Here is a 40,722-nt window from a genome sequence, read left to right on the forward strand (position 1 = left end):
TGAGAGTAGGTCATCGTCAAGATTAAATTCCAGAACCCCTCATCGCTCACGCGGTGAGGGGTTTTGTCTTTGTGGCGTTTGCAAAAGACCCACGACGCTCGCCAGCCATCTCTGCGTTCAACTTGTGTGTGGCAATCCAGTGCGCTTGCCCTTATGGTTTGGCCTCAGGTTTCACTCGTTAACGTCAAGGAAGCAAGCATGCCCGTTACAACCTCGCTGAGCGCTGGCTTCATGGTGGTTCATGGCAACCGCCTGGATGAGCTGCGCAGTCTGGTTGTTTCCTGGATGAGGCGTTATCCGCTGGCACCACTGGAGAACGAGATTGCGCTGGTACAGAGCAACGGCATCGCCCAGTGGCTGAAGCTGGCTCTGGCCGAAGATGCGCAGGACGAAGACCTCGGCGGATGCGGTATCGCTGCAGCCATCGACGTCCAGTTACCCGGCAGTTTCATGTGGAAGCTCTACCGGACAGTCCTCGGTCGAGATGAAATCCCCGAGACATCCCTGCTCGACAAAGGCCCGCTGACCTGGCGCCTGATGCGTCTGTTGCCCGAACTCATCAATCAGCCTCACTTCGAACCCTTGCAGCGCTTTCTGACGGCCGACACTGATCTGCGCAAGCGCTATCAATTGTCTGAGCGTCTGTCTGACTTATTTGACCAATATCAGGTGTATCGCGCCGACTGGCTGGAAGACTGGGCGGCCGGACGTCATCAGCTGCGCAACGTGAGAGGTGAGCCCAAGCCGCTGACCGCTTCCAACTGCTGGCAGGCGGAGTTGTGGCGAGCGCTGCTGCATGACGTCGGGGCAGAAGGCATGGCGCAAAGCCGTGCAGGCGTGCATCAGCGTTTCATCGAGCGCATCAGCACGCTGACTGAAGCCCCCGCCGGACTGCCCGCACGTGTCATCGTATTCGGTATTTCGTCACTGCCCGCGCAGGCGCTCGAAGCGCTCGCCGGACTGGCCCGTTTCAGTCAGGTTCTGCTCTGCGTCCACAACCCATGCCGCCATCACTGGGCCGATATCGTTGCCGACAAGGACCTGTTGCGTCATCAGTACAAGCGTCAGGCTCGTAAGACCGGCATGCCAATGGTGCTCGACCCCGAGGCCCTCCACCAGCACGCGCATCCCTTGCTCGCGGCATGGGGCAAGCAGGGTCGCGACTACATCAACCTGCTCGACAGCCATGACGACCCGCGTAGCTATCGTGCCTCGTTCAAGGACGAGCGCATCGACCTGTTCAGCGAAAGCGAACCCAGGAACATACTCAATCAGTTGCAGGATGACATCCTTGAGCTGCGTCCTCTGGATGAAACGCGGGAGCTCTGGCCCGCCGTAGACGCTTTGAAGGATCGCTCCATCCGCTTTCATGTCGCCCACAGCGCGCAACGGGAAGTCGAAGTGCTGCATGATCAGCTCCTGGCCCGTTTCAGTCGTGATCCCGAGTTGCGTCCGCGTGATGTGATCGTCATGGTTCCGGACATCGACAGCTACGCGCCGCACATTCGCGCTGTCTTCGGCCAGATAGAGCGCGATGATCGTCGCTTCATTCCTTTCACGCTGGCAGACCAGGGGCAACGTGGCCGCGAGCCTTTGCTGATCGCTGTTGAACACCTGCTGAAACTGCCCGACAGCCGCTTTCCGGTCAGCGAAATTCTTGACCTGCTCGACGTCCCGGCGCTGCGCGCGCGCTTCCGGATTCAGGAGCGTGACCTGCCGACCCTGCATCGCTGGATCGAAGGCGCAGGCATCCGCTGGGGGCTGAACGCACCTCAACGTGCAGGGCTGGGTTTGCCGGATGCGCTGGAGCAGAACAGCTGGCACTTCGGCCTGCGCCGCATGTTGCTCGGCTATGCAGTCGGTGCCGGTGCTGCCTACGAAGGTATTGAGCCTTACGATGAAATCGGAGGGCTGGACGCCGCGTTGATCGGTCCGCTGGTGGCCCTGATCGATGCGTTGGAGGCCGCTCATGGCGAACTCTCGAAACCGGCCACCCCGACGCAATGGGGGACTCGCCTGCAAGCTGTGCTGCAGCTCTTCTTTGCCGCCGACAGCGAGCACGACGATTACCTGCTCGCCCAACTCGAAAGCCTGCGCGAGAACTGGCTGGAGACCTGCGAAACCGTCGGCCTCATAGACGAGCTGCCTTTGACGGTCGTTCGCGAAGCCTGGCTGGCCGGGCTCGACCAGGGTCGGCTGTCCCAGCGCTTTCTGGCAGGCTCGGTCAACTTCTGCACGCTGATGCCCATGCGCGCGATTCCGTTCAAAGTGGTCTGTCTGCTGGGCATGAACGATGGTGATTACCCGCGCGCACAGCCGCCGCTGGACTTCGACCTGATGGGCAGTGACTACCGCCCCGGCGACCGTTCGCGACGTGAAGACGACCGCTATCTCCTGCTGGAGGCGCTGCTATCCGCTAGGGATCAGCTTTACATCAGTTGGGTCGGCCGCAGCATTCGTGACAACAGTGATCGGCCCGCATCGGTGCTGATCGGTCAACTGCGTGATCATCTGGCCAGCGGCTGGAAGCTGGCCGGTGAGCCAGATACAACCGGCAAGCTCGATGAGGGAGAACGGCTGCTGAAAGCGTTGACGCTGGAACATCCGTTGCAACCTTTCAGCGCCCATTATTTTCATGAAGGCACCGGCTATTTCAGCTTCGCCCGCGAATGGCGATTACTGCACGAGACGGGGCTCGAGATGCCTGTATCACCGGGGCTAACGCCTCATGAGCAGGAAGAGCCGTTGACCATTGCCCAACTGCAGGACTTTCTGCGCAACCCCGTGAAGCACTTTTTCAGTCAACGTCTGAAGATCTACTTCGAAGTGGCCGAAGCCCCGCTGGCCGATGAAGAACCCTTCGTGCTCGACGCGCTGGAGCGTTACGGGCTCAGCGACAGTCTGCTCAACGCCGCCATGGCGCAGCCGGATGACATCGACAACGCCCTCCAGGCACAGGCGCTCAAGTTGCAGGCCAGCGGTCTGCTGCCACTGGCAGGTTTCGGCATCTGCATGCAGCAGGAGTTGATCGAGCCGCTGCCCGATGTACTCAGGCGTTATCAGGACCTGTTGACGCTATGGCCCGAGCCGCTAAGCAGTGCGTTGCCAATCAGCTTCAGCCATGGCGGTGTGAGCATCGACGGCTGGTTGGGCGGGCTGCACCGCAATGCGCGAGGCGAGTTGTTGCTGGTTACGGCGATTCCCAACAGCATCGGCTCGAAGAAAACCCGCAAGTGGCATCGGCTGATCCGGCCGTGGGTCAATCATCTGGTGGCGTGTGCCTGTGAGCTGCCATTGAGCACCGCACTGGTGGCCAGCGATGAAACCCTTATGCTGGCTCCATTGGAAAAGGATGCCGCTGTCACAACCCTCAATCACCTGTTGATGGCCTGGCTGCGCGGTATGCAGCAGCCGTTGCCGGTGGCCGTGAAAACTGCATTCGCCTGGCTGGGACAACCCTTGGACAAAGCCGAGGCCGCCGCTCGCAAAGCCTATGAAGGCGACGGCCAGACCACCGATGGCGAGCGTCGGGAGAGCACGGCGCTGGCCCGCCAGTACCCGGACTTTGATGCCTTGATGGACAGCGAAGAATTCGTCGGCTGGTGCGAAACACTGTACAAGCCGATCTACGACGCCTCATGGCAATCGCTCTCCAGCCCGGAGGCCAGTGCATGAACGACATGACACTTCCACTGGCCCTGCGTTTCCCGTTGCGCGGCAGTCAACTGATCGAAGCCAGCGCCGGCACCGGCAAGACCTTCACCATCTCGGCGCTGTACCTGCGCCTGGTGCTGGGGCACGGTGACGAATCGTCAGGTTTCGGCCGCGAACTGCTGCCGCCACAAATACTGGTGGTGACCTTCACCGATGCCGCGACGAAAGAACTGCGCGACCGGATCCGTACCCGACTCGCCGAGGCTGCGCGATTCTTCCGTGACGAAATCGACGCGCCCGATGATCTGATTGCTGAGCTGCGTGAGCAATTCAGCGCCGAGCTCTGGCCGAGTTGCGCCAACCGCCTGGATATCGCCGCACAGTGGATGGACGAGGCTGCGGTCTCGACGATCCACAGTTGGTGTCAGCGCATGTTGCGCGAGCACGCCTTCGACAGTGGCAGTCTGTTCACCCAGACCCTGGAAACCGATCACAGCGATCTGCTCGGCGAAGTGCTGCGCGACTACTGGCGTCGGTTCTGCTATCCCATGAGCGGCGACGCGCTGACCTGGGTGCGCGAGAACTGGAGCGGTCCTGCGGCGCTGTTGCCCCGCGTGCGCGGCCTGTTCGGACGTGAGCGCAACATCGGCACGCAGGAGCCTGCCGAGTTGATCGCCGCGTCCCTTTTGGAGCGGCGCGAAGCGGTGGCCGCACTGAAGGCACCCTGGACCGTCTGGACCGCTGAACTGCAGGCGATCTGTATGGACGGCGTGGCCCGCAAGATTGTCGATGGCCGCAAGATGCAGGAGCGCTACTTCAGGCCCTGGTTCGAAAAACTGGCCGCCTGGGCCGCTGACGAAGCGGTGGAGGCGCTGGACCTGGGCACCGGTTTCACCCGACTGACGCCCGACGGTATCGCCGAGGCCTGGAAAAGCGACGCGCCTTCGCACCCGGCCTTCGAGGCAATGCTCGAACTCAAGGCGGCGCTCGATGGCCTGCCGAAGCCTGACGCCGCCGTGTTGCAACACGCTGCGCAATGGGTCAGCGCGCGTTTTGAAGAAGAGAAGCGTCGCCGTGCGGAAATGGGCTTCGACGACATGCTGCTCCGGCTCGACAGCGCCCTGCACAGCGCAGGCGGCGAGCGGCTGGCGACCCTGATCCGCGAACAGTTTCCCGTCGCACTGATCGACGAGTTTCAGGACACCGACCCGGTGCAGTACCGCATCTTCGAGAGCATCTATCGTCTCGAAGACAACGACGAGCAGACCGGCCTGTTTCTGATTGGCGACCCCAAGCAGGCGATCTACGCGTTCCGGGGTGCCGATATCTACACCTACCTGCGTGCGCGTCAGGCGACGTCGGGCCGCTGGCACACGCTGGACACCAACTACCGCTCCAGCCACGCGATGGTCGAGTCGGTCAACCATGTGTTCGAACGCGCCGAGTTGCGTGCGGAAGGGCGCGGGGCGTTTCTGTTTCGAGAAGGCGAAAACAATCCCGTGCCGTTCTCCAGAGCACTGGCCCAAGGCCGCAAGGAGACGCTGCAGGTGGACGGCGCAGCGCTCGCGGCATTGACGGTCTGGCATCTGGAAAGCGATCAACCGGTATCCGGCGTCACTTATCGTCAACAACTGGCGGCCAGTTGCGCGAGTGAAATCGTGCGACTGCTCAATGCCGGTCAGCAAGGTCTCGCCGGGTTTGCCGCGCCAGACAAGGTGCTGCGTGGCCTGCGTCCCGCCGACATTGCGATTCTTGTGCGTGACGGCAAGGAAGCACAGGCCGTGCGCAACGAGCTTTCGGCGCGGGGCGTGCGCAGCGTTTATCTGTCGGACAAGGACTCGGTGTTCGCCGCGCAGGAAGCCCACGATCTGCTGTCGTGGCTCAAGGCCTGTGCCGAACCCGATTCGGAGCGCACGTTGCGGGCTGCGCTGGCCTGCATCACCCTCGATCTGCCGCTGGCCGAGCTGGAACGCCTGAATCAGGACGAATTGGCCTGGGAGCGGCGCGTCATGCAGTTCCGTGGCTATCGCGCCATCTGGCGCACCCAGGGCGTGCTGCCGATGCTGCGTCGCCTGCTGCATGACTTCGCCTTGCCACAGACCCTCATGACCCGCACCGATGGCGAGCGCGTGCTGACCAATCTGTTGCACCTGTCCGAACTGCTGCAACAGGCCGCTGCCGAGCTCGATGGCGAACAGGCCCTGATTCGTCACCTTGGCGATCATCTGGCGCTGTCCGGGCAGGCGGGCGAAGAGCAGATCCTGCGGCTGGAAAGCGACGAGCAACTGGTCAAGGTCGTGACCATTCACAAGTCCAAGGGCTTGCAGTATCCGCTGGTGTTCCTGCCGTTCATCTGTTCTTCCAAGCCTGTGGATGGCAGTCGCCTGCCGCTGCAATTTCATGATGCCGAGGGCAACGCGCAGATCAGTCTGCAGCCCACCGAAGCGTTGATTCAGCAGTCGGACGACGAGCGCCTGGCCGAAGACCTGCGTCTGCTCTACGTCGCCCTGACCCGTTCGGAACACGCCTGCTGGCTGGGCGTCGCCGACCTCAAACGCGGCAACGCCAACAGCTCAATGCTGCACCGTTCGGCGCTGGGCTATCTGCTGGGTGGCGGTGCGGTGCTCGCCGAGTCGGCTGATCTGAAAGTCTGGCTGCGGGATCTGCATGCGGGCTGCGAGGCCATTGCGCTGCAGCCGGTGCCCGAGCCGACCACAGACAGCTTCAGCGCGCCGCGCAATGAAGCTTCGCTGCTCAAGCCGCTGGTGCCCAAACGGCGTGCTGCCGAAAACTGGTGGATCGCCTCGTACAGCGCGTTGCGCATCGGCGATACGATCACCGCCGGTGCCGACCAGTCTCCGGACAGCCCGCAGGCGCAGAAACTGTTCGATGATGAACGTCTGGACCCCGAAGCGCCTCGCGACGTGCCGGCCAGCGGCGGCGACATCCATCGCTTTCCTCGCGGCCCTAACCCCGGCACCTTTCTGCACGGTCTGTTGGAATGGGCGGGCAACGAGGGGTTTGCGCAGACCGCCAACGACCCTGAGAGACTTGAAGATGCCGTCGCCCGACGTTGTAACCGTCGCGGCTGGGAAGGCTGGATCAACACCCTGCGTGACTGGCTGCAGCATGTGCTGAACATGCCGTTGCGCCTGTCGCCGGATGCCACGCCGGTAGCGCTGGGCGAACTGGATCAACCCAATCAATATCGCGTCGAGATGGAGTTCTGGTTCGCCAGCAATCAGGTCGACGTCAGGCAGATGGATGCCCTCGTGCGCCGTTTCACTCACGACAACGCGCCACGCGCGGCCACCGAAACCGTCTCGCTCAACGGCATGTTCAAAGGCTTCATCGACCTGACGTTCGAGCATGAAGGGCGCTATTACGTGGCCGACTACAAGTCCAACTGGCTGGGAGCGGACGAGACCGCCTATACCGAGCTGGCGATGGAAGCCTCGATTCTCGACAACCGCTATGACCTGCAATACGTGCTCTATCTGCTGGCCTTGCACCGACAGCTCAAGGCGCGGCTGGCCGATTACGACTATGACCAGCACATGGGCGGCGCGCTGTACCTGTTCCTGCGCGGCGCCCATGCGTCCACTCAGGGCGCTTATTTCACCCGGCCGCCGCGCGAGCTGATTGAAAGCCTGGACCTGCTGTTTCAGGGCAAACCGTTACCGCAGGAATTATCAGGAGCCTTCGCATGAGTCGCTCGTTCGAAGAGCTGTTGCCCACTGCGCTGAATGACGTCAGCCTCGCAGACCTGAGCCCGCTGACCCGCGTTCAGGATCTGCTGATCCTGCTGGAACGCTGGGTCGAGCGTGGCTGGTTGCGCGCACTGGACCGCGCCTTCGTGGCGTTCCTCAGTGACCTCGATCCCCAAGCCGATCCGCTGGTGCTGGTCGCAGCCGCGCTGACCAGCCATCAACTGGGGCACGGCCACGTGTGTCTCGACCTTTACGAAACGTTGAAAGAACCCGATTTCGCCCTGTCGCTGCCGCCGGAAGGGGACCTGCAAAGCACACCGATGCTGTTGCCTTCGCAGTTGCTAGCGGCGCTGGACGGTGCTGCGTGGTGCCAGGCGCTGGCGGACAGCTCTCTGGTGGCTCGGGCAGGAGACTCCAGCGTTGAGGCGCTGCAGAAGCCCTTGGTGCTGTCGGATCGACGCCTGTACCTGCGCCGCTACTGGACTTACGAGCGTCGGATCGCGGCGGCATTGCGTCAGCGTCTGGCGCAGGACGAAGCGCCTCCGTCAGATCTGGCGCAGCGTCTCGACACCTTGTTCGGCGCGGCCAACCCTGCGCCGGATGCAGTCATCGACTGGCAGAAACTGGCCTGCGCACTGGCCACACGTCGGGCGTTCAGCATCATCACCGGCGGACCGGGCACCGGTAAGACCACCACCGTGGTGCGCCTGCTCGCACTGCTGCAAGCGCCTGCGGTGCAGAGCGGCCAGCCGCTGCGCATTCGTCTCGCGGCACCGACCGGCAAGGCCGCTGCGCGACTCACCGAATCCATCAGCCAACAGGTGCAGAGTCTGGATGTCAGCGCCGAGGTGCGGCAGAAGATTCCGGCCGAAGTCACCACGGTTCACCGTTTGCTGGGCAGTCGTCCCGGTACGCGGCACTTCCGTCATCACGCAGGCAACCCGCTGCCGCTGGACGTGCTGGTGGTCGATGAAGCATCGATGATCGACCTGGAAATGATGGCCAACCTGCTTGACGCCTTGCCGCCACATGCGCGCATGGTCCTGCTGGGCGACAAGGATCAACTCGCCTCCGTCGAGGCGGGTGCTGTGCTGGGCGACCTGTGTCGCGACGCTGAAGAAGGTTTCTACAGCCCTGAAACCCAGGCTTGGCTGGAAGCTGTCAGCGGCGAGCAACTGGACAAGGGCGGTCTGCGCCAGGGCGATGCGCAACAGCACCCGCTGGCGCAACAAGTGGTGATGCTGCGTCACTCGCGCCGTTTCGGGCAGGGCAGCGGCATCGGGCAATTGGCGCGACTGGTCAACCAACAACAGGACCAACAGGCGCGGGCGCTGCTGGCGGCAGGCAGTCACAGTGACGTTTTCGCACTGGCGCTGAAAGGCGAGCAGGACCTCAAGTTCGAACGGCTCGTGCTCGACGGTCTCGGCAAAGGCGAGCAGGGACCGCAAGGCTATCGGCATTACCTGAACGTGTTGGCCAATGAACGCCCGGCACAAGGTTCGACCCTCGACGACCCATGCTGGACGCTGTGGGCACGCTCCGTTCTGGAAGCCTTCGATTCGTTTCAACTGCTCTGCGCGGTCCGCAAAGGTCCGTGGGGCGTTGAGGGGTTGAACCAGCGCATTACTCACGCGCTGTTCAACGCCAACCTGATCGAAAGCGAGCAGCAGTGGTACGAAGGTCGCCCCGTACTCATGACCCACAATGACTACGGCCTTGGCCTGATGAACGGCGACATCGGCATCACCCTTCGCCTGCCGGAACGTGAAGGCGAAGACAAACAGGTCCTGCGCGTGGCGTTCCCGCGCAACGATGGCAGCGGCGGCGTGCGCTTCGTCCTGCCGAGCCGACTCAACGAAGTCGAAACCGTCTACGCCATGACCGTCCACAAATCCCAGGGCTCCGAATTCGCCCACACCGCGCTGATCCTCCCGGAAGCCCTGAACCCGGTGCTGACCAAGGAACTGATCTACACCGGCATCACCCGCGCCAAACACTGGTTCAGCCTGATCGAGCCACGCCAGGGCGTGTTCGAAGAAGCGCTGCGGCGCAAGGTGAAGCGGCTGAGCGGATTGATGCTGGGGCTTTGATGCTGGCTCATGGTGTAGCGCCGAACCTGCGGGATGCACGCTTTTTTGTAGGAGGCGCCACCACGTCTTCGACGTTGCGCGACGGCGGTCTCAAAGCGTCGTTCATCACGACTCACGCCCGACAGCACGCTTATTGCTTGGTATGTCTCTCCAGCCTGTCAGGCTCAACCGAGATGAATCCAATGAGCAAACCCTTGGTTCAGTGGTCGATCAACCCACGCAGAACGGCGGTCATCGTCGTTGACATGCAAAAGGTCTTTTGTGAGCCCACAGGTGCGCTGTACGTAAAAAATACCGCTGCCATTGTCCAGCCCATCCAGCGGCTGCTGGACGCCGCGCGCGCGGGTGGGTTGATGGTGGTTTATCTGCGCCACATCGTGCGCGGTGATGGTTCGGACACCGGACGTATGCGCGATTTATACCCCAACGTGGACCAGATCCTCGCGCGGCACGACCCGGACGTTGAGGTTATCGAAGCGCTCGCGCCTCAATCGGGTGATGTGATTATCGACAAGCTGTTCTACAGCGGTTTCCACAACACCGACCTGGACACCGTGCTGCGTGCGCGGGATGTGGACACCATCATCGTCTGCGGTACGGTCACCAACGTGTGTTGCGAAACCACCATCAGGGACGGCGTGCACCGCGAGTACAAGGTCATCGCCCTGAGCGACGCGAATGCTGCGATGGACTACCCGGATGTTGGGTTCGGCGCTGTTTCGGCTGAAGAGGTTCAGCGCATATCGCTGACGACGATTGCCTATGAGTTCGGTGAAGTCACCACGACTGCCGACGTCATTCAGCGTATCGAAAGTGTTTAGAGAGCGTAGATAAGAGCGTGCTCAATTCTGGCCCGTTTTTCGTCATTGCGCCTTCAAACCATGCACTCCGTTTCAGACCATTTGATCCGGTCCGAGTGCATGAAAAGCTAACGTTTTGTATGCGTCATGAATTTCTCCAGTGGCATGGTTTCTGCTCTCGCCTCGTTGGCCTTCACCCCTGAAGGCGAGCCTTTTCCGAAACCTGTCAGCGAGAGGAATCAGCCACATGACTCTGCACTATGTGCCCATCGTTAACCTGGCCCCGTATTTTTCAGGAGAACCGGACGGCAAGGCAGCCGTGGCGCAGGCAGTCAATCAGGCGTGCAAGGACATCGGTTTTCTGGTGATAACCGAACACCAGATTCCCAACGAGCTGATAGACAGGGTCTCGCGTCTGACCCGGCAGTTCTTCGATTTGCCACTGGCCGAGAAGCGCAAGGTTGACCGACCCAGTCCGGAGATGGTGCGTGGCTACAGCGCGATTGCCGAGGAGAGCCTGTCGTATTCGCTGGAAGAAAGTGCACCGGGCGACCTCAAGGAGTCTTTTTCCATTGGGCCGAGCAACGTGCCGGATGAGGATTACTACCACAACGCCGAAGCGGGTTCGCACTTCGCCCCCAACGTTTGGCCTTCGCAAGAACTGCTGCCTGGATTCAAAGAGGCTTATCAAGCCTACTTCGACGCCATGAGCGAACTGGCTCAATCATTGATGCGCCTGTTTGCCCTGGCACTGGAACTGGACGAGCACTTTTTCGACGACAGGATTGACCGTCATATCAGCATGTTCCGCAGCCTCAGTTACCCCGACATCAAGACCGAAGTCGAGGCAGGGCAATTACGGGCCAGCGCGCATACCGACTACGGCAGCCTGACCATCGTTCGTCCCGACAACGCACTGGGCGGTCTGCAAGTGCGCAATAAAAAAGGCGAGTGGGTCGATGTGCCGTATGTCGAGAATGGTTTTGTCGTCAACATTGGCGACCTGATGATGCAGTGGACCAACGACCAGTGGATTTCCACGCTGCATCGAGTGGTCAACCCGCCGATGACCAGCGAGCACGACAACCGGCGTCAGTCACTGGTGTTCTTTCATCAGCCCAACTACGACACCTTGATCGAGTGTCTGCCCGGCTGCCTGCCGTCTGACGCCACGCCTCGGCATGCGCCGGTCACATCGGGCGATCACTTGCTGTCCAAATTCGTCAAACAGACCACCTTTGGCGGCAGTAAGGTGGCCTGACATGAACTCACTGTCTTACGTCAACGTGTTCGCCCAGGACATCATTCGCCTGAGCACTTTCTACTCGGAGCTGTTCGGCTTCCCCGAAATCGAAGCAATCAGATCGCCGATCTTCCGCGGACTGGACACGGGCAAGTCCTGCATCGGTTTCAATGCACTTGATGCCTATGAACTGCTGGGCCTCAACGAGTTCGCGGGCAGCACCGGATGCAAGTTCCTGCTCAACATCGATGTGTCGGAACAAGCCGAAGTAGACCGGCTGGTGCCGCTGGCGGTAGAGCAGGGCGCCACGTTGATAAAAGCGCCGTATCTGACGTATTACAACTGGTATCAGGCCGTGCTGTTGGACCCGGAGCGGAATGTTTTCAGGATCAACTTTATGCTTTGAAACGTTGTTGTCTCAGGTCAAAAGGGCGGCTGGCTCAACAAGGCCTACATGCCGCCCTCATCGTGAGCGGCGAATGGTCTTCAGTCCTTGAAACAGGGGGTCGCTGTCTCCCCCAACAACAACCCCCGGTTCATCTCCGTCACTTCCCTCACGTAATCCCACAACACCGTAATCCGCTTCAGCTTCCTCAAATCCTCCCGGCAGTACATCCAGAACTGCCGAACGATCTCTACTTCATCCTCCAGCACCGGCACCAGCCGTGGATCCTGTGACGCCAGAAAGCACGGCAGGATTGCCAGGGCGCGGCCTTGCAGGGCGGCGGTGTATTGGGCGATGACGCTGGTGCTGCGCAGTTGCGCCTGGGCGTTGGGTAGCAGGTTGCTGAGATAGAGCAGTTCGGAGCTGAAGGCCAGGTCGTCGACGTAGCTGATGAACGGGTGCTGGCTCAGGTCTTCCTTGCGCTGGATCGGCGGGTGGTTGTCCAGATAGTCCTGGGTGGCGTACAGGCGCAGGCTGTAGTCGCAGAGTTTGCAGCACACGTATGGCCCGTGTTCGGGGCGTTCGAGGGCGATGACGATGTCGGCTTCGCGTTTGGACAGGCTGATGAAGTGCGGCAGCGGCAGGATGTCGACCGAGATGCTGGGGTAGGCGTCGAGGAAGTGGCTCAGTTGCGGCGTGATGAAGAAGCTGCCGAAGCCTTCGGTGCAGCCGATGCGGATGTGCCCGGACAGCGCCACGCTTGAGCCGGACACCTGTTCGCAGGCCAGGTGCAGTGTGCTTTCGATGGACTCGGCGTAACCCAGCAGGCGCTGACCTTCGGCGGTCATGATGAAGCCGTTGTTGCGGGACTTTTCGAACAGCAGTGTGCCGAGCGAGTTTTCCAGCGAGGTGATGCGTCGCGACACGGTGGTGTAGTCCACCGCCAGACGTTTTGCGGCGCTGCTGACTTTGCGGGTGCGTGCCACTTCAAGGAAAAACTTCAGGTCATCCCAGTTCAACAGCCCCAGGGATGTGATGTTTTTTTGCATGTTGAGCCTGCTTTTATGTGCGTTCTTGTTAGAAGTTTGCACATCTATACTCCAAAGCACGCCCTCTGACCATCCAACAACAACGCTGTCAGGGAAACCGTGACGGCTGGGCATCGAGTGCCCGGCAGGTCCGGTGTGCCTGAAGGGAGAACGGTTGAAATGAACGCCTCACTGAACAAGAACAATACGGCCGTAGCTCGCGTGAAACTGCTGATCGACGGCGAATGGGTCGATTCGCAAAGCAACGAGTGGCAGGACATCGTCAACCCGGCGACGCAAGAAGTGCTCGCGCAAGTGCCGTTCGCCACGGCGACTGAAGTGAACGCGGCCGTGGCTGCTGCGCACAAGGCGTATCGCACCTGGCGGGAGACGCCGATCGGTGCCCGCATGCGCATCATGCTCAGGTTGCAGGCGCTGATCCGCGAGCACTCCAAACGTATCGCAGCAGTGCTCAGTGCCGAGCAGGGCAAGACCCTTGCCGATGCCGAGGGCGATATCTTTCGTGGCCTGGAAGTCGTCGAGCATGCCTGTTCGATCGGCACGCTGCAGATGGGCGAATTTGCCGAAAACGTGGCCGGTGGTGTCGATACCTACACGCTGCGCCAGCCCATTGGCGTCTGTGCCGGGATCACGCCGTTCAACTTTCCTGCGATGATCCCGTTGTGGATGTTCCCGATGGCCATCGCCTGCGGCAACACCTTCGTGCTCAAGCCTTCCGAGCAGGATCCGCTGTCGACCCTGCTGCTCGTCGAACTGGCGGTCGAGGCGGGCATTCCGGCCGGTGTGCTCAATGTGGTGCACGGCGGCAAGGAGGTCGTTGACGCGATCTGCACGCATCCGGACATCAAGGCCATTTCCTTCGTCGGCTCGACGGCCGTTGGCACCCATGTGTATGACCTTGCAGGTCGGCATGGCAAGCGCGTGCAGGCGATGATGGGGGCCAAGAACCACGCGGTGGTGCTGCCCGACGCCAACCGCGAGCAGACCCTCAATGCGCTGGTGGGCGCAGGTTTTGGTGCGGCCGGGCAGCGTTGCATGGCGACCTCGGTGGTGGTGCTGGTGGGCGCCTCGAAACAGTGGCTGCCGGACCTCAAGGCGCTGGCGCAGAAGCTCAAGGTCAATGCCGGTCATGAGCCGGGCACCGACATCGGTCCCGTTATCTCCCGCCGTGCCCGGCAGCGCATTGTCGATCTGATTGAAAGCGGCGTACGTGAGGGCGCGACGCTCGAGCTGGACGGCCGGGACATTTCAGTACCGGGCTATGAGGGTGGCAACTTCGTCGGACCGACGCTTTTTTCCGGCGTCACCACCGACATGCAGATCTACACCCAGGAAATCTTCGGTCCGGTGCTGGTGGTGATCGAGGTGAATACCCTGGATGAAGCCATCGCATTGGTGAACGCCAATCCCTTTGGTAATGGCACCGGCCTGTTCACCCAGAGCGGTGCGGCGGCGCGCAAGTTTCAGAGTGAAATCGACGTCGGCCAGGTAGGCATCAACATCCCGATTCCGGTCCCGGTGCCGTTTTTCAGCTTCACCGGTTCACGGGGCTCCAAGCTGGGCGATCTGGGGCCGTACGGCAAACAGGTGGTGCAGTTCTACACTCAGACCAAGACTGTCACCAGTCGCTGGTTCGATGACGACAGCGTGAATGACGGCGTGAACACCACGATCAATCTGCGCTGAGCCCAGGCTGTGCCGCGAAGGAGAATAACAATGAACATCGCATTCATCGGTCTGGGCAATATGGGCGCGCCCATGGCCCGCAATCTGATCAAGGCCGGGCACTCGCTGCAGCTGTTTGATCTGAACAAGGCCGTGCTGGCCGAATTTGCTGAACTGGGCGCGCAGATCAGCGATTCGCCCAGGCAGGCGGCCCAGGGCAGCGCACTGGTCATCACCATGCTGCCAGCAGCAGCCCATGTGCGCAGTGTGTACCTTAAAGATGACGGCGTGCTGAAAGGCATCGCCCCCGGCACACCTGCTGTTGATTGCAGCACCATCGATCCGCAGACCATCCGCGACATTGCCGCTGTCGCTGCGCAGCAAGGCGTTGTGCTCGGTGACGCGCCGGTTTCGGGCGGCACGGGTGGCGCGCAGGCGGGCACGCTGACGTTCATGGTGGGTGGCTCGCCCGAGCACTTCGCAACGCTCAAGCCAGTGCTGGAACAGATGGGCCGAAATATCGTGCATTGCGGTGAAGTCGGAACCGGTCAGATCGCCAAGATCTGCAACAACATGCTGCTGGCGATTTCGATGATCGGTGTGTCGGAATCGATGGCGCTGGGCAATGCGCTGGGCATCGATACGCAGGTGCTGGCCAATATCATCAACACCTCGACCGGCCGTTGCTGGAGTTCGGAAGCCTACAACCCTTGGCCGGGCGTGGTCGAAACCGCTCCGGCATCGCGAGGGTACACCGGCGGCTTCGGGGCCGAACTGATGCTCAAGGACCTGGGGCTGGCAACCGAGGCGGCGAGGTCGGTGCAGCAGCCGGTGGTTCTCGGTGCGGTGGCGCATCAGCTGTATCAGTCCATGAGTTTGCGGGGCGAGGGCGGGAAAGACTTCTCGGCGATCATTGAGGGGTATCGCAGGAAAAGCTGAGGGACTTGTCACATCTTGTCCAACCTTCCTGAATGCAGATGCATACGATTCTCTTTTACTTGTGAATCGTAAGGAAGCTTCATGCATTCTCCTCTTCGTTTGCGGCCTGTGGCTGTGATGGTCAATGTCGCGCTGGCCTGTCTGGCATCGGGTCAGGTTTATGCGGCCGAGCCGGTCATCGAGTCGGCGAATGTGTTGTCGCTCGACGACGTGGTGGTGACCGCCGCCGGTTTCGAGCAGAACCTGGAGGATGCACCGGCCTCAATGACGGTCATTACCGGTGACGAGCTGCGCAAGCGCTCGTTCCGCGACCTGACCGATGCCGTACGCGATGTCGAGGGTGTGACCGTCAATGGCGGGGCGAACGAAACCGACATCTCTATTCGCGGCATGCCCGCCGACTACACGCTGATTCTGGTCGACGGCAAACGCCAGAGCGCCCGTGAATCGCGGGTCAACGGCAACAGTGGTTACGAACAGAGCTTTATCCCGCCCGCCGAAGCCATTGAGCGCATCGAAGTTGTGCGTGGGCCGATGTCATCGCTGTATGGCTCAGACGCGATTGGCGGGGTGATCAACATCATCACGCGTAAGGTCACGCCCGAGTGGGGCGGTTCGATCACCTACGATTATTCGGCGCGACAGCACAGCGATCAGGGCAATGCGCGACAGACACAATTCTTCCTCGGTGGCCCGCTCAAGACCGACCTGCTGGGTCTGCAGGTCTGGGGACGTTATCTGGATCGTCAGGCGGACGATGATATCGAGCAGACCAACGGCTTCAGCAAGGCTGACCATCGCGACATGACCGCGCGGCTGTCGATCACACCGACGGTTGACCACGACATCCTGCTGGAAGCCGGGGCGACGCGCCTGAGGAACGGCGATGGCCTGAGCGCCAACTGGGCGACGCGCGAGCAGGAAAACAATCGCGATCACTGGTCGATTTCTCACCAGGGTCGCTGGGGTTGGGCGACGTCGGATGTATCGCTGGCGCACGAGAAGTCCAGCCGTGAAGGCAAGGCCAGCGCAGCCCAGACCGACGTGCTCGGCCGCAAGCCGACGGTCGAGAACACCGTGTTGGATGCCAAGCTGGTGATGCCGACCGAACGCAATATCACCACCACCGGCCTGCAGTGGAACGACACCACCGTAACGGACTGGAATCAGGGCCTGGGTGACCGCAAGGATTATGAATTCTCAGTGGTGCAGAAAGCGCTGTTTGCCGAAAATGAGTGGTCGGTGACTGACACGTTCGCGCTGACCACCGGCCTGCGCATGGACCATCACGAAGAATACGGCGTGCATTTCAGCCCGCGCATTTATGGCGTGTGGCGCGCGACGGACGACTGGACGTTCAAGGGCGGCGTGGCCCGTGGTTTCAAGGCCCCTGAAGTGCGCGCCGTGGTGCCGGGTTATTCGTACCTGCGCCGCAACACGTTCGTGATGTTCGGTAACCCGGACCTCAAGCCCGAGACCAGCACCAACTACGAGCTGTCGGCGTTGTGGTCCAACCGCAATGACCTGTCGGCCGGGGCGACGGTGTTCTACAACGATTTCCAGGACAAGCTCTCGACCGTCACCACCACCGAGCGCTGGAACGGCTTCATCGTGATGGACCGTGTCAACGTCGACAAGGCGGTGATCAAGGGCATCGAGCTGAACGGTCGTTGGGACATCACCCCGGACGTGGCGCTCAAGGGTAATTACACCTACACCGATTCGGAACAGAAAAGCGGCGCCAATGCCGGTGCGCCGCTGGCCCTGACGCCTGAACGCAAGGCCAACCTGCGCGCTGAATGGAACGTCAACGACCGCACACAGCTGTGGACGGCGACCAACTACTACGGCAAGGAATACGGCAACACCGTCAACGACGAACCGTCGCCTGCCTACACCACGGCAGATCTGGGCGGCTCGTATGAACTGACCAAAAACGTGTCGTTCAATGCTGCGCTGTACAACATCACCGACAAGCGTCTGGATGACGAAACGTACGGCACCGTGAATTACGGTCGGACACTGTGGGCGAGTACGACGGTACGGTTCTGATGTCGGGAATAGTGTCGCGTCATCACTAAGCACTGATCGTGCCCACGCTCCGCGCTCATCGTTATACACAAGTCCGGAAGAGGCGCAAAACCGGGCCAAAAACGAAAGTGACTGACTGAATGCATACCCCGTGGGAGGCGGCTTGCCGGCGATGGCGCCAGTTCAGTCNCGATGTGGCGCTTCGGAAAGCGCATCGCCGGCAAGCCGCCTCCCACGGTCCGGTGTTTGCTGCGCGACAGCGCTACGTCGAAGACGTGGTGGCNAGTCCGTGGTTGCAGCAAGACTTGTGTATAACGATGAGCGCTCCGCGTGGGCATGCCTCCCGTGACGCTCCGCGTCACAAATGGCACAGATTGCGGGATCAATGAGCCGAGCGCATTACGCTCTGCGTCCCATGCGCGGTGATTAGCCTTCGGGCAATCTCACGACAGCGCACAGCCCGGAGGGCGGGTGGTTTTCCAGGGTGAGTTCGCCGCCGTGGGCCTGGATGCAGGAGCGGGCGATGGCCAGCCCCAGGCCCAGTCCGCCGCCCTGTGCAGTGTCTGCGCCGCTCTGACTCAACTGCACGAACGGTTCGAACACGTGCGTCAGCCAGGCCTGTTCGATACCCGGTCCATGGTCCAGAACTTCCAGACGAATATGCCCGTCGGGCTCGGTCCACACGCTGACGCTGGCATCGCCCGCATGCTTGAGGGCGTTGTCGATCAGGTTGGTCAGCGCACGCTTGAGCGCCAGCGGTCTGCAACGAAACCGGATCTCATCCTGACCGTCCCAGCGAATCGGCTGGCCCATGCTGGTGTAACGTTTGGCCAGGTCATCCAGAAGGCCGGTCAGCGAAATGTCGACCATCGCTTCCTGCACTGCATCGCCGCGCACGAAGTTCAGGGTTTCGCGCACCATCGCCCGCAACTCGTCGAGGCTTTCCAGCATGTCGTCGCGCTCGGGTCCTTCCTCAAGCAATTCCATCTGCAGGCGCAATTCGGTGATCGGCGTGTTCAGGTCATGACTGATGGCGGCGAGCAAGCGCGTGCGGCCTTCGACATGCCGGGCGATGCGCTCCTGCATCACATTGAATGCGGTGGTCAGGTCGCGGGCTTCCTGCGGGCCGGTCATGGGCAGCGGCGGTATCCATTCGCCCCGACTGACACGCTCGGTCGCCTGCGCCAGACTTTTGATCGGCTGCACGATCCGGCGCATGAAAAACACCACGATCAAGAGCACGGGAATGGTCGTCACCGGCAGCGTATAGGCGAGCATGCGCCCCCATTCATAACCCCCGGCCGGATGCTGGATGGCATTCAACTGCGAGCCGTTGAGCAGGTCGATGCTGGTGCGCAACCGTAAGGGTGCCCAACCGGCCGCGACGAACACGTGCTCACGGGCGGGACCGCCGCTGATGCGTTCGAGCTGCATGCCGATGGTGGTTTCGTCGGGCAGGGTCAGGCGCTTTCTCAGGTCGGCGACCAGCCGATGTTCTTCGGCGCGCATGTCCAGTGTATTTGCGATGGGATATCGGGACACCCACAGCTCCGAGTCCGGCGTCTGCATGGCGCTCAACAGGCGCGATGCATCATCGGCGGACAGACCCTGGGCGGCGTGGTACGCGGTGATCAGCCGTTCAATGGCCAGCGTGCGTGACAACGGGTGAATCAAGGCGCCGGTGCGTTGCAGGTACAGCATGGCGATGGCATTGGACGCCAGCAGCGCAAGCAGCAACAACACGCCCAGTTGCTGGGTCATGCGTTTCGGCCAAAGGCATTTCACCCACTTCATGCGTCGAGCACAGTCACGTCAGCGGCCAGCAGATAACCGTCGCCCCAGATGGTGCGCAGCAGCTCGGGTTCGAGCGGATTGTCGTCGAGCTTGCGACGCAGGCGGCTGATCTGCCGGTCAATGGCGCGGTCGTAGACTTCGCTGCCGGGCCGCGCCGTCAGGTCGATCAGGCGTTGCCGGCCGAGAATGATGTTGGGGTGGTTGAGCAGCACACCCAGCAAGCGGCTCTCCACGGTACTGAGCCTGACAGTCGAGCCGTCACGTCGTACCAGCGTCCCGGTGCTGGCGGCAAAGCGCAGGCCTGCAAACGCGTAGTGCCGATGCAGCGTGGCGGTTTCTTCGGGTGTAACGACTGTAGTTTCAGGGCGCGCCGGTCCGCATCTGCGCAGCACGCTGTTGATCCGCGCGACCAGCTCGCGAGGCTCGAAAGGCTTGGTGATGTAATCGTCTGCGCCGATGTCCAGGCCGCGCACCCGATCGGCCGGAGTGTCTCGGGCGGTGAGCAGAATCACCGGAATGTTCTCGCGCCGATGCAGGCGGTTGCACAGATCAAAGCCGTCGCCGTCCGGCAGCATCACGTCCAGCACCACCACGTCGAAGCTTTGCTGCTTGAGCAGTTGCCACATGCCCGCCGCGTCTTCGGCCGTGCGCACCTCGAACAGATGACGTCGCAGGTACACCGCGAGCGGGTCGCGGATCTTGCGATGATCATCCACCACCAGAACGCGTGGGGCCGGGCGAGATGAAGTTGACGCGCACATCATGATGTTCCTGCGGCACGGGCTGGAGAGGATTTGTGGATGATTCTCATTGGTGGGCGCGATCTTATCCCATTCACTGCGCGGGTGCTGGATGACATGCGTTTGGTCTTTTGCACTAGGTAAACGCGTCAGGACCCGCTACTTTGATCGGGTTCGACCACCGCAAGGATGCAGGTATGCCTTGGGGAGGTAGTGCAGCGCCATCGCCCTCCATGTGGGCAGTGGGTATCAAACGTCCCGGATTCAGGAAGAAGAGACTGCTCATGAAGTTCGAACCCCTCGCCAGATCGCTGATTGCGACGGCACTGTTTGTTGCGTATTCCCCCACTTTCGCTGCGTCACAGGCACCGGTCGCCGCTGAGAACGGCATGGTCGTGACGGCCCAGCACCTGGCCACTCACGTCGGCGTCGATGTACTCAAGGATGGCGGCAACGCTGTCGATGCTGCGGTTGCAGTCGGTTACGCGCTGGCGGTGGTGTATCCCGCAGCCGGTAACCTGGGCGGCGGCGGTTTCATGACCGTCCAGCTGGCCGATGGCCGCAAGACCTTTATCGACTTCCGCGAAAAGGCTCCTCTGGCCGCTACCGCCAACATGTACCTGGACAAGGACGGTAATGTCATTCCGGACCTGAGCGCCAAGGGCCATCTGGCCGTCGGCGTGCCCGGCACCGTGTCAGGCATGGAGCTGGCGCTGAGCAAATACGGCACACGCAAGCGCGAAGATGTGATTGCGCCGGCGATCAAGCTGGCTGAAGACGGATTCATCCTGCGCCAGGGCGACATCGACATGCTGCACACCGCGACCGACGTGTTCAAGGCGGACATGGCCGATTCCGGTTCCATCTTCCTCAACAAGGGCGAGCCACTGCAGGTCGGCCAGAAACTGGTCCAGAAAGACCTGGCCAAGACCCTGCGCGAAGTGTCCGAGAAGGGCAGCGATGGTTTCTACAAAGGCTGGGTCGCCAAGGCGCTGGTCGACTCCAGCCAGGCGGGCAAGGGCATCATCACCCAGGCCGACCTCGATCATTACAAGACCCGTGAACTGGCGCCCATCGAATGCGACTACCGGGGCTATCACGTGGTGTCGGCGCCGCCACCGAGCTCCGGCGGTGTGGTCATCTGCCAGATCCTGAATATCCTGCAAGGCTACCCGATGAAAGAGCTGGGTTTCCGCTCGGCGCAGGGCACGCACTATCAGATCGAAGCCATGCGCCACGCCTACGTGGATCGCAACAGCTATCTGGGCGACCCGGATTTCGTCAAAAACCCCATCGAGCACCTGCTGGACCCTGCCTACGCCGACAAGCTGCGTGCCGCCATCGATCCGAACAAGGCCGGTGATTCGAACAAGATCAAGCCGGGCGTCGCGCCGCATGAAGGCAGCAACACCACGCACTACTCGATTGTCGACAAGTGGGGCAACGCGGTCTCGGTGACCTACACCCTGAACAACTGGTTCGGTGCAGGCGTCATGGCCAGCAAGACCGGTGTCATCCTCAACGACGAGATGGACGACTTCACCGTCAAGCCGGGCGTGCCGAACATGTACGGTCTGGTGCAGGGCGAAGCCAATGCCATCGCGCCGGGCAAGACGCCGCTGTCGTCGATGAGCCCGACCATCGTCACCAAGGATGGCAAGACCGTGATGGTCGTCGGCACGCCAGGCGGCAGCCGTATCATCACTGCAACGCTGCTGACCATGCTCAACGTGATCGACTACGGCATGAATATTCAGGAAGCGGTCGATGCGCCACGTTTCCACCAGCAATGGCAGCCGGATACGACCAACCTGGACACCTTCGCGGTCAGCCCGGATACGTTGAAGATCCTCGAGAGCTGGGGCCACAAGTTTGCAGGTCCACAGCCGATGAACCACGTGGCAGCGATTCTGGTGGGCGCTCCGTCGCTGGACGGCAAACCGGTCGGCAACAACCGCTTCTATGGCGCCAATGACCCGCGTCGTAATACGGGGTTGTCGTTGGGGTATTGATCCCGGAAGTATCGCGGCGAGCTGGTGGCTGTGTCTGTACACCTGACACACCGCTTGCTTCCCGCAATCACCGGACCGTGGGAGGCGACTTGCCGGCGATGCAGTCGGCGAGGTAGGTCAGGAAAATCGCGTCATCGTTCATCGCGGGCAAGCCCCCTCCCACAGTCCCGCGTTTGCTGCGCGACAGCGCAAGGTTGAATCCTTGGTGGCGCCTCCCACAGGATCCGCATATCTCTGGTGATCAACCACGCACCCACCGCTGACGGCTCCAGCCGCTCAGCGCATCCACGGCAAACACCAGTACCAGCATCGCGAGGATGACGGTGCTGGCCTGGGCTTCCTGGAACAGGCTGAGGCTGACATAGAGCATCTGTCCCAGGCCACCCGCGCCGACGAAACCCAGAATGCTTGCCATGCGAATGTTGTTCTCCCAGCGATACAGAGTGTACGCCAGCAGTTGCGGCCAGAGATTGGGCAGCGTGCCGTAGCAGAACGCTTGCCATGCGCTGCCGCCCTGCAGACGAATCGCAGCGGCGGGTTCCGGGGCGGTGTTTTCCAGCGCTTCGGCGAACAAGCGACCCAGCACGCCTGTGGTATGCAGTGCCAGTGCCAAGGTGCCCGCGTTGGGTCCAAGCCCTGCGGCCAACACCATCAGCACCGCCCACACCAGTTCCGGAATGGCCCGCAACGCATTGAGCAGCAGACGGCTCAGGCTGCGCAGCGGCCAGCCCAGGCGACCGGCAGCAGGTAGGGCCAGCAATAATCCACCGATCACCGACAGCAGTGTGCCGAGCGCCGACATCGCCAGGGTTTCCAGTGCGCCCTTGCCGATGGCCTGCAAGTGACCGGCGCTCAGGTCCGGGCTCATGAAGCGCAAGGCGTAGCGGCCCATCTGCGTCAGGCTTTCAGGGCTGCTCAGGCCGAACAGGTCCATGCCCAGATAAACGAACGAGCCGATCACTGCCGCAATGATCGCGATCAACAACAGCCAGTTGCCAGCCCGCCTCATGCGAACCTCCCGCGCAGCAGACGGCTCAACTGATCGGCGAGCAGCACCAGCACCAGAAAGGTCAGCAGCATGCTCGCCACTTCGGCACCGGCGAACATGCGCATCGACAGATCGATCTGTTGGCCCAGTCCGCCTGCGCCGACGAAGCCCATCACCACCGATGCGCGGACCGCGCATTCCCAGCGATAGACCGTGTACGACGTCAGTTCGGCAGCGGCATTGGGCAGGATGCCGTACACAAGCGCGGCTAATCGTCCGCTGCCCGCCTGCATCAGAGCGTGGGCCGGGCGTTGATCAACGGACTCGAAGATCTCGGCGTAAACCTTGCCCAGCATGCCTGCGTAGGTAATGGCGATGGCCAGCACACCCGCTGTCGGACCCAGCCCGACGGCGCGCACGAACAGCAGCGCCCAGACAATTTCCGGCACGCTGCGCAGGAAAATCAACAGACCGCGCGCAGGCCAGCGCAAGCACTGACCGAGCCAGCCGGGCTGTCCTGCACGAGAGGCGGCCGACAAGGACAGCGCCGAGCTCGCCAGCAGGCTTGCCGGTATGGCCAGCAGCAGCGCCAGAGCCATGCCCGCCGTGGCAATCGCCAGCGTCTGCAGGGTGGCGTCGATCAGCAGCGTCAGAAACTCGGGGTCATGGGCGGGCGGCCAGAAGCCGGCGACAAAACTGCCCATGGTTCGGGCATTTTCCGCTTTAAGTAAAACGGTGGGATCAAGCTCAGCCAGGCGAATGCCCGGCCAGAGCAGCGCGACCGCCAGCAGCGCCAGTAACAGACGCGGTATGGCGGCCGGGTCGCGTCGATCACGACTCAGCATCGCGGCGTCCAGGGCGCAGTGGCAGGTGTTTCGGTGATGGCCGGTGTGCTCAACTGTTCGTTGGCGTACAGCGTATCGAGGTGTTCCCGGCTGACGTCGCTGGCGTTCAGGTCGAAATGAATCTGCCCGTCCCGTACACCGATGATGCGCGGAAAATGCGCCAAGGCCAGCTCAACGGCATGCAGACTGGCGACCAGCGTCACGCCGTGTTCGATGGCGTGCTGACACAGCAGCGCCAGAGTGTGGTCCGCCAGACGCGGGTCCATCGCCGAGACCGGCTCGTCCGCCAGCATCACTTCCGGGGCCTGATACAGGGCGCGGGCGATGCCGACCCGTTGCAGTTGCCCGCCGGACAGCTGCTGGCAACGCACGAACAGCTTGTCCGCCAGATCCAGCCGCGCCAGCACGTTGCGCGCGCCCGGCACGTCGAGTGGGTGCAGCAGGTTCAGCAAGGACTTGCCCAATCCCCATTCACCGAGCTTGCCAGCCAGCACGGCTGTCACCACGCGCTGACGCGGCGGCAGAGGCGGGGCCTGATGGATCAGCGCAATACGACGGCGCAGTTGCTGGCGCTGCCGACTGGAAAGCTGCCAGGGACTGGTTCCCAGAATTTCCAGTTGCCCCGCGCTGGGCGGCAGGGCGCTGGCCAGCAGGTTGAGCAGCGTGGTCTTGCCCGCCCCGGACGGACCGATGATCGCCACCCGCTCGCCCTGCGCGATGCTCAGTTCCAGGCCCCGCAGCGCGAGCGTACCGTTGCTGTGGCGCAGGTCTATCCCGGACAGGCGCAGCGTCATTTCAGCAGGTCGGCAGCGCGGGCAGCCTCTTCGATGCCCTTGTAGTTTTCCGGCTTGGTCTCGATGAAGCGGCTGGCCGCCTGCAGATCAAGAATCGCTTTCTGCTCCGGGTTGGCCGGGTCCAGGTCCAGGAAGGCCTGTTTGATCTTCGCCGCCAGACCCTTGTCCAGGGTGCCGCGCACGGTCCAGTTGTAATCGAAGTAGGTCGGCGTGGTGGCGAAGACGCGCACCTTGCTGGTGTCAACCTTGCCGTTGGCGACCAGTTTGTCCCACACGCTGGCATTCAACACGCCCGCATCGACCTTGCCCGCCTGAACCCAGGCGGCCGTGGCGTCATGCGCGCCGGAGTAGGCCACGCGGCTGAAGAAGGTTTCCGGCTTGATGTCTTCCTTGAGCATGAAGTAGCGCGGCATCAGGCTGCCGGACGTGGACGACACCGAGCCGAAGGCGAAGGTCTTGCCTTTCAGGTCCGCCAGGCTTTTCACGTTCGGATCGGAGGTGATGAATTTGCTGGTGAACTGGGCGTCCTGCTCACGCTGTACCAAGGGCACGGCGTTGCCGGTCTTGAGGTTGACCTGCACGAAGGTGAAGCCGCCCAGCCAGGCCATGTCCAGACGGTCGGTGGCCAGCGCTTCGACCACCGCGGGGTAATCGGCAACCGGAACGAACTCGACCTTCATGCCCAGTCGCTGCTCCAGGTAGGCACCCAGCGGCTTGAACTTGCGCAGCAGTTCGGTCGGTGCTTCGTCGGGAATGGCCGACACGCGCAGCACATCGGCCGCGTGGCTGGTCAGTGCGGTAAAGGACAGGGCAAGGCCGGCGGCGAGCGCCAGGGTACGCTTGAGCATGAAAGTTCTCCGGTTCAATAGCGGAAAAAACGACAAGGCAAAGCGACTCTGGACAAGCAGGCACGCTTCGATGGATTCAGTACTGGAGCGCGGGATTATAAGAGGCGCGGCGAGAAAGGCCAGTTCGGCAGGCGCATCGTGTTGATGGCATGACCGAACGGCGACGCCGTTTGCGCTGAAACCGCAACAGACCCTAGACTCCGCAGCCTGTTTCCCCGTTACCGAGAGTGTCGCGATGAGTGAGCCAATCCGCCTGACCCAGTACAGTCACGGAGCTGGGTGTGGCTGCAAGATTTCCCCCAAGGTGCTGGACGTGATCCTGGCCGGCAGTGGCGCGCAGAACCTTGACCCCAACCTGTGGGTCGGCAACGCCTCGCGTGACGATGCCGCTGTCTATGCGCTGGACGATGAGCGCGGCGTGGTCTCGACGACCGACTTCTTCATGCCCATCGTCGACGATCCGTTCGATTTCGGCCGCATCGCGGCAACCAATGCAATCAGCGATATCTATGCGATGGGCGGCGATCCGCTGATGGCCATCGCCATCCTCGGCTGGCCGGTCAATGTGCTGCCGCCTGAAGTGGCCCGCGAAGTGATTCGCGGCGGCCGTGCGGTCTGTGATGCAGCCGGTATTCCGCTGGCAGGTGGGCATTCCATCGATGCGCCCGAGCCGATCTTCGGCCTGGCGGTTACCGGCGTCGTGCAGAAAAAACACATGAAACGCAACGACACCGCGCTGGCAGGCTGCACGCTGTACCTGACCAAGCCGTTGGGTATCGGCATTCTGACCACCGCCGAGAAGAAGGCGAAGCTGCGCGAGCAGGACGTCGGTCTGGCGCGTGACTGGATGTGCACCCTGAACAAGCCCGGCAGCCGTTTCGGCAAACTGGCTGGCGTGATGGCGATGACTGACGTCACCGGTTTCGGTCTGTTGGGCCATCTGGTCGAAATGGCCGATGGCGCAGGGCTGACGGCGCGTCTGGATTACGCCGCCGTGCCGCGTCTGCCGGGTGTCGAGCATTACATCGCCGAAGGCTGCGTGCCGGGCGGTACGTTGCGCAACTTTGAAAGTTATGGCGACAAGATCGCATCGCTGAGCGACGCCCAGCGCGATCTGTTGTGCGACCCGCAGACCAGTGGCGGTCTGCTGGTCGCGGTCACCCCGGAAGGTGAGGCGGAGTTTCTGGCAGTGGCTGCCGAATTGGGCCTGCAACTGAACCCTATCGGCACATTGCGTGAGCGACAGACCCACGCCGTCGAGGTGTTCTGATGGCCGACAACAGCAGTGATTACCGCGCTCTGTTTCTCAACGATGTGCCGATGATGGATGCCCGGGCGCCGGTGGAGTTCTCCAAGGGTGCGTTTCCGGGCGTGATCAACCTGCCGTTGATGACTGACATCGAGCGGCAGAAGGTCGGCACCTGCTACAAGCAACATGGGCAGGATGCGGCGATCACGCTGGGCCACCAACTGGTCTGCGGGCCGGTCAAGGATGAGCGCGTCGAGGCCTGGCTGGCATTCGCCAAAGCCAACCCGCATGGCTACCTGTACTGCTTCCGTGGCGGTCTGCGTTCACAGACCGTGCAGCGCTGGTTGCAGGAGGCGGGCGTCGATTATCCGCGGATCATTGGCGGCTACAAGGCGATGCGAACCTTCCTGCTCGACACCCTGCACGATGCGGTGACCGAGTGCGATTTCGTGGTGCTCGGCGGTATGACGGGTACGGGCAAGACCGAGGTGGTTACCCAGCTTGCCAATAGCCTTGATCTGGAAGGCATCGCCAACCACCGAGGTTCCAGCTTCGGCAAGCGGGCGACCGGCCAGCCGGCGCAGATCGATTTCGAAAACCGTCTGGCCATCGACCTGCTCAAGAAGCGCGATGCCGGTATCGAGCAGTTCGTGCTGGAAGACGAAAGCCGTCTGGTGGGCAGTTGCAACGTGCCGCTGGAACTGCACCAGACCATGCAGGACTGCTCGATGGTCTGGCTGGAGGACAGTTTCGAAAACCGGGTCGAGCGTATTCTTCGCGATTACGTGACCGACCTGTGTGCCGAGTTCATCAGCCTGCATGGCGAGGAAACCGGCTTCGACCTGTTCGCCGAGCGCCTGCTGCAAAGTCTGAAAAACATCCACAAGCGCCTTGGCGGCGAGCGCTTGCAGCGACTGCAAGCCATCATGCAGGACGCGCTCGATGAACAGCGACGCAGCGGCAAGGTTGATCTGCACCGTGGCTGGATCGAAGGCCTGCTCGGCGAATACTACGACCCAATGTACGCCTACCAGCGCGAGCACAAGGCTTCACGTATCGAGTTCGCCGGGACTCAGAACGAGGTGGTCGCGTACTTGCGTGAGCGCAAGGCAAAAGCGCTGTCGTGATCGTTGCCATTCCCCGGCGCGTCCGCCGCGTCAAGATCACTGATCGTTCCTACGCTCTGCGCTCATCGTTATACACAAGTCCGCAAGACGCGAAAAACGGGGGGTAAAACGAAAGTGACTGACTTAATGCATACCTCGTGGGAGGCGGCTTGCCGGCGATGGCGTCAGTCCAGTCACTAATAGGTCGCGTCAGAAAAAGCATCGCCGGCAAGCCGCCTCCCACAGTCCGTGGTCGCAGTAAGGCTCGGGTATAACGCTGAGCACAAGCATGGGCATGATCGGCGTGCTTGAGATCATGCTGATCGTTCCTACGCTCCGCGTGGGAATGCCGCTCNTCAGTCTGTGCCCAGGACGCTCCGCGTCCGTTGTTGATCAGTGTTACTGCCTCAACGCATCCAGCAGCGCCCTGGCGTAACCGGGCAGGGCGTTGAAGTCTGCGGCGCAGAGCAGCAATTTGCGGTCGGCCCAGGGATCGCTCAATCGCACTGCGGCAAAGCGCAGTGGGCGCGGGGCGCGGTCGATTGCTGCCTGCGGCACGATGCCCAGTCCGGCGCCGTGGGCGACCATGCGCAATACACCATCAAACCCTTCGGCGCGGACCCTGATGCGCATGCGCTGGCCCATGTGTAACGCCTGTTCTTCGATATGAATGCCCAGCGCGCTGTTGACCGACAGGCCGACAAACTCATCGTCCAACGCCTCTGCGAAGCTGACACGGGTCAGCTCGCTCAACGGATGATCAAGCGGCATGACCAGTGTCAGCGGATCGTCACGAAAGGGCAGGGTTTGCAGGTCGCTGGCATCTACAGCGTCTGACACGATCCCGATGTCTGCCGTCCCGTGACGCAACGCATGCAGGATGCGCAGGCTGGTCTGTTCCTGAAGATCTACGTCGATGTTGGGATGCGCCACCAGAAAGTCGGCCAACCGTTCCGGCAGGTGCTCGCTCAGCGTCGAGGTGTTGCACAGCAGCCGGACCTGACCTTTGAAACCCTTGGCGTAATCAGCGAGATCGAACTGCATGCGTTCGACCTGTTGCAGGATCACCCGTGCATGCTGGGCCAGCGCCTTGCCCGCAGGCGTTGGTGTCACGCCCCGTCGGCCTCGTTCAAGCAGTGGCGCCTGCAACGACGCCTCCATCGCCCGAACGCGCGCGCTGGCCGATGGCAGTGACAGATGACTGCGTGTTGCGGCGGCAGTGATGCTGCCGGTCTCGATCACGTGCTGAAAAAGGCGCAGATCGGTGAGGTCGAAGTTCATGTAAAGAATATTCCTCGCTGATCAGCCTCTGTCCATGCCAGAGGCTGGCTCAGTATATGCCAGATTTTCAGTACGCTCTGGAACGTCCAGAATCGCGTCATGAATACACTCTTCGATACGTATCAAGCGCTCGGCATCGGTCTGATTGCGTTGGTCTTCTGCACCTTCCTGCTGGCGGGCACCGTCAAAGGCGTGATCGGCCTGGGCCTGCCGACGGTGGCCATGGGTTTGTTGGGGCTGGCTATGCTCCCGGCGCAGGCTGCCGCCTTGCTGATCATCCCATCCATCGTGACTAACTTCTGGCAACTGGCGACAGGCGGGCACCTGGGCGGGTTGATCCGTCGTCTCTGGCCGATGCTGGTGATGGTCTTTGTCGGTACTTTGGCAGGCTCGTTCTGGCTGGGCATGAACGGCGATCATTCCATGACGCGTGCGTTGGGCGGGGCGCTGCTGCTGTATGCGCTGAGCGGGTTGTTCCTGCCGACGCTCAAGGTAGCCCCGCACACCGAGCGCTGGCTGGGCCCGGTATGCGGCCTGCTCACCGGCATCATCACCTCGATGACAGGCGTGTTCGTGATTCCTGCCGTGCCGTATCTGCAGGCTCTGGGCCTGGAGCGTCATCAACTGGTGCAGGCGCTGGGGCTCTCGTTCACGGTTTCGACGCTGGCGCTGGCCATCGGTCTGTCCTCGACCGGCGCGCTCGGCGGCAGCGAGCTGGGCGCTTCATTGCTGGCGCTGCTCCCGGCGCTGCTGGGCATGCTGCTCGGCCAATGGTTGCGAGCGCGGATCAGCGCCGTGATGTTCAAGCGCACTTTCTTTATCGGGATGGCGCTACTGGGGCTGCACTTGCTGGTGAAGGGCTGAGCATGCCGATGCGGCGAATGTCGAAGTCGCTGACCAGGTATTCAAAACGCTTTTCAGCGAACGCTTTCATGTGCGGCTGCGCAGAGTGAACGTCCAGATCCTCTTTTGAGGCCCACACCTCAAAAAAGATGAACAGCGCCGGATCCTGCTGATCGCGCAACATGTGGTATTCGATGCAGCCTGGCTCGCTGCGGCTCTGCGCAACGTAGGAACTGAATAGCGCTTCGAACTCCGCTGACTTTTCAGGGCGGGTGTGGGCATGAAGGATGAAGCCGTATTGGTCGCTCATCTGGGTGGTCCTCTGCTGAAAGTGATCGCATTCTAAATCAACAATGTTGTGCTGATTCGTGACGCTAAGGCAAAAGTGATTTGTCCTCCCTCGGCTTATTCTCAAGCCACTTCGTCTTTATTCTTGCCCCCATCGATTAATGACTGGCCCAGCCGAACCATAAGGCATGGCCGAACATCCAGAGGTCTGGCATGAAGAAAGTATTGTTTCTCAACGGCGGCAAACAGTTTGCCCACTCCGACGGCCGCTACAACGCGACGCTGCATGAAGCCGGAGTGGCGTTCATGGACCGCGCCGGTTACGACGTCAAGGAAACCTTCATCGACGGTGGTTATGACGTGGCTGAAGAAGTGCACAAGTTTCTGTGGGCCGACGTCATCGTCTGGCAAATGCCGGGTTGGTGGATGGGCGCGCCGTGGACCGTGAAGAAGTACATCGACGAAGTGTTCACCGAAGGGCACGGCAGCCTGTACGCCAACGACGGCCGCACCCGTTCCGATGCCTCGCAGAAATACGGCAGCGGCGGTTTGCTGCATGGCAAGCAGTACATGATCTCCGCGACCTGGAATGCACCGCAGCAAGCGTTCGATGACGCATCGGATTTCTTTGAGGCCAAAGGCGTTGATGCCGTGTACTTCCCGTTTCACAAGTCCAACCAGTTCCTAGGCATGACCGGCCTGCCGACCTTTCTGGCGGTGGATGTGATGAAGATGCCGAACATCGAGGGTGATGTGAAACGGTATGAAGCGCATCTGGCCAAGGTGTTTGGCGTTTGAGGTGATTGTCCCTGCATTCTGTGTTGGACGCAGGTCTTGCGGCACCAACGGATTGTGGGAGGCGGTTTGCCGACGATGAACGATGACGCGATGTTCCTGACATACCGCGTCTACTGCATCGCCGGCAAGCCGCCTCCCACGGTCCAGTGTTTGCTGCAAGACAGCGCTGTGTCAGAGACACAGGGGCATCTCCCGCGGTATCTGTATTCACTCAGTCCCTGCCGTTTAAGTCTTGATGCGCAGGCACTCCGAGCGTGGGAACGATCAGCACAACTCACGCCTTTGCTTGAAACACCGCTAATATCCCCGGACTCTTGAGCAGGGGACAACAGTGAAAGCCAGGTCCGATGAATTGCAGGTGTTCGTTTCGGTGATCGAAAGCGGCTCCATTTCCGCCGCCGCCGAGAAGATGGGGCAGACGCCGTCCGGGATCAGCCGCACCTTGTCGCGGCTCGAGGCCAAGCTTGAGACCACGCTGATCAACCGCACTACGCGGCGCATGGACCTGACCGAAGAGGGCAAGTTCTTCCTGGCGCGTGCGCGGCTCATTCTCGAACAGATGGAAAGCCTGGAAGAGCACCTCATGTCTTCACGGCAGACACCGGCCGGGCGCCTGCGCGTCAACGCCGCGTCGCCGTTCATGCTGCATTCGGTGGTGCCGCATGTGGCGGAGTTTCGGCAGCGTTACCCGGATATCCAGCTGGAGCTGGACAGCGACGATTGGTTCATCGACCTGCTGGAGCAGAACACCGATATCGCCATCCGTATAGGCGCTCTGCCGGATTCGACCCTGCATGCCCGCGCACTGGGCAGTTGCCTGCTGAACATCGTCGCCAGCCCGGCATATCTTGAGCGCCATGGCACGCCGCACACCGTCGAAGCGTTGTCGCAGCACACGCTGGTGGGATTCAATCAGGTGGAAGTGCTCAACCGCTGGCCGTTGCGCCATGCCGGGGGCGATCGCTATCCGATCAAACCTGCGGTTGTGGCATCCAGTGGTGACACTTTGCGTCATCTGGCGCTGGAAGGGGTGGGGATTGCCTGTCTGTCCGACTTCATGACCCACGAAGACCTGCGGGACGGAAGGCTGGTCGGCATTCTGCAGGACGCCAACAGCGGTTATCGCCAGCCGATCAACGCGGTCTACTACCGCAACTCGCAGCTGGCGCTGAGGATTCAGTGTTTTCTGGATTTCATGCAGGAAAAGTTGAAAGACTACGCGCAGTGATTGCGGCTTGTATAACGAGCGTAGGCATCCCGCAGCGACGCAAAAGTAATCACCGCCTGTCGCGCAACCATTCCACCATTCCCAGCCCGGCAGCCCGCCCGCTGGCGAAACAGGCGGTCAGCAGGTAACCGCCGGTCGGTGTTTCCCAGTCGATCATTTCGCCCGCGCAGAACACGCCGGGCAGTTGCCTGAGCATCAAGCGCTCGTCCATGGCCTCAAACGTCACGCCACCAGCGGTGCTGATGGCTTCGTCTATAGGCCGTGGCCTGATCAGTCGCAATGGCAGTGCCTTGATCGCCTGGCTCAAAAGCACCGGATCATCAAAGGCTTCGCGTGGTGCCACCTCTCTCAGCAATGAAGCCTTGGCGCCGTCGATACCCAACTGGCTGTGCAGGTGTCTGGACATCGAGCGCGAGCCGCGAGGTTTGCTCAGGGCCTTGTGTACATCGCCTTGGGACTTGCCGGGCAGCAAATCGATCTGCACGCTGGCCGAGCCGCTGAGGTTGATCTGCTCCCGGATCTGCGCCGACAGCGCATACACCAGACTGCCTTCCACGCCCGTTTCGGTCAGCACGCACTCGCCCAGACGCAGCGGCTGTCCCTGCAGGCCCATGGCGATATTCTTCAATGGCGCACCGGCGAACTTGCTTCGCAATAAGTCGCTCCAGGCCGTGACCTCAAAGCCGCAATTGGCGGCCTGTAGCGGCGCGACGCTCACCTGCTGCGCCTCAAGCCAGGGCACCCAGGCGCCGTCGGAGCCCAGTCGCGCCCAACTGGCGCCTCCCAGCGCCAACAGCGTCGCGTCAGGTTCGAGCGTCAACTCGCCTTCAGGATGGGCGATACGCAGGCGACCGTCGGCGTTCCAGCCCAGCCAGCGATGCCGCGTGTGGATCATGACGCCCGCGTCCCGCAGGCGTTTCAGCCAGGCGCGCAGCAGAGGTGCGGCTTTCATGTCCGTCGGGAACACCCGTCCCGAGCTGCCGATAAAGGTGTCGACACCCAGATCATGAATCCACGCGCACAAGGCATCCGCGTCGAACTGCCTGAGCAAAGGCGCGATCATCGGCGAACGTTCGAAGTAGCGTGACAGAAAATCCGGGTAGGGTTCGGAGTGGGTGATATTCATGCCACCGACCCCGGCCAGCAGAAACTTGCGCCCCACCGACGGCATGCCGTCATACAGATCGACCCGAAATCCGGCCTGGCTCAATACTTCGGCCGCCATCAGACCCGCAGGTCCGCCTCCGATGATGGCGACGGATTGAGGTTCGGAGGCGGCGGAGTCGGTCATGATCAGCTGAATATCGATAGCGGGAAAGAGCGGCATTCTACCCGAGATTTGCCGCTCGGCCTGTCACAGGCCCAGATCCTGCCAGACCCGTTGCGCGCTGTGGTGCAGGATGCCGTGCCGCCGGGCCAGCGCCTGACGATCCTTGCTGTAACCGCCACCGATCACGCCCATGACCGGAATGTCGCGACCCAGACAATGACGCAGCACGGCCTCATCGCGATCGGCCAGACCCTGATCCGTAAGCTTCAGATAACCCAGCGCGTCATCCTTGTGGACGTCCACGCCCGCGTCATACAGCACCAGATCCGGCTTGTAGATCGGTAGCAGGTAGTTGAGCAGGTCGTCGACGACTTTCAGGTAATCGCTGTCGCCCATGCCCATCGGCAGCGGGATATCCCAGTCGCTCTGGGCCTTGCGGGCCGGGAAGTTCTTTTCGCAGTGCAGCGAGACGGTGATGGCGTCTTCGGTATCCGCCAGAATGCGTGCCGTGCCATCGCCCTGATGCACATCGCAGTCGAAGATCAGCACCTTGTCCACGCGGCCGCTCTGCAGCAGGTACTGACTGATCACCGCCAGGTCGTTGAAGATGCAGAAACCGGCAGGATAATCATAGTGCGCATGGTGGGTGCCACCCGCCAGATGGCAGGCCAGACCGTGGTCGAGTGCCTGTTCGGCCGTCAGCAGCGAGCCGCCCACGGCACGGATGGTGCGCCGCGCCAGTGCCTCGCTCCAGGGCAGGCCGAGACGGCGCTGGTCCTCGCGTGACAGGTCGCCACTCAGGTAACGGCTGATGTAAGAGGGGTCATGTGCCAGGGCCAGAATATCGGCCGGGCACAGCTCTGGGCGTAATAATTGAACGTCGCGGGTCAGGCCGCTGTCGATCAAGTGATCGCGCAACAGACGAAACTTGTCCATGGGAAACCGATGGTCAGCCGGAAACTCCGGGCTGTAGTCGTCGTGATAGATCAGCGGCAGGGACATTTTGCGTCCGGTCAAAGGTCGAAGCCCGATAGTGCCAGTTATGCGCCGTGTCGCACAGTTGGCTGCAACTTCAACAGACTACACTTGCGCCCGAAGATGACGGTTACAGGGGAGATCGATGGAACCGATACTCAAGCTGGACAGCGCCCGATTGCTGATGCGGCAGTGGCGCGATGACGATTTGCCTGCGTTTGCCGCCATGTGCGCCGATCCGCAGGTGATGCGGTATTTCCCCGAGCCCCTCAGCCGCCTCGAAAGCGCCGCCATGATCGGGCGGATGCGTGGGCATTTTGCCGAGCTGGGTTTTGGATTGTGGGCGCTTGAGCGTAAGGACAACGGCGCATTCATCGGCTTTACCGGCCTGGGTGTCGTGGGGTTCGACGCGCACTTCACGCCCGCCGTCGAGATCGGCTGGCGCCTGGCCCGCGAGCACTGGGGGCTGGGTTTTGCCAGCGAAGCGGCCTGGACGGTGCTGGGCTGCGGCTTCGAGCGCCTGAAGCTGGATGAGATCGTGTCGTTTACCGCCGTGAGCAATGAACCGTCGCAAAAGGTGATGCAGGCCATCGGGATGCTGCACGATCCGTCCGATGATTTCGATCATCCCAACCTGCCGGACGGACACCCGCTCAAGCCGCACATGCTTTATCGCATCAATCGCGAACAGTGGCTCAATACCCTGAAACCCTGACTGAGCCCGCCGCCTTATTTCTGTATCATTTCATTTTAATGGTGCAGGCCTTGCGGGCCTGCCGCGAACACACCGACCGCCGTTGCCTGGCGAGTGCGGGTACGTTTTGTGCGAGGAATGAACATGAGCCAAGTGCTGGATGATCTGGTTGAGCTGCTGACGCTGGAACCTATTGAAGAAAACCTGTTTCGCGGTCGTAGCCAGGATCTGGGCTTTCGCCAGCTGTTCGGCGGTCAGGTGCTGGGGCAATCGCTGTCTGCCGCCAGCCAGACGGTCGAGGAGGACCGCCACGTTCATTCACTGCACGGCTATTTCCTGCGTCCTGGCGATGCCGGGCTGCCGGTGGTCTATCAAGTGGACCGCGTGCGTGACGGCGGCAGTTTCAGCACCCGTCGCGTTACGGCGATCCAGAAGGGCAAGCCGATCTTCACCTGCAGCGCGTCGTTCCAGTACGACGAAGAGGGCTTTGAGCATCAGGCTCCGATGCCGCAGATTGTCGGGCCGGAAAACCTGCCTTCCGAACTTGAACTGATGCAACAGCGTGCGCACCTGATTCCTGAAGCGGTTCATGACAAGTTTCTGCGCCCCAAGCCCATCGAGTTTCGTCCGGTAACCGCCGAAGACCCCTATAACCCGCAACCCGGCGAGCCGGTGAAGTATGTGTGGTTCAGGGCCGATGGCACGCTCAATGACGCACCTGCGTTGCACAAGTACATGCTGGCCTACGCCTCGGACTTCAACTTGCTGACAACCTCACTGAAACCGCATGCCAAAACCGTCTGGCAGCGCGACATGCAGGTGGCCAGCCTCGATCACTCATTGTGGTTTCACAACGACCTGCGTGCCGACGACTGGCTTCTTTACGCCATGGACAGCCCGTGGGCAGGCAACTCTCGCGGCTTTTCGCGCGGCAGTATCTTCAACCGCGCCGGGCAACTGGTTGCTTCGGTCAGTCAGGAAGGGCTGATCCGCCATCGAAAGGATTGGGCATGACACTGCATGACATTCGGCACTGGGTGTTCGACATGGACGGCACACTGACCGTCCCCGTGCACGATTTTCCAGCCATCAAGCGCGAGCTGGGCATTCCGCAGGACGCCGATATTCTCGGCCACCTCGCTGCATTGCCCGCGGCTGAATCCGCTGCCAAGCACGCCTGGTTGCTGGAGCACGAGCGTGAACTCGCGTTGGGTTCGCTACCTGCCGATGGCGCTGTGGAGCTGGTTCGTGAGCTGGCGGCGCGTGGCTATCGCCTGGGCATTCTTACCCGCAATGCGCGCGAGCTGGCGCACATCACGCTGGAAGCCATCGGTCTTGCTGACTGTTTTGCGGTAGACGACGTACTGGGACGCGATGAAGCGACACCCAAGCCCCATCCGGCTGGCCTGTTGAAGCTGGCCAGAGCCTGGGAGGTGGAACCTAAAAAGATGGTGATGATCGGCGATTACCGTCACGATCTGGACTGTGGCCGGGCAGCAGGCGCGAAGACCATTCTGGTCAACCTGCCGGAGAATCCATGGCCTGAGCTGGCGGACTGGCATGCCGTGGACTGCGTGGCATTGCGCGGGATGTTGAACTGACAGGCGGCCTCATCGTCCGCGCCAAGCACATGCGTTTATCTAAATGAATGCAGAACCCGTGGGAGGCGGCTTGCCGGCGATTCAGTTTCTCAGGCGACCCTTGAGTGACTGAACTGACGCCATCGCCGGCAAGCCGCCTCCCACAGCCCCGTATTTACTGCGCGACAGCGCTACGGCGAAGACGTGGTGGCGCCTCCCACAGTTTGAGTTGAGTTCACTTCTGGTGTGCTACCCATCAAAACGGCTTGAACAGCACCGCCTGGCCTTCAGGTGAAGTAAAGATCCCGTCGCCGTTATGGCCAACCTTGGGCACGACCACCAGACGCTGATTCAGGCCTTCAGGATGACGCTTCTGCAGGTAGCTGAAATAGTTCTGGCCGCGGATCAGGCGGTAGGCGCCCTGGGCTTCAGCTGCACAGGTCTTGTCCAGTGCCGGATGGTTGCGATCGGTATCCAGTTCGCCCAGCAGGTAGGTGACGTCACGCTTCACGTAGCCTTTTTCGATATCCGCCGGTTTTTCCTTGCCGGAATAGAACGGCATCTTGTTGAGGCCGTATTTCCAGTCGTTGAAGTTGGGGCAGGCCTGCGCCGTCACGGGCTCGGGCCGCTCGGCATCGAAATAGGCATAGGACGACGGGTTGGCAATCACGTAGCGCAGCTTCACGCCTTCGCGGGTCAGCAAAGCGTCTTCCTTGCCGCCGATCATGGCGTAGCGTTGCACCACCTGTGCGCCACCCGAGTGCCCGGCAATCACGATTTCCTTGAGGTTGGGAAACAGCTTGCTGTCGCTCAGGCGCTTGAGGATGTGGTCCAGCACCAGAAACGAGCTGACGGGCTTGGGATCGCTGGCCGTTGCGCCTTCCATCCAGCTGTTCTGGCGCCAGCGCAGGATGTTGTCGGACAGGTGATGGGCAACAATGTCTTTCTCATCCAGAAACTGCGGCGCGATCAACAGCGTCTTGCCGCGTTCCTTGGACTGGTTGGCCGCGCGCTCGATGCTGCGCAGGTAGGTCTGGGCGTTGCGCAGGCGACCGTGCAGCACGATCACCACACGCTCGATTTTCGGTTTCGGATGCACCCATTCCTGGCTGAGCCCTAGCGTCGCCTCGGCGCCATTGATGGCCAGACGGTCCGGGCTGATGGATTTAACCGCTTGATCCTCGGCATGAGCCCCGAGGCTCACGAAGGCAGTGCTTAACAACAGGACCAGAAGCGGTTTAATCATGTGCTTAGAGACTCTTGGCGGCGAAAGTATCGCATTGGGTGATTTGGCCTTGCGCAAAGCCGGTCTTGAACCAGCGTACTCGCTGGGCCGACGTCCCGTGGGTAAAGGAGTCAGGTACGACTCGACCACTGCTTTGCTGCTGAAGACGATCATCGCCGATGGCGTTGGCTGCGTTCAGCGCTTCTTCAATATCACCCGGCTCAAGCCAGTTCAAACGATTTTGTGCGTTATAGGCCCAAACACCTGCGAAACAGTCAGCCTGAAGCTCCTGGCGGACCAATAAACCGGTGCTGCCTTCCATGCGCTGTCCTGACTTGCGGGCGGCATCGACCTTGGCGGAAATGCCGAGCTGGGTCTGTACATGGTGGCCGACTTCGTGAGCGATCACGTAAGCCTGGGCAAAGTCACCCGCTGCAGAGAAGCGTTGCGACATCTCACGGAAGAAGTCCAGATCCAGATAGACCTGCTGGTCTGCCGGGCAATAGAACGGGCCGGTCGCGGAGGTTGCGAAGCCACACGCAGAGTTCACCTGGCCGCTGAACAGCACCAGCGTCGGGTCCTTGTACTGACGACCGTTCTGGGCGAAGACTGCGCGCCAGGTGTCTTCGGTGTCGCCCAGAATGCTGCGCACGAACTCGGCCTGCTGATCATTGGCCGGTGGCGCCTGACGTGTCTGCGTGTTGGCCGGAGCGCTTTGCTCGGTCATCTGGCCGGTGAGTTGTCCCAGAATCTGCATCGGGTCCTGACCGGTCAGCAACCCGATGGCGACCACGATCACGATACCGCCCAGGCTCAGTCCCTTGCCACCGATGCGCATGCCTCCGCCACCGCCGCCGCTACTTTCACCACGTGCATCGACCACGTTGTCGCTGCGTCGGCCTTTTTTCCAGAGCATGTCGGATCCCTCTTCTTATCGTGCAATGAGTGTCGCTGGTCAAACCAATACGCGCCAACCTGTCCCATGCCAAGTGAAACACGGGCGGCGCAATGCGTGATGCGAGGTATAGAGGGTGGGGGAGACCGATTGGTTCTAAGAAGCGGCGCCGCGATACCGGTTTTCTGAATCCGGGCGGCGCTGCTCTGGGGCTCAGTGTGCTTTTGCGAGCGTGCTGTCTGACACTTCTGTAGGGGTGGCGTCGGCGAAGCGGTCCACCTGCCGCAGCGTTTTGAAGCCGGTCATCCAGGCGCCAACGACGCCCAGCGTACAGACGCCGCCCATGATCGCGGCTGGAATCGCGCCGATCAGCGAAGCGCTGGTGCCTGCGCGGAATTCGCCAAGCTCGTTGGAAGAGCCGATAAACAGCATGTTCACCGCGTTGACCCGGCCACGCATGTTGTCCGGTGTCGAGAACTGCACCAGCGCCGAGCGGATATAAACGCTGACCATGTCCGCGGCTCCGGCGATCAGGAGCGCCAGGCACGACAGCCAGAATAACGTGGAGAGGGCAAACACCAGATTCGCCACCCCGAACAACCCGACGGCCATGAACATGGTCATGCCCACGTTGCGATCCAGTGGGCGCACGCTCAGGTAGATGCCAGTCGCCAGTTCACCCAGGCTCATTGAGGCGCGCAGCATGCCCAGTCCTTGCGGTCCCAGATTGAGCACTTCGTGGGCATAGATCGGCAGCAGCGCCACCACGCCGCCGAGCAGTACGGCGAACAGGTCCAGGGAGATGGTGCCGAGAATGATCGGCCGCGAGCGGATGAAGGCAATCCCGGCGGTGAAACGACCCCAGGCACTGTCGCTCAGGTCCACCAATTTGCCTGCGTACGGCGTCGCGACACGTGCCAGCAGCAGGATCCCGGCGATGAACGCAGCCACACACACCGAATAGGTCAGCTCTGCACCGCCCAGCCAGTACAGGTAGCCGCCAATCAGCGGGCCGCCGACGGTCGAGCAGCGCATGATCACGCTGTTGGTAGCAATCGCCGAGGCGAGTTGTTCACGGGGTACGATCTGCGGCAACAGGCTCTGCAGAGCAGGACCGGTGAATGCGCGGGCGCAGCCGTAAAGCATCAGCGCGCCGTAGATCAGCCGCAGGTCCTGCAGGTTCATGGCCGAAAAGACCAGCAGAATGAGGCCGCAGACCGCCTGAACGCCCCAGCTGATCATCAGGATGACCTTGCGGTTGTAGCGATCAATCAGATCGCCCGCAGGCATCAGCAACAGCAGCATGGGGATGAACTGGGCCAGGCCGACGTAGGCCAGCGCCATCGGCTCGCGGGTCATGTCATAGACCTGCCAGGCGACGACCACGGCCTGAATCTGCATGGCGAAGACCGCCATCAGGCGCGACAGGATGAAACTGATGAAGCCAGGCTGGCTGGACAGTTTGACGGATGTTGAAGCGGCGGGGGATTCAGGGTTCAAGACAGACTTCCATCGAAGCAGTGTGATCGCGTTACGGGTTATACCTCAGCTTATAGATAGGATGCTAACGAAAAAATCGATGGATCTTTTTCCGCGAGGGGCGGCGTCTGCTTCCGATGTGGCGCAGACTGGGGATTCAGTAAGCCGAGCGCATGACGTGGATAACGCTGGAGCTTGGGCACACATCTGCGCCACATTCCAGA

Annotated in this window: 32 protein-coding genes; 18 read left to right on the forward strand and 14 right to left on the reverse strand. The window is 61.5% G+C overall.

The window, feature by feature from the left end:
* Positions 1-198 precede the first annotated feature (198 nt).
* The 6 genes from recC to AO065_RS10765 all read left to right on the forward strand — a co-directional run bounded on the left by recC (position 199) and on the right by AO065_RS10765 (position 11,903).
* The gene (gene recC, locus AO065_RS10740) at positions 199-3,675 is read left to right on the forward strand and encodes an exodeoxyribonuclease V subunit gamma (RefSeq protein ID WP_004887623.1); all 3,477 of its coding nucleotides are present in this window, start codon (positions 199-201) and stop codon (positions 3,673-3,675) included.
* On the forward strand, positions 3,672-7,364 hold the full coding sequence (gene recB, locus AO065_RS10745) for an exodeoxyribonuclease V subunit beta (protein WP_004887622.1): 3,693 nt from the start codon (positions 3,672-3,674) through the stop codon (positions 7,362-7,364). The genes recC and recB overlap by 4 nt, the downstream gene beginning before the upstream one ends.
* On the forward strand, positions 7,361-9,454 hold the full coding sequence (gene recD, locus AO065_RS10750; protein WP_004887621.1) for an exodeoxyribonuclease V subunit alpha: 2,094 nt from the start codon (positions 7,361-7,363) through the stop codon (positions 9,452-9,454). The genes recB and recD overlap by 4 nt, the downstream gene beginning before the upstream one ends.
* A gap of 182 nt (positions 9,455-9,636) precedes the next feature.
* On the forward strand, positions 9,637-10,275 hold the full coding sequence (locus tag AO065_RS10755) for a cysteine hydrolase family protein (protein WP_004887620.1): 639 nt from the start codon (positions 9,637-9,639) through the stop codon (positions 10,273-10,275).
* A gap of 226 nt (positions 10,276-10,501) precedes the next feature.
* Positions 10,502-11,515: an isopenicillin N synthase family dioxygenase gene (locus tag AO065_RS10760; RefSeq protein WP_004887617.1), complete on the forward strand. Its 1,014-nt coding sequence runs from the start codon at positions 10,502-10,504 to the stop codon at positions 11,513-11,515.
* Position 11,516: 1 nt separating this feature from the next.
* A complete protein-coding gene (locus tag AO065_RS10765; RefSeq protein ID WP_004887615.1) occupies positions 11,517-11,903 on the forward strand; it encodes a VOC family protein in 387 nt (128 codons plus the stop codon).
* Positions 11,904-11,983: 80 nt separating this feature from the next.
* Here the strand turns inward: AO065_RS10765 and AO065_RS10770 are convergent, their stop codons facing one another.
* Positions 11,984-12,931: a LysR family transcriptional regulator gene (locus tag AO065_RS10770; protein ID WP_004887612.1), complete on the reverse strand. Its 948-nt coding sequence runs from the start codon at positions 12,929-12,931 to the stop codon at positions 11,984-11,986.
* Positions 12,932-13,090: 159 nt separating this feature from the next.
* Here AO065_RS10770 and AO065_RS10775 point away from each other — a divergent pair, with 159 nt between their 5' ends.
* The 3 genes from AO065_RS10775 (at position 13,091) to AO065_RS10785 (ending at position 17,587) form a co-directional block, all read left to right on the forward strand.
* Positions 13,091-14,617, forward strand: a complete 1,527-nt coding sequence (locus AO065_RS10775; protein WP_004887611.1) for a CoA-acylating methylmalonate-semialdehyde dehydrogenase — start codon at positions 13,091-13,093, stop codon at positions 14,615-14,617.
* 30 nt (positions 14,618-14,647) lie between these two features.
* Positions 14,648-15,535: a 3-hydroxyisobutyrate dehydrogenase gene (mmsB, locus tag AO065_RS10780; protein ID WP_004887609.1), complete on the forward strand. Its 888-nt coding sequence runs from the start codon at positions 14,648-14,650 to the stop codon at positions 15,533-15,535.
* Between the two features lie 81 nt (positions 15,536-15,616).
* Positions 15,617-17,587, forward strand: coding sequence for a TonB-dependent receptor domain-containing protein (locus AO065_RS10785; protein ID WP_004887607.1), 1,971 nt, complete (start codon positions 15,617-15,619; stop codon positions 17,585-17,587).
* Positions 17,588-17,992: 405 nt separating this feature from the next.
* Here AO065_RS10785 and AO065_RS10790 read toward each other — a convergent pair whose 3' ends face one another.
* The gene (locus AO065_RS10790) at positions 17,993-19,327 is read right to left on the reverse strand and encodes an ATP-binding protein (protein ID WP_004887594.1); all 1,335 of its coding nucleotides are present in this window, start codon (positions 19,325-19,327) and stop codon (positions 17,993-17,995) included.
* 29 nt (positions 19,328-19,356) lie between these two features.
* Positions 19,357-20,121 (reverse strand): response regulator transcription factor, encoded by a 765-nt coding sequence (locus AO065_RS10795; protein WP_004887592.1) that lies wholly within the window; start codon positions 20,119-20,121, stop codon positions 19,357-19,359.
* A 263-nt stretch (positions 20,122-20,384) separates the two neighbouring features.
* On the opposite strand from AO065_RS10795, the gene ggt reads away from it, so the two are divergent.
* A complete protein-coding gene (gene ggt, locus AO065_RS10800) occupies positions 20,385-22,112 on the forward strand; it encodes a gamma-glutamyltransferase (protein WP_004887590.1) in 1,728 nt (575 codons plus the stop codon).
* Positions 22,113-22,353: 241 nt separating this feature from the next.
* On the opposite strand, the gene phnE is transcribed toward ggt, so the two are convergent.
* The 4 genes from phnE to AO065_RS10820 are packed head-to-tail and all read right to left on the reverse strand — an operon-like array spanning position 22,354 to position 25,587.
* Positions 22,354-23,121 carry a phosphonate ABC transporter, permease protein PhnE gene (gene phnE, locus AO065_RS10805; RefSeq protein ID WP_004887589.1) on the reverse strand — a complete coding sequence of 256 codons (768 nt, stop codon included), beginning with the start codon at positions 23,119-23,121 and terminating at the stop codon, positions 22,354-22,356.
* On the reverse strand, positions 23,118-23,945 hold the full coding sequence (locus AO065_RS10810; RefSeq protein ID WP_004887587.1) for a PhnE/PtxC family ABC transporter permease: 828 nt from the start codon (positions 23,943-23,945) through the stop codon (positions 23,118-23,120). The genes phnE and AO065_RS10810 overlap by 4 nt, the downstream gene beginning before the upstream one ends.
* Positions 23,939-24,739, reverse strand: a complete 801-nt coding sequence (locus AO065_RS10815) for a phosphonate ABC transporter ATP-binding protein (protein WP_004887586.1) — start codon at positions 24,737-24,739, stop codon at positions 23,939-23,941. The genes AO065_RS10810 and AO065_RS10815 overlap by 7 nt, the downstream gene beginning before the upstream one ends.
* Positions 24,736-25,587, reverse strand: a complete 852-nt coding sequence (locus tag AO065_RS10820; protein ID WP_004887584.1) for a putative selenate ABC transporter substrate-binding protein — start codon at positions 25,585-25,587, stop codon at positions 24,736-24,738. Before AO065_RS10820 ends, AO065_RS10815 begins: the two co-directional genes overlap by 4 nt.
* Positions 25,588-25,822: 235 nt before the next feature.
* Here AO065_RS10820 and selD point away from each other — a divergent pair, with 235 nt between their 5' ends.
* Positions 25,823-26,857 (forward strand): selenide, water dikinase SelD, encoded by a 1,035-nt coding sequence (gene selD, locus AO065_RS10825; RefSeq protein WP_004887583.1) that lies wholly within the window; start codon positions 25,823-25,825, stop codon positions 26,855-26,857.
* Positions 26,857-27,963, forward strand: coding sequence for a tRNA 2-selenouridine(34) synthase MnmH (mnmH, locus tag AO065_RS10830; protein ID WP_004887581.1), 1,107 nt, complete (start codon positions 26,857-26,859; stop codon positions 27,961-27,963). The genes selD and mnmH overlap by 1 nt, the downstream gene beginning before the upstream one ends.
* Before the next feature lie 378 nt (positions 27,964-28,341).
* Here mnmH and AO065_RS10835 read toward each other — a convergent pair whose 3' ends face one another.
* A complete protein-coding gene (locus tag AO065_RS10835) occupies positions 28,342-29,223 on the reverse strand; it encodes a LysR substrate-binding domain-containing protein (protein ID WP_004888341.1) in 882 nt (293 codons plus the stop codon).
* A gap of 99 nt (positions 29,224-29,322) precedes the next feature.
* On the opposite strand from AO065_RS10835, the gene AO065_RS10840 reads away from it, so the two are divergent.
* On the forward strand, positions 29,323-30,087 hold the full coding sequence (locus AO065_RS10840; RefSeq protein WP_004888340.1) for a sulfite exporter TauE/SafE family protein: 765 nt from the start codon (positions 29,323-29,325) through the stop codon (positions 30,085-30,087).
* Here the strand turns inward: AO065_RS10840 and AO065_RS10845 are convergent.
* Complete coding sequence (locus tag AO065_RS10845; RefSeq protein ID WP_004888339.1) at positions 30,041-30,376, reverse strand: putative quinol monooxygenase; 336 nt, start codon at positions 30,374-30,376, stop codon at positions 30,041-30,043. The two genes, AO065_RS10840 and AO065_RS10845, sit on opposite strands and share 47 nt — an antisense overlap.
* Before the next feature lie 191 nt (positions 30,377-30,567).
* On the opposite strand from AO065_RS10845, the gene mdaB reads away from it, so the two are divergent.
* Positions 30,568-31,152 carry an NADPH:quinone oxidoreductase MdaB gene (mdaB, locus tag AO065_RS10850; protein ID WP_004888338.1) on the forward strand — a complete coding sequence of 195 codons (585 nt, stop codon included), beginning with the start codon at positions 30,568-30,570 and terminating at the stop codon, positions 31,150-31,152.
* Between the two features lie 331 nt (positions 31,153-31,483).
* On the forward strand, positions 31,484-32,380 hold the full coding sequence (locus tag AO065_RS10855; RefSeq protein ID WP_004888337.1) for a LysR family transcriptional regulator: 897 nt from the start codon (positions 31,484-31,486) through the stop codon (positions 32,378-32,380).
* Between the two features lie 49 nt (positions 32,381-32,429).
* Here AO065_RS10855 and AO065_RS10860 read toward each other — a convergent pair whose 3' ends face one another.
* Positions 32,430-33,671 carry a TIGR03862 family flavoprotein gene (locus AO065_RS10860; protein WP_004888336.1) on the reverse strand — a complete coding sequence of 414 codons (1,242 nt, stop codon included), beginning with the start codon at positions 33,669-33,671 and terminating at the stop codon, positions 32,430-32,432.
* Between the two features lie 63 nt (positions 33,672-33,734).
* Positions 33,735-34,652: a histone deacetylase family protein gene (locus tag AO065_RS10865; protein ID WP_004888335.1), complete on the reverse strand. Its 918-nt coding sequence runs from the start codon at positions 34,650-34,652 to the stop codon at positions 33,735-33,737.
* 118 nt (positions 34,653-34,770) lie between these two features.
* Between AO065_RS10865 and AO065_RS10870 the strand changes: the two genes are divergently transcribed.
* The 3 genes from AO065_RS10870 (at position 34,771) to AO065_RS10880 (ending at position 36,920) form a co-directional block, all read left to right on the forward strand.
* Positions 34,771-35,340 (forward strand): GNAT family N-acetyltransferase, encoded by a 570-nt coding sequence (locus AO065_RS10870; protein ID WP_004888334.1) that lies wholly within the window; start codon positions 34,771-34,773, stop codon positions 35,338-35,340.
* A gap of 123 nt (positions 35,341-35,463) precedes the next feature.
* On the forward strand, positions 35,464-36,333 hold the full coding sequence (gene tesB / locus AO065_RS10875) for an acyl-CoA thioesterase II (protein WP_004888333.1): 870 nt from the start codon (positions 35,464-35,466) through the stop codon (positions 36,331-36,333).
* Positions 36,330-36,920, forward strand: coding sequence for an HAD family hydrolase (locus tag AO065_RS10880; protein ID WP_004888332.1), 591 nt, complete (start codon positions 36,330-36,332; stop codon positions 36,918-36,920). The genes tesB and AO065_RS10880 overlap by 4 nt, the downstream gene beginning before the upstream one ends.
* 235 nt (positions 36,921-37,155) lie before the next feature.
* On the opposite strand, the gene AO065_RS10885 is transcribed toward AO065_RS10880, so the two are convergent.
* From AO065_RS10885 to AO065_RS10895, 3 genes are all read right to left on the reverse strand, one after another.
* Complete coding sequence (locus tag AO065_RS10885; RefSeq protein ID WP_004888330.1) at positions 37,156-38,145, reverse strand: hypothetical protein; 990 nt, start codon at positions 38,143-38,145, stop codon at positions 37,156-37,158.
* Between the two features lie 4 nt (positions 38,146-38,149).
* Entirely contained in the window at positions 38,150-39,040 is an 891-nt protein-coding gene (ypfJ, locus tag AO065_RS10890) for a KPN_02809 family neutral zinc metallopeptidase (RefSeq protein ID WP_004888329.1), read from the reverse strand.
* Positions 39,041-39,232: 192 nt separating this feature from the next.
* Positions 39,233-40,519 carry an MFS transporter gene (locus AO065_RS10895; protein ID WP_004888327.1) on the reverse strand — a complete coding sequence of 429 codons (1,287 nt, stop codon included), beginning with the start codon at positions 40,517-40,519 and terminating at the stop codon, positions 39,233-39,235.
* Positions 40,520-40,722 lie beyond the last annotated feature (203 nt).

This window comes from Pseudomonas viridiflava (assembly GCF_001642795.1).
In the GTDB taxonomy this organism is placed as follows: domain Bacteria; phylum Pseudomonadota; class Gammaproteobacteria; order Pseudomonadales; family Pseudomonadaceae; genus Aquipseudomonas; species Aquipseudomonas viridiflava.

What these genes read in the sequence shown, in the direction of transcription:
- AO065_RS10785 (WP_004887607.1), top strand. Translation starts at nt 15,617, where the DNA reads ATGCATTCTCCTCTTCGTTTGCGGCCTGTGGCTGTGATGGTCAATGTC.
- AO065_RS10765 (WP_004887615.1), top strand. Translation starts at nt 11,517, where the DNA reads ATGAACTCACTGTCTTACGTCAACGTGTTCGCCCAGGACATCATTCGC.
- AO065_RS10870 (WP_004888334.1), top strand. Translation starts at nt 34,771, where the DNA reads ATGGAACCGATACTCAAGCTGGACAGCGCCCGATTGCTGATGCGGCAG.
- AO065_RS10835 (WP_004888341.1), bottom strand. Translation starts at nt 29,223, where the DNA reads ATGAACTTCGACCTCACCGATCTGCGCCTTTTTCAGCACGTGATCGAG.
- AO065_RS10840 (WP_004888340.1), top strand. Translation starts at nt 29,323, where the DNA reads ATGAATACACTCTTCGATACGTATCAAGCGCTCGGCATCGGTCTGATT.
- AO065_RS10795 (WP_004887592.1), bottom strand. Translation starts at nt 20,121, where the DNA reads ATGTGCGCGTCAACTTCATCTCGCCCGGCCCCACGCGTTCTGGTGGTG.
- ypfJ (WP_004888329.1), bottom strand. Translation starts at nt 39,040, where the DNA reads ATGCTCTGGAAAAAAGGCCGACGCAGCGACAACGTGGTCGATGCACGT.
- AO065_RS10820 (WP_004887584.1), bottom strand. Translation starts at nt 25,587, where the DNA reads ATGCTCAAGCGTACCCTGGCGCTCGCCGCCGGCCTTGCCCTGTCCTTT.
- AO065_RS10770 (WP_004887612.1), bottom strand. Translation starts at nt 12,931, where the DNA reads ATGCAAAAAAACATCACATCCCTGGGGCTGTTGAACTGGGATGACCTG.
- AO065_RS10755 (WP_004887620.1), top strand. Translation starts at nt 9,637, where the DNA reads ATGAGCAAACCCTTGGTTCAGTGGTCGATCAACCCACGCAGAACGGCG.
- AO065_RS10810 (WP_004887587.1), bottom strand. Translation starts at nt 23,945, where the DNA reads ATGCTGAGTCGTGATCGACGCGACCCGGCCGCCATACCGCGTCTGTTA.
- selD (WP_004887583.1), top strand. Translation starts at nt 25,823, where the DNA reads ATGAGTGAGCCAATCCGCCTGACCCAGTACAGTCACGGAGCTGGGTGT.
- AO065_RS10860 (WP_004888336.1), bottom strand. Translation starts at nt 33,671, where the DNA reads ATGACCGACTCCGCCGCCTCCGAACCTCAATCCGTCGCCATCATCGGA.
- AO065_RS10885 (WP_004888330.1), bottom strand. Translation starts at nt 38,145, where the DNA reads ATGATTAAACCGCTTCTGGTCCTGTTGTTAAGCACTGCCTTCGTGAGC.
- AO065_RS10845 (WP_004888339.1), bottom strand. Translation starts at nt 30,376, where the DNA reads ATGAGCGACCAATACGGCTTCATCCTTCATGCCCACACCCGCCCTGAA.
- AO065_RS10790 (WP_004887594.1), bottom strand. Translation starts at nt 19,327, where the DNA reads ATGACCCAGCAACTGGGCGTGTTGTTGCTGCTTGCGCTGCTGGCGTCC.
- mdaB (WP_004888338.1), top strand. Translation starts at nt 30,568, where the DNA reads ATGAAGAAAGTATTGTTTCTCAACGGCGGCAAACAGTTTGCCCACTCC.
- recC (WP_004887623.1), top strand. Translation starts at nt 199, where the DNA reads ATGCCCGTTACAACCTCGCTGAGCGCTGGCTTCATGGTGGTTCATGGC.
- AO065_RS10865 (WP_004888335.1), bottom strand. Translation starts at nt 34,652, where the DNA reads ATGTCCCTGCCGCTGATCTATCACGACGACTACAGCCCGGAGTTTCCG.
- AO065_RS10815 (WP_004887586.1), bottom strand. Translation starts at nt 24,739, where the DNA reads ATGACGCTGCGCCTGTCCGGGATAGACCTGCGCCACAGCAACGGTACG.
- mnmH (WP_004887581.1), top strand. Translation starts at nt 26,857, where the DNA reads ATGGCCGACAACAGCAGTGATTACCGCGCTCTGTTTCTCAACGATGTG.
- AO065_RS10760 (WP_004887617.1), top strand. Translation starts at nt 10,502, where the DNA reads ATGACTCTGCACTATGTGCCCATCGTTAACCTGGCCCCGTATTTTTCA.
- ggt (WP_004887590.1), top strand. Translation starts at nt 20,385, where the DNA reads ATGAAGTTCGAACCCCTCGCCAGATCGCTGATTGCGACGGCACTGTTT.
- mmsB (WP_004887609.1), top strand. Translation starts at nt 14,648, where the DNA reads ATGAACATCGCATTCATCGGTCTGGGCAATATGGGCGCGCCCATGGCC.
- recB (WP_004887622.1), top strand. Translation starts at nt 3,672, where the DNA reads ATGAACGACATGACACTTCCACTGGCCCTGCGTTTCCCGTTGCGCGGC.
- AO065_RS10775 (WP_004887611.1), top strand. Translation starts at nt 13,091, where the DNA reads ATGAACGCCTCACTGAACAAGAACAATACGGCCGTAGCTCGCGTGAAA.
- tesB (WP_004888333.1), top strand. Translation starts at nt 35,464, where the DNA reads ATGAGCCAAGTGCTGGATGATCTGGTTGAGCTGCTGACGCTGGAACCT.
- AO065_RS10880 (WP_004888332.1), top strand. Translation starts at nt 36,330, where the DNA reads ATGACACTGCATGACATTCGGCACTGGGTGTTCGACATGGACGGCACA.
- recD (WP_004887621.1), top strand. Translation starts at nt 7,361, where the DNA reads ATGAGTCGCTCGTTCGAAGAGCTGTTGCCCACTGCGCTGAATGACGTC.
- phnE (WP_004887589.1), bottom strand. Translation starts at nt 23,121, where the DNA reads ATGAGGCGGGCTGGCAACTGGCTGTTGTTGATCGCGATCATTGCGGCA.